Raw genomic sequence first — 54,553 nt, 5'->3', positions numbered from 1 at the left:
GGTGACGAGGTATTGCTGGTACTTCTCCGACACCACGGCGACCAGCCGCTCGGCGATGGTGATCGGCAGTCTGGCGCGCTGCACCAGCGGCCCCTGCACCGCCTCCGACGCGCCGAAGCGGTCGATGACGCGGCCCAGCGCGCCCTCCTCCAGCTGTGCGCCCTCGTTGGCGACCAGCGTGGCGACCGCCTGCTCCGAGCCGGTCTCGACCAGCGCGTCGGCGACGCGCGGCGACACGGTGGAGCGCGCGGCGATGGCCGTGTGTTTGGCGTCGGTGCCGGAGCGGACGATCTCCAGCAGGTCGGCGTCGGTCAGCACGTGGCTGACGCTGAGAATCGGGATGGCGACGTCCTCGACGTCCTTGGCCAGCGTCAGCGCCACGTCGCGCGGCAGGCTGGCGCTCGCCTTCAGGTTCTCGGCCAGCGACTGGCGGACGCGCACCACGGCGTCGCGCGCCATGGCGCGGATGATCTCCTCCGCCAAGGTGCGCTCGCTGTCCGACAGCTCGGCCGCCTCGAACTGGCGCGCCACCTTCGCCGCCAGATCGGCCCGCGTGTTGGGGGACGGATCCGACAGCAGGCGGACGACGTCGTCCTTCGACAAATGTTCCGTCATGGGTCGCGGACCCTTCCTGCCACTGCCTCCCCGCCGGCCGCGGGACGGCCGGTCAATTCTCCCGCAGCATGGTGCGGAAGCATTGAACCTTTGTTAACAGGCGGTTGCGGCGCGCCGCCTCACCGCCCGCAACGCGCCGTCGATGGCGGCGAGTTGCTCCTCCACGGAAATGGCGGTCTGCGAGGTGACTTCCAAGGCGCGGTCTTCATAGACGGTCCCCTGCGGGTGCGTCTCGGCCCAGCGGCGTATCGCCGCGTCCCTCTGGTGCAGCAGTTCCTCGATCTGCGGGCGGAACATGCGCAGCAGCGCGGTGATCCAGCGGTTCGCCGGCCAGGACGGCCGGGCGTGGTCTATGACGAATCCGTCCAGCATGCGCACCACGTCGGGCGCCGCGTACCACGTCTCGCCGGTCACCCAGCGGTTGGTGGTGAACAGCCGCACCGCGCGCCCGCTCTGGTCCATGGCGATGCCGATGAGGTGCGACAGCGCGTCGTTGTCGCCGGACGGCGGCACATGATCCTCCACCGGCGCCGGGCGGATGCCGCCGGGCATGCCGAGCGGGCGCAGGAAGGTGTGGAAGTGCCCGTGCTCGCCGTGCGGCCGCTCGGATTCGGGGTGGCAGTGGTAGTAGTACTGGGCGTGGTACTCGGCGTCGTAGACGTCGCCCTGCGGGTAGTGCTTCCACTCGTACACCGAGCCCTGCCCGCGCAGCAATTCGCCCACCACGGTGTCGCCAGTCTTGGCCAGCACGCGCTGGCAGGTGCGCACCTCGCGCGCGGCCTCGCCCATCGCCTCGAGCACGTCGCGCGGCAGGCCGTTCACGTCGATCATGGGGCAGGCACCCGACTGGTTCCGGACCCCTCAATACGTAGGGAAAACACCCCCGGGGGCAAGGTCTTTACGCAGGGAGCATATGCCCCGTCACCGGGTGCGCGACGCCCCGCCGGTCGCCGTCCCGCCACCGCCGGCGATCGCCGTGCCGGTGCGCAGGGTCCACGCCACCATCCGCTCCATCACCTGCCGCAGCGCCGCGTCGAAGGCGGTGACCACGCCCTGCACGCCACCGTCCCTGACCGGCACGATGGCCTCGAAGGTCTCGCCCGCCTCGATGGTGCGGCGCGGCATGCCGACCAGCTTGGCGGCGATTCGGACGTGCACGCGGTCGGGGTTCGCGGCGCCCGGCGCCGAGTACTTCGCCTCGAAGTCGCGCAACTCGCTGCGCAGCACGAAGTCGGAGCGCAGGCCGACGCTGTCGCGCCCGACCGAGACGATCTTGCGGCTGTCCTCGAAGGACTGGACGATCAGCCCCTGGATCATCGCCGGCGCACGGTCGGTCCACGCCGACTCGGCCAGGTAGTCGATGGAGGTCGCGGTCTTCTCCACGGCGATGCGCTGGGTATCCAGAGCGGCACCGGCCACCGGCGCCTCCACCAGCAGCTGGAAGTCCGCCCGCGGCAGCGACGGATCGGCCTGCGTGGCCGGGTTCAGCGTGTAGAGCTTGGCCGGGGGCGAGGTGAGCGCCCCGGCGCAGGCGCCCAGGGCGAGCACCAGCGCCGCCAGCAGGCCAAAACGCGCAACCATCATCGTCCGCGGATCTCCACGCCGTTGCGGGTGCCGCCGAACAGGAAGTTCGACGGATCGTTCTCGATGCGCCCCACCACGCGGCCGATCTGCGCCGACAGGTCGCGCAACTGGGTGACGAGCAGCGTTATCTCATACAGCCCCGTCTGAGCAAAGTCGCGCACCGGCTGCCGGTTCTCGGTGACCATGGCGTTCAGCTGCGCCGACGCCTGCTTCAGCGAGCCGGTCAGCTCGTGCAGGTCGGCCGTCACGGTCTGCATGCTCCTGCCGGCCTGCACCACCGTCTGGTCGAGGTGCGGGCCGACCGTCTGCGCGGTGCGGTTCAACTCGGCCAGCAGGCCGGTCAGCTCGCGCACCGTGCCGTCGAGGCCCTGGGTGGCCGCCGCGACGTCGCCGCTGACCCGGCGGGCGTTGTCCAGCGTCTGGGTCAGCGCCTGCAGGTTCTCCGGGCTCATCAGCCCGGCGGACAGGCGGTCGGTCAGGTCGAGCACGCGGGCGAGGATCTGCGGCGCCGCGTCCACCACCGTCGCCAGCGTCGACGGGCGGGACGGGATGACCGGGACGCCCTTGTGCTCGGTCTCGCGCAGCAGCTTGCTCTCGGGCGTGCCGCCGGCGATCTGCACGTAGGCGCCGCCGGTGACGCCCTGCACCTCCAGCGACGCGATGGAGTCGGTCTTGATCGGCGTGTCGGCGTTCACCTCGATGGTGACGCGCACGCGCGACACGTTCTCCGGATCCAGGCGCAGGTCGGTGACGGTGCCGATGGGGATGCCCTGGTAGCGCACCGGGCTGCCGGTCTGCAAACCGGTGACCGAGCCGGTGAAGTAGATGCGGTAGGGCTGGCGCGACTCCTCCAGCTGGATCTTGGCGACCCACACGGCGAAGCCGAACAGCCCGGCGATCAGGGCCAGCACGAAGCTGCCGACCAGGATGTAGCTGGCGCGGGTTTCCATGGGTTCAGGCCTCCACCCGGCGGGCGGCGCGGCCGCGCGGCCCGTGGAAATACTCGCGGATCCAGGGATGGTCGTCCTTCAGGTGCTCCTCCAGCGTGGCGACCTTGATCCGCTTGTCGATCAGCACGGCGATGCGGTCGCAGATCGAGGTCAGGCTGTCGAGGTCGTGCGTCACCATGAAGACGGTCAATCCCAGGCTCCGTTGCAGGTTCTGGATCAGCTCGTCGAACGCCGCGGCGCCGATCGGGTCGAGGCCGGCGGTCGGCTCGTCGAGGAACAGGATCTCCGGGTCGAGCGCCAGCGCACGCGCCAGCCCGGCGCGCTTCCTCATGCCGCCCGACAGTTCGGAGGGATACTTCGGCCCGGCGTTGGGCGGCAGGCCCGACATGGCGATCTTGACGCGCGCGATCTCCTTGATCAGGCGCTTAGGCAGAGTCGTGTGCTCCTTCAGCGGCACCATGACGTTCTCCGCCACGGTCAGCGAGCTGAACAGCGCCCCGTCCTGGAACAGCACGCCGGTGCGCGCCTGCAGTTCGGTGCGCTCGCGGTCGTCGAGGGATCCGGTGTCGCGGCCCAGCATCTCGATGGCTCCGGCGGCGGGGCGGATCAGGCCGAGGATCTCCTTCATCAGCACCGACTTGCCGGTGCCGGACCCGCCGACCACGCCCAGCACCTCGCCGCGCTCGACGTCGAGGTCGAGGCCGTCGTGGATGGTCTGCGCCCCGAAGCGGGTGACCAGGCCGCGCACGCGGATGACGGGGTCGCGCGCCATCCTTCACACCCCCATGAACGAGAAGAAGATGGAGAACAGCGCGTCCATGATGATGACCAGGAAGATGCCCTCCACCACGGACCGCGTGGTCAGGCGCCCGACGCTCTCGGCGCTGCCGGTGACGCGCAGGCCCTCGTAGCAGCCGACCATGGCGATCACCAGCGCGAACACCGGCGCCTTGGCGACGCCGACCAGGAAGGTGTTGAGGCCCACCGCGCCCTGCAATTGCTTGATAAACTGCGCGAAGCTGATGCCCAGCGTCATGTAGCTCATGGTGGCGCCGCCCAGCAGCGCCATGACGTCGGCGAAGAAGGCCAGCAGCGGCAGCGCCACCATCAGCGCCAGCACCCGCGGCACCACCAGCAGTTCGATGGGGTCGAGCCCCAGCGTGGAGATGGCGTCCACCTCCTGGTTCACCTTCATGGTGCCGATCTGCGCCGTGAAGGCGGAGCCGGAGCGGCCGGCGACGATGATCGCGGTCAGCAGCGTGCCCAGCTCGCGCAGGATGGAGATGCCCAGCAGGTTGACCACCAGCAGCTCCGCCCCGAAGCGGCGCAGCTGGTCCGCCCCCTGGTAGGCCATCACCACGCCGATCAGGAAGGTCAGCAGGCCGAGGATCGGCAGCGCGTTCAGCCCCGTCTGCTCGATGTGGAACAGCACCGAGCGGTAGCGCAGCCGCCGCGGGTTCACCGCGATGCGCGCCAGCGTCACGGTGACGACGCCCAGGAAGTTGACCAGTTCCAGCCCGCGCTTCAGCCCCCGCACCGTGACGCGGCCGGTGCGCTCCAGCATCTCGATGATCGGGTGCTCGTCGGGCAGCGGGACGGACGGCACGCGGTCGGCCTCGCGCACCGCGTCGACCAGCGCGCGGTGCTCGGGCCGGACGCCGGTGACCTCCACCGCGTATCCCTCGCCGCGCAGCCGCTCAGCCAGCCGCGCCAGCAGCAGCGCGCCCACCGTGTCCAGCCCGTCGATGGCGGCGAGGTCGAGGCGCACGGCCGTCTGCGGCGCCGGCGGCCGCAGCGCGTCGAGGTCGTTCATCAGCGCCTGCGCGCCGTACAGGTCCCACCGCCCGCCGACGGTCAGCAGCAGCGCTCCGTCGCCACCCGGCACCGTCTTCATCCAGGCCTGTCCGGCCGTCATTCCCGTCACCTCTTCCCGTCACCGCGAGCTTGGCCGCAAGCCGCCCGTCCGGTCAACCGCACCGGCACGCCAGACCTATGCAACGTTTTGCACGGCGATTTGCGCCAAAGGCACGGCATGGCTAGTATGCGGCCGCGCACTTTTCCAGGACACGACCCATGGACCTCAAGGACCACATCCGCGGCATCCCCGACTTCCCGAAGCCCGGCATCCTGTTCTACGACATCTCGCCGCTGCTGGCCGACGCCGCGGCGTGGCAGGAGACGGTGAAGCGGCTGGCCGAAGCGGTCCGCCCCTACAAGCCGGACGTCCTGGTCGGCATCGAGTCGCGCGGCTTCCTGGTGGCGGCGCCGCTGGCGCTGGCGCTGGGCTGCGGCTTCGTCATGGTGCGCAAGCGCGGCAAGCTGCCGGGCGACAAGGTCACGCACTCCTACGACCTGGAGTACGGCACCGACACCATCGAGATCCAGTCGGACGCGGTGAAGCCCGGCCAGCGCGCGGTGGTGCTGGACGACCTGCTGGCCACCGGCGGCACCATGGCCGCGGCGGTCAAGCTGCTGCGCCAGGTCGGCGCCGACGTCCAGGCCGCGGCGTTCCTGGTCGAGCTGACCTTCCTCGATGGCCGCGAGCGCATCGACGTGCCGTGCGAGGTGCTGATGAGCTACGATTCCTGACGTTTGCGACGATCCGCAACAGAGGCAACAGTCACACGGATTTCGCGGATTGAGGCACGGATTGCACGGATTGCACGGATTTTCTTTTTTCTTGCGACGTACTGCACTTACCCGCAAGCCACTGCCGAGACACGATAAAGAATTCCGTGCAATCCGTGTGAAGCCTTGCCCGCGACGCCACGCCCTTTGGGCCTACGACGCGTTCTCCACCCCCGCCGCCCGCGCCATCGCCTCCAGGCAGTCGTCCAGCGCGCGGCCCAGCAGCTTCAGCATGACGTCGCGGTACGGCACCTTGTCGCCCACCGTGCGTGCGCGGTCGACGCTGTCGGCGTAGCCCTGGAGGTCGTCCGGGTGCACCGCCACCGGCGGGTAGCCGGCGCGGTTCAGGATCAGGTTGAGGATCAGCAGCGCCACGGCCGCGTTGCCCTGCGCAAAGGGCCGCACGATCATCAGGCGATGGTGCGCCTCCAGCGCCGTCTCCACGCCGGGGTCGGTGCGGCGCAGCCAGCCGCTCAGCGCCGACATGGACACGCGGATCTTCGCCGGGTCGGCGGTCTCGCCCTCGTCGGGCAGCGGCGAGTCGCGGTACTGGCCGGCGCCGGCGTCCAGCCCCTGGAACAGCACGCCGTGGAAGGCCGCCACCGTGCGCTCGGTGATCACCCCGCCGCCCTCGTAGGCCAGCCGCGCCATCAGGTGCAGCGCCTGCGCATGGTTCTGGACGAGGCGCTGCGGCTCCGGCGGCCGGTTGCGCAGCACGGCACCGCGACCGAGCACGTGCAGCACCTCCTCCGGCACCAGGTCGATGCCTTCGACGGTGACGCAGGCGATGGTCAGCTCGCGCTCGAAGCGGTCGGCCAGTTCGCTCACCACCTCGACCGGCAGCGGCCGGGCGGCGTCGAGCGCGCGCTTCTTCGCGTTGATGTCATCCAGCAGCGCCATCGCTCCACCCCCGTCTTGCCCTCCCCCGCTTTATAGGACGCCAGGGCGTTCCCGCAAAGGGAGCCTGCGGGCTTTTGCCGCTCGGATTAGGCCTTGATGGGCGTTGGAGGCACCAACTAATGTTTTTGCTGGGCAGGGGTGAGGAGGAAGGCTGATGGACCACGTCGTCTGGGACGATTCGATGAGCGTCGGCGTCGGGATCCTCGACACCGACCACAAGCGGCTCTTGGAGATGTTCAACGGCCTGCTGAAGACCGGCGTCTCCACCAAGAGCAAGGACGACCTGATCCCGCTGATCGAGGGCCTGCGCGACTACACGAACGTGCACTTCCGCCGCGAGGAGGCGTTCATGGAGCGCCACGGCTTCCCCGACTTGGAGACGCACAAGGCGGCGCACCGCTACTTCGTGGACGAGGTCGAGAAGCTGGCCGGCGAGCTGAACGGCGACCACACGATGATGCTGCGCATCGACCTGATCCTGCTGCTGAAGGAATGGCTGATCGAGCACATCCAGACCACCGACAAGCAGTACCAGCCCTACCTGGCCAGCGAGGACGCCGCGTCGGCGGGGTGAGATAAAGCCCCTCTCCCCTTGAGGGAGAGGGGTTGGGGAGAGGGGGCCGACGCGAGATGTCCACCACGCGCACCAAGAGCCTCCGCCAGAACTCAACCGATGCCGAGCGGCGCCTCTGGAGCGCGTTGCGCAACCACCGCCTGAACGGCCTGAAGTTCAAACGCCAGCAACCTATCGGCCGGTACATTGTCGATTTCATCTGCTTCGAGCACGGCTTGGTGGTCGAGGTCGATGGCGGGCAACATGGACCGCACGTTGACGCTGCGCGGACCGCTTACCTCGAAGCTGCCGGATTCTGGGTGTTGCGGTTCTGGAACCCCGAAGTTTTGACAAGGCTTGAGGACGTGCTCGCCACGATCCTCGCGGCGGCGGACGATCCGGTGTTCGTGCAAGGCCCCTGAGTTGCCCCCTCTCCCCAAACCCCTCTCCCTCGAGGGGAGAGGGGCTTTCAGGCATCACTCCGCCGGATGCGCGCCGTAGGCCGTAGCCTCGTCGGCTTCCGAGGGGAAGGGCTTCTTCTTGGCGATGTAGCTGTACACCGTCGGCACCACGAACAGCGTCAGGAAGGTGCCCAGCAGCATGCCACCGACGATCACCGCGCCGATCGCCTGACGGCTCTCGCCGCCCGCCCCGTGCGCGTTGGCCAGCGGCACCGCGCCCAGCACCATGGCGCCGGTCGTCATCAGGATCGGGCGCAGGCGCAGCACCGCCGCCTCCTCCACCGCCTTGCGGATGTCCACCCCCGAGCGCTGCAGCTGGTTGGCGAACTCCACGATCAGGATGCCGTGCTTGGTGATCAGGCCGACCAGCGTGACGAGGCCGATCTGGCTGTACACGTTCATCGTCGCCCCGCTCCACAGCAGCGCCGCCAGGGCGCCGGTCATGGAGAGCGGCACCGTCAGCATGATGACGAACGGGTCGATGAAGCTCTCGAACTGCGCCGCCAGCACCAGGTAGATGAAGGCCAGCGCCAGCACGAAGACGAAGTACAGCCCCGTCGCCGACTCGCGGAACTCGCGGCTCTGGCCGGCGTAGTCGGTCTGCGCCGTCACCGGCAGCACGCGCGCCGCCGCCTCCTGCATGTGCTTCAGCGCCTCGCCCAGCGAGGTGCCCGGCGCCAGCGTCGCGGTGATGGTGGCGGAGCGCAGCTTGTTGAAGTGGTTCAGCTCCTTCGGCGACACCCGCTCATCGATCTTCACGAGGTTGGACAGCGAGACCATCGGCCCCAGGGTGGTGGACACCCCGCTGGCGGCGGAGGCCGGCGGCGTGCCGCGCACGTAGATCGACGCGATGTCGTCCGGGTTGCGGCGGTCCACCTTGTCGACCTGGACGATGACGTCGTACTGCTTGCCTTCCTTCTTGAAGCGGGTGACCTGCCGGCCGCCCAGGAAGGTTTCCAGCGTGCGGCCCACCGTCTCGACGTCGATGCCGAGGTCGGCGGCCTTGTCGCGGTCGATGGAGATGCGCAGCTCCGGCTTGTTCAGCTTCAGGTCGGTGTCGATGTTGGTGATGCCCGGGTGCTTGCGCGCCTCGCCCATCATAGCGTCGACCAGCTTCTGCAGTTCCTCGTAGGGCAGCGTCGTCTGGATGACGAAGTTGACCGGCTTGTCGATCGGGCTCTGCCCCAGCGACGGCGGGTTGGTGACGAAGGCCAGGATGCCGGGGATGCCGAACATCTTGGGGAACAGCTGGGCGGTGATCGCCTGCTGCTTGACGTCGCGCTGGTCCCAGTCGACCAGACGGACGAAGGCGATGCCCTGGTTCACCACCGGGAAGCCGACCACCACGAAGAACTTCTCCAGCACCGGGATCTGCCGGAACAGCCCCTCCATCATGGTGGCGTACTTCTGGGTGTAGTCGAGGGTCGAGCCCTCCGGCGCGATGGCGATGCCGACGATGGTGCCGCGGTCCTCGACCGGCGCCAGCTCCGACTTGATGTTGTTGAACAGCCACCAGCTGGCCCCGGCGACCACGGCGCCGACGATCAGCACCAGCGGCCGCGCCTTCAGCGACCCCCGCAGCACCGCGCGGTAGCCGTTGGTCAGGCCGTTCAGGAAGCCTTCGATGATGTTGTAGAGGATGTTGTGCTTGGTCTGGTGCTTCAGCAGCTTGGAGCACATCATCGGCGACAGCGTCAGCGCCACGAAGCCCGACACGATCACCGCGCCGGCCAGCGTCAGCGCGAACTCGGTGAACAGGCGCCCCGTCCGGCCGGTCATGAAGCCGATGGGGGCGTACACGGCGGCCAGCGTGATGGTCATCGCCACCACCGCGAAGCCGATCTCCTTCGAGCCCTTCAGCGCCGCCTGGAAGGGCGGCATGCCCTCCTCGACGTGGCGGAAGATGTTCTCCAGCATCACGATGGCGTCGTCCACCACGAGGCCGATGGCCAGCACCATGGACAAGAGCGTCAGCGTGTTGATGGAGAAGCCGAACAGCAGCATCAGCGCGAAGCCGCCGACCAGCGACACCGGGATGGTCACCAGCGGCACCAGCGTGGCGCGGAACGAGCGCAGGAAGAAGAAGATCACCAGGATGACCAGCACGATCGCCTCGAAGATCGTCTGGAACACCGCGTCGATCGACTTGGCGATGAAGACCGAGCTGTCGTAGGCGACGTCCACCGCCATGCCCTCGGGCAGCGCCGCGCGGATCGCCGGGAAGGCGGCCTGCACCGCCTTCGACACGTCCAGCGGGTTGGCGGTGGACTGCTTGACCACGCCGATGGCGACCGCCTGGCGGGCGTTGAAGCGGGCCGAGACGCGCTCGTCCAGCGCCCCCAGCTCGGCGCGGCCGACGTCCTTCAGGCGCACCAGGTAGCCGTCGACGTCGCGCAGGATCAGGTTGTCGAACTGCGGCGGGGTGCGCAGGTCGGTCTCCGACACCACGGTGAACTCGCGCGCCGCGCTCTCGACGCGGCCGGCGGGGATCTCGACGTTCTGCTTGCGCAGGGCGTTCTCGACGTCCTGCGGCGTGATCTTGTAGGCGGCCATGCGCTGCGGGTCGAGCCAGACGCGCATGGAGAAGCGCCGCTCGCCGAAGATGCGCACCTGCGCCACGCCGGGCAGGTTCTGCAGGCGGTCCTTGACGTAGCGGTCGGCGAAGTCCGTCACGTCCAGCGGCGAGTGGCGGTCGGACGAGAACGCCAGATAGATGATCGGCTGCGCGTCGGCCTCGACCTTGGCGATGACCGGCTCGTCGATCTCGTTCGGCAGCATGGCGCGCACGCGCCCCACCCGGTCGCGCACGTCGCTGGCCGCCACGTCGACGTTGCGGTCCAGGCGGAAGCGCACGGTGATCTGGCTCTTCTCCTGACGGCTGATCGAGGACATCACGTCGATGCCCTCGATGCCGGCGAGCGAGTCCTCCAGCGGCTGGGTGACCTGGGATTCGATGATCTCGGCCGAGGCGCCCTTGTAGGTGGTCTCCACCGTGACGACCGGCTCGTCGATCTTCGGGTACTCGCGCACCGCCAGACGCTGGTACGAGACGATGCCGATCAGCATCACCGCCAGACTCATCACCGTCGCCAGCACCGGCCGGCGGATCGAGATGTCGGAGAGGACCATGCCTCAGCCTCCCGCCGGCTTGGCGGCGCCGTTGGCCTGCGGCCCCGGCGGCGTCTTCGTGGGATCGATGACCATCACCGGGGCGCCGTCGCGGATCTTCAGCTGGCCGGCGGTGACGACGACGTCCTGCGGCTTCAGGCCCTCGACGATCTCCACCTCGGCGTTGCGGCGGTCGCCCAGCTTGACCTTGGTCTGCGCCACCTTGCCGTCCACCACCTTGAAGACGAACTGGTCGGTGCCGAAGGCGACGACCGACTGTTCGGGCACCAGCACGGCGTTCTGGTCGATGGTCAGCGTCAGCGTGACGCGGGCGAACAGCCCGGGGCGCAGCGCGCCGTCGCTGTTCGGCACGCGGGCGCGCACCGCCAGCGCGCGGCCGTTGACGTCGATCAGCGGGTCGATGGCGTAGACCTCACCCTCGAACTTGCGGCCGCCGAAGGCGTCCACCGACACCGCCAGCGTCTGTCCGACGCGCACCGCCGGCAGGTAGGCCTCCGGCACCCGGAAGTCGAGCTTCAGGGTGTCGATGGCCTCCAGGTTCACGATGTCCTTGCCGGCCGAGACGTAGTCGCCGACCGACACCTTGCGCAGGCCGAGCACGCCGTCGAACGGCGCCGTGATGGTCAGCTTCTCCAGCTGCGCCTGCGCCAGCTGCACGGCGGCCTGGTCGGCCTGCAGCTTGGCGGCGGCCTGCTCGCGGTTGCGCGCCGGGCCGGCGTTCTGGCGCAGCAGCTCCTCGGCACGGCCCAACTCGGCCTTGTCGAAGGCGATGGACGCCTGCGCCTGGGCCAGCGTCGCCTTCGCCACCGTGTCGTCGAGGCGGATCAGCACCGCCCCCCGGGCGACCCGCTGCCCCTCCTTGAAGGCGATCTCGGTGATGCGGCCGGCCACCTCGGGGCGGATCACCACCGATTCGTTGGACAGCAGCGAGCCCACCGCGGTGATCGTCCGCGCCATCGCGCCGACGCGCACCGGCACCGCCTCCACCGGCATCGGCGGCATGGCGCCCGGAGCGCCGCCGGCCGCCGGACCGCCCGGCTTGCCGCCCGGAGGCGCGCCCGGCGAGGCGCCGCCCATGGACGGCGGCAGCTTCGCGGCGAGATCCCCGAGAGTGCCGCCGTTCTTGACGAAGTACCACCAGCCCCCGCCGGCCACGGCAACGAGGATGAGAAGCGCGATGAGGCGTGAAGGGCGCATGGAACTCTCTGAACCCGGGGAGGACGCGTGATTTCTTGGGCGGCCGCCGAAAGGGGACCGCCGTCTGGACTGAACTATATCGTTCAGTTCAGTTCCGATGTCGAGACGCTTGGCGGGGGCCTATGCCAGATGGCCTAATACCATACCCTATTCCGGTACGCCGCTCGGCGTGCAACAGCACGCCACCTCCAGATCGCAGCCTTCCGTGGAAATGGCGCCGCCACGCAGCACCAGCCGCCGCTCGGCTCCGCGGTCGATCAGCAGGTCGGCCGGACCGCCGGCGCGCAGCGATCCGCCGGTCTCCAGCGGCAGCACGCACGCCCCCTCCAGGTCGACTCCGCGGCAGCAGCACGGCGCGCTGCCGGCCGGCAGAACGGCGCGGATCAGCCCATCCTCAATGCGGATGTCGGCCAGCACCGATCCGTCCGCCGCCGCCCGCGCGCCCAGTTCGGGTGCTGCGTCGGCAACCATGGCGAGGCGCACGCGGGCGCGCTTCAGCCAGTACTTCTCGGTGGCGAGCAGACGGGAGGTGTCCATCATTGCGCCACAAGTGTAGCGCGGGCTTGGTTAACGAAATCTTCCCTGCATACCCGGACATTCTCAATTTCGGGGCGGCACTGGACGACTCTTCCAATTCTCGGAAAATGCGCCATGCATTTGCCGGTGTGCGCCTTATGCCGTCCAAACCCCCGCTGTGGCGCGGTTGTTGCTCTACAGGGCACAGACCATACAATGATCCGCAAGGAGGACCGGCATGACCACCGACGGCACCCCGTCCTGCGAACTGCGCGAAGGCGACGGGGTTTCCTACCTGCACGGGCACCTGACCTTCGAGACCTACCCATCCATGCGTTCGGCGCTGGATGGCCTGCTGCGCCACCACGCGCCACGCCACGTGCTGGACGTCAGCGCACTCCAGCACATCGACTCCGCCGGCCTGGGCATGCTGCTGATCGCGCACGAGGAGATGCGGCGCGCCAACCGCACGCTGGTGCTGCGCGCCGCGTCCGGTCAGGTCCGCCGCGTGCTGGAGGTGACGCGGATGAAGCGGATCATGACGATCGAGGAGTGAGCCGCCGGCTACTTCCTGGTGAGCAGCAGCGTGCCCTGGCGCTGCAGGCGGTCGCGGATCTTGCCGCCCAGCAGGGCGAGCGCCCAGGGCAGATCGACCTCCACGGTGGCCGATTCCTCGTGCACGTCGATGCGTCCGGTCAGCGTCTGGCCGAGCACGGCGACACGGAAGGCGAGGCGGTCGTCGGCCCAGGTCTCCTCCACCGTGGCGCCCATGCCGCCAAGCTGCGCGCGCACCTGCCCGATGCCGTCGCGGAGGCGCGTCATCGCCCCCTGCTTGCCGAGCTGGTGCGGGATGGTGACGGTCAAAGGCTTGCTCATGACGGGTCCGGTTGGGGTGAAGCGTGCCTGATGAACAGCGCGGGCGGCGTTTTGCTCCTAACCGCCCTGCAAGGCGATGAACTCCTGGAAGTTGGCGACGCGTCCCGCGGCGTGCGCCGCCTCGTAGGCGGCGTTCAGCGCGCGCTTGGCCTCGATCGCGGCGGCGAAGCGGCGGCGCAGCGACTCGTCGCGGATGCCGAAGCCGTCACCGGCCAGCCGCTCCAGCACGTGTCGGTAACACGCCTCGGCCCGCGCGCCGGCGTCGGCGGCGAACGTGATCGAGCCCTCGCGCTGCCGGTACTCGCACATGGGCGCGTAGGCCAGCGGGATCGGCCCGACGCGATCCAGCGCCAGCACGTTGAACACCACGTCGTCACAGAAGGTCACGTCCTCCGGCCACGCCGGGCAGAGGTCGCGCCGCAGCACGAAGAACATCGGCACCGAGGTGGTGAGGAACTTGTCGGCGGTCAGTTCGCCGACGCTGCCGGACCGCGGGAACAGGGTGGACAGTTCCACTCCGTCGCGCTCACGGACCACCACCACGTTGTCGGCCGCCGCGCCCCGCGCCAGCGCCAGCGGCGCCAGCACCGCCAGCCGTCCGGGCGCCCACAGATCGTCGGAGTCGAGCGGCGCCACCAACGGCTTGGACGCGTCCCGCAGACCGACGTTGCGGGTGGCCGGCGCGCCGCTGCCCACCCGGCCGGTGGCGGCGAAGCGCAGGCGCGGGTCGGCCAGCCCTTCGGCAGCCAGCACCGCCCGGTAGTCGGCGCCGTCGTCGGCGACGATCACCGCCTCCCAATCCGCGTGGGTCTGGGCGAGCAAACTGCGCACCGCGCGGCCGATCGTCGCCTCCGCCCGGTACGCCGGGACGATCACCGAGACCCCAGCACCGCCCATCCCCCACTCCCTCGCTTTGTCTTTGCCCCATTAGCGGCCGGGCGCGTGGGCGCTGTCAACACGGGGGGCGTTGAACCCGCGCCCAAGACGGGCTATGTGGGAGATGGACGTGCGTACGCCGCACGAGCGAGACCGATACTCAAGCCCATACCGGGGAGACACACAATGGCGCACGCCGGGACCTACTGGTTCGATGACGAGCCGGGTGAAGAGCCGGACGAGAAGAAGGACAAGGAAGCCACGCCGCCCCCCTTCGCCGCGGTCCAGCAGAACCTGTTCAAGGCCCGCACCGTCCTGATCTTCGGCCAGATCGACATGAAGCTGGCCATGGGCGTGACCGCGCAGCTGCTGGCGCTGGCGCAGGAGAGCGACGACCCGATCCGGGTGATCGTCAATTCTCCGGGCGGCCACGTCGAGGCGGGCGACACCATCCACGACATGATCCGCTTCGTGAAGCCCGAGGTGAAGATGCTCGGTACCGGCTGGGTCGCCAGCGCGGGCTGCCACATCTTCCTGGCGGCGAAGAAGGAGAACCGCTTCTGCCTGCCCAACACCCGCTTCCTGATCCACCAGCCGCTGGGCGGCACCGGCGGCCGGGCAACGGACATCGCCATCGAGGCGAAGGAAATCATCCGCATGCGCGAGCGTCTGAACAAGATCATCGCGCGTGAGACCGGCCAGCCGCTGGAAAAGGTCGCCAAGGACACCGACCGCAACTACTGGATGCTGGCCGACGAAGCCCGCGAGTACGGCATCGTCCCCAACGTCATCGAGAGCATGGACGCGTTCAAGTAAGCCCGTCCGTTCCGGTTCGATCCCCCTTCCCGCTTCCGGGGAGGGGGATTTTTTATGCGTGCAGGAGACCGCGATGCCGCCCCTCACCCACCGCTGGCTGCGCTTCGGGGATTTCACCACAGCCGAGCTGTACGCGGTGCTGGAACTGCGCCAGCGCGTGTTCGTGATCGAGCAGGCGTCGCTGTTCGCCGACATCGACGGCCGCGACCGGGAGGCCGATCATCTGCTGGCGTGCGGCGAGGATGGCGCACTGCACGGCTACCTGCGCGTCTTCGCGCCGGGGATCGTCGGCAAGGCGGCATCCTTGGGCCGCGTCGTGGTCGGCGAAGCGGCCCGCGGATCGGGATTGGGCCGCGCGCTGGTGGCGGAAGGGCTGGCGTTCCTCGCCCTGCGGCACCCCGGCGCGGACGTGGCGATCAGCGCGCAGAAACACCTGCAGCGCTTCTACGGCGCGCTGGGGTTCGAAACAGTAAGCCAACCGTACGACGACGCCGGCATTCCGCACGTGGACATGGTGCTGCGGCGGGGCGCCGCCTAACCGAACAGCCCCGCCGCAATGTTGATTCCCAGGGCGAGGATGGCGGTGTTGAACAGGAACGACAGGATCCCGTGCAGCAGCACCAGCCGCCGCACCGCCGCGCCGCGGGTGGTGATGTCGGACACCTGCGCCGTCATGCCGACGGTGAAGGAGAAGTACAGGAACTCCAGATAATCCGGCGTCTGTGCGCCGGGAAACTCGAGTTGTGGCTCGCCGAGCCAGTGGTCGTGCGCGTAATGCTGGGCGAACACCACGTGCAGGAAGGCCCAGGACAGCAGGATCGTCACACCGCCCAGCGCAGCGCTGGACGCGGCGTGCGGCGTGCCGCGGCTTTGCGCGATTTCAAGCACGATGGCGGCCACCGCGGCGATGACCGCGGTCACGATGGCGGCCAGGATGCTGCCGCGCCCCTGCTCAAGGAGCTGAGCGCGGTGGCGAATGCTGTCGACTGTAGCCTGCGCCATCAGCCGCAGTGTCATCGCCATGTAGACGCCGACGCCGACGCACCAGCCCAGGAGAAACGCGGTCACCGGGCGCAGGAACGGCAACAGCGCCGCATCAATGGCGACGACGACGGCCAAGGCGATCAAAAGGGTCGGGCGACGGAGCAGATGCCGGAAGGACGCCCGCATGGGCAATCAAGCCACCTCAGACGTGCACGTCGAGCAGCGAACCGCGCGGCTGGTGGTGGGCGCCGTTCGCCCGCGCGGTAACGGCGCCGGCGCCGGGGTCGACCGACTGCCCGGTTTCGGTCCCGGTGCGGGTGTCGCGCGAGCCTTCGGTCTTGCCGGTGGCCTGCGGGGCCTGGATGGTCTGGGTGCGGACGACGTGGACCGTCTGCTGCGCGGCGGCCATCGCCGGAGACAACGCCGCCTGAGCCGCCGGGGTGATCGGCTGCTGGGGTTTCGCCACGAAGGGCGCGACGGCCGGCGTCAGGTCCATGACGGTGCTTTCGATGAAGCCGCGGCGACTGCCGGCTCTTTGGCCCGCAAAAACCGCTGTGCAACATCTGCGCAGCAACCGGGGCTGCACAAGCGCGCTTTGCACGCAAGCCAATTCTACCACGAATCCGCGTTGTCACAAGGGGTATCAGCGACGGCACACCGGCGCGGATTCATCACAGATGAATACAATAATATGTTGGACACTCCCATTGCGGTAGTAGACCGTATGCAGTAATGACAAAACATTGTTAGCGACTCTATCGTCTCAATCAGGACAAGCTTGCCTCGTCTTTTCCTTTTTCAACACGGCCACCGCGCCCGCACCGGTGTGCGCCGGGCGCGAAACCATGGTGGCATGCTCCAGGGAGGCACGATAATGAGGATGTTCTGGACGGCGGCGGGCTGCGCCGTGGCGATCCTGGCCGGGTTGCCGGCGGCGAGGGCGGCCGACGATGTCTATGTGGGCATGTGCGACGCCTCGGCGGCGTTCGCCTTGGACGAAGAGCACTTCGTCGTCGCCAGCAACGATGACAATATCCTACGGGTCTATAAGCGCGGCCACCCAGCGGTCAAGGAGATGCACGATCTCGGCAAGTTCGTCAAAATCAAAAACGACGGCAATAAGAAAAAGAAGAATGACAAGGATGATGCCAGAGAGGTCGACATCGAGGGCGTAGCACGCCTAGGAAACTTGTATTTCTGGATCGGCTCGCATGGACAAAACAGAGATGGTCACGACCGGCCGGAACGACACCAGCTGTTTGCCATGAAGATTGAAAAGCAGGGCGAGGATATCGTCTTCGAGGAACAACACACACCCTATCGGACCTTGATCAAGGACGTTCTGGCCGGCGAAAAGGCCAAGGATTACAAGCTGGAAGAGACTTCCAAGCTGGGGACGGGGGACCAGGGCGGGCTCAACATCGAAGGCCTCGTGGCGGCACCCGACGGAGGGCTGTGGATCGGTTTCCGCAGCCCACTGAAGGACAAAACGGCGGCGCTCATCCTGCCGTTGCAGAACCCGACGGAGGTCATCAAGGGCAAAGCGGCGGCTTTCGGCGAACCGATCTCGCTGTCCCTCGGCAAAGGATACGGCATCCGCAGCCTGGAGATCGACAACGGCCGGTACCTGATCGTCGCCGGCCCCTCCACCGATGCCGGTGACCAGCCCTTCAAGCTGTTCCAGTGGAGCGGCCGGGCCGACGAGGCGCCGGCGCCGATCACGGCCAACCTCGGCGGCATCGCCCCCGAAGCGGTCTTCACCATCCCCGGCAAGCCGGGCGCACTCTACCTGCTCAGCGACGATGGGGACCAGGAGGTCAAGAAGGGGGTGGCGTGCAAGAAGCTCGAAGATACCCCCGAGAAGCAAAGCTTCCGCGGCCGGCTGGTCACCTACTGATTACCCGGCCGCCCCCTGCCCCAACGGCTGCTGTTGCGTAATGCAGTGGATGCCGCCGCCGCCGCGCACGATGTCCAGCGCCGCCATCTGGATCACCTCGCGGTCGGGGAAGGCGCGGCGCACGGTGCGGTAGGCCTCGTCGTCGGCCGGGTCCTCGAAGGCCGGCATCACCACGCCGCCGTTGGCGACGTAGAGGTTGGTGTAGCTCAGCGTCAGCCGCACGCCGTTCTGGTCGCGCCGGGCCGGCTGCTGGATCGGGATCACCTCCAACTCGCGCCCCTGAGCGTCGCGCGCCTTCTTCAGGCGGTCCAGGTTGTCCTGGAACGCCTTGAAGTTGGCGTCCGTCGGGTCGTCGGTGGTCAGCGCCAGCACCACGCCGGGGCGGACGAAGCAGGCGATCTCGTCGATGTGCCCGTCGGTTTCGTCGTCCTGGTAGCCCTCGCCCAGCCAGATGATGCTGGAGACCCCCAGGAAGTCCCTCAGGTGCCGCTCGATCTCCGCCCTGGACAGGCTCGGGTTGCGGTTGGGGTTGAGCAGGCACTGCTCGGTGGTCAGCAGCGTGCCTTGCCCGTCCACGTGGAACGAGCCGCCCTCCATCACCAGGGGCGCGGCGAAGCGCTCCTGCCCCAGGTGTTCCAGCACGAGGCGGCCGACCTCCTGGTCCTTGGCGCAGTCCGGGTAGTTGCCGCCCCAGGCGTTGAAGCGCCAGTGCACGCCGGCCACCCGGCCGTTGCGCCCGGTGACGAAGCTCGGCCCGGTGTCGCGGATCCAGCTGTCGGAGATCGGGATCGGCAGGATCTGGATGCCGGGGCCGCAGGCCAGCGACGCCTCCGCCACGTCGTCGGGGTCGCAGACCATGGTCACCGGCTCGAACCGGGTGATGGCGCGGGCGACCTCGGCGTAGACGGCGCGAGCGGCCTCCAGGCGGTCGACCTCCTCGTCCTCCTCAGGCACGGGCCACGTCTCGGGCCGGCACGGCCACGCCATCCAGCAGCGCGCGTGGGGCTCCCACTCGCCGGGCATGTGCAGACCTTCCGCCGCCGGGGTGGTCATGCGATCCCTCCTGTGACATTTTCGGGCACCAGGCCCGTCATGACGTAACCATCGGCGCGCGGTTTTGGCAATGGGCGGTCTTTCGCAAGAGGCTCAGCCGCCCTGAAGCGCCATCTGCTCGTCCCGCCGCCGCTGCCGTTCGCGGCGCGCCAGCAGCAGGCTGGCGACGAAGATCCCGGCCGCCACCACCAGCACGATGATGGTCGCCAGCGCGTTGATCTGCGGACTGACGCCGAAGCGCACGCTGGACAGGATGGTCATCGGCAGCGTGGTCGAGCCCGGCCCCGACACGAAGCTCGCCACCACCACGTCGTCCAGCGACAGCGTGAAGGCCAGCAGCCAGCCCGCCACGATGGCCGGGGCGATCAGCGGCAGGGTGATGACGAAGAACACCTTGGCCGGTCGGGCGCCGAGGTCCATGGCCGCCTCCTCCAGGCTGCCGTCCATGCCGGCGAGGCGCGACTGCACGATCACCGCCACGTAGGCGGTGGTGAAGGTGGTGTGGGCGATGGTGATGGTGGTCATGCCGCGGCCGTCCGGCCAGCCGATCCACTGCTCCATGGCGACGAACAGCAGCAGCAGCGACAGGCCGATGATCACCTCCGGCATCACCAGCGGCGCCGAGATCAGGCCGCCGAACAGCGTCCGCCCGCGGAAACGCCCGAAACGCGCCAGCGCCAGCCCGGCCAGCGTGCCCAGCACGACCGCCAGCGTCGCCGACAGCCCGGCGATCTGGACCGACAGCCACGCCGAATCGAGAAGCGGTGCGTTGTGCAGCAGCTCGCCGTACCACTTGGTCGAGAAGCCACCCCACACCGTGACCAGCCGCGACTCGTTGAACGAGTACAGGATCAGCAGCGCGATCGGCACGTACAGGAAGGCGTAGCCGAACCACAGCGCCCAGGAGAGGGGGGACAGCAGCGGCCTCATCGCCCGGCCTCCTGCTGGCGGCCCTGCACGTACTGGAACACCATGATCGGCACCACCAGGAACAGCAGCAGCGCGATGGCCACCGCCGAGGCGACCGGCCAGTCGCGGTTGGAGAAGAACTCGTTCCACAGCACGCGGCCGATCATCAGCGTGTCCGGCCCGCCCAGCAGCTCGGGGATGACGAACTCGCCCACCGCCGGGATGAACACCAGCAGCGATCCCGCGATGATGCCCGGCAGCGACAGCGGCAGCGTGACGCGCAGGAACGCCTCCCACGGGCGCGCGCCGAGGTCGGCGGCGGCCTCCAGCAGCGTCGGATCGAGCTTCTCCAGCGACGCGTACAGCGGCAGGATCATGAAGGGCAGGTACGAGTAGGTGATGCCGATGTAGACGGCGACGTCGGAGTACAGCAGCTCGAACGACGGGTCCACGAGACCGACGGAAGCCAACAGGTTGGCCAGCGTGCCGTTGGCCTTGAGAATGCCGATCCAGGCGTAGACGCGGATCAGGAACGAGGTCCAGAACGGCAGGATGACCAGCATCATCAGCGCCCCGCGCCGCGCCGGCCGCGCCCGCGCGATGGCGTACGCCATGGGATAGCCTACAGCCAAGCAGAGCACCGTCGACACCGCCGCCATGCGCAGCGACGACAGGTACGCCACCACGTACAGGTCATCCTGGAACAGCCGCAGGTAGCTGCCGAGGTTGAGGGTGAGCAGCAGCTTCAGCCCCTCCCCCTCCTCGCCCTGCACCCAGTCGAGCAGCGGCGTGTAGGGCGGCTGCGCCATGACCGCTTCGGAGAAGCTGATGCGCAGCACGATCAGGAACGGGACGAGGAAGAACAGCACCAGCCACAGGTACGGCACCCCGGTGACCAGCGCGCGGCCCGAGCGGGCGAGGCGGCGCGCCGGGCTCATCGCGTCAGCACCACGCCGGCGAAGGGGCGCCAGGTCAGCGTCACCTCGTCGTCCCAGGACACCGGCAGGTCGGCGCGGCGCGCCAGGTTGGTGGCGGTGACACGCACCGTCTTGCCGCTCGCCAGTTCCACCAGATAGATCGACACGTCGCCGAGATAGGCGATCTCGCGCACCACGCCGCGCGCCGTGTTGCGCCCGTCGGCCTCGGCCGGCGGCTCCTTGGACAGCGCGATCTTCTCCGGCCGCACCGCCACGTGCACGGTCGAGCCGACCGGCGCCGGGGCGGCGTGGCTGACGTACAGGTCGCAGCCGGCGTCGGCCGAGCGGATCAGCGCATGGTCCGGCTCGTCCTCGACCACCCGGCCCTCGAACAGGTTGACCGAGCCGATGAACTCCGCGACGAAGCGGGAATTGGGGTACTCGTACACTTCGGTCGGCGTGCCGACCTGGGTGACCGCGCCGTGGTTCATCACCGCGATGCGGCTGGCCATGGTCATCGCCTCCTCCTGGTCGTGGGTGACCACGATGAAGGTGACGCCCAGCTTCTCCTGCAGGTTCACCAGCTCGAACTGCGTCTGCTCGCGCAGGCGCTTGTCGAGCGCCCCCAGCGGTTCGTCGAGCAGCAGCAGCTTCGGCCGCTTGGCGAGGCTGCGGGCCAGCGCCACGCGCTGCTTCTGCCCGCCCGAGAGCTGGTGCGGCCGGCGCTTGGCGAACGGAGCCAGCTGGACCAGCTCCAGCATCTCAGCCACGCGGTCGCGGATCTCGCCGCGCGGCAGACGGTCCTGCTTCAGGCCGAAGGCGACGTTCTGCTCCACGCTCATGTGCGGGAACAGGGCGTAGGACTGGAACATCATGTTGACCGGCCGCTCGTAGGGCGGGATGCCGGCCATGTCGGCGCCGTCGATGAAGATGCGACCCTCGGTCAGCGGCTCGAACCCGGCGAGCATGCGCAGCAGCGTCGATTTGCCGGAGCCGGAACCGCCCAGCAGCGCGAAGAACTCGCCACGATGGATGTCGAGCGACACGTCATCCACGGCCAGGAAATCGCCGAAGCGCTTGGTGACGCGCTCGATGCGGACGTAGGGCACCTGGGCGGGGTCCTGCCAGGGCTCCAGTCGTGTCGGCTTGCGGATTGGCTGCTGGGCCATGGTCGGCGGGTCCCTCCCCTGCACAGGAAAACGCCCCGGTTCGTGCGAGGACGGACCGGGGCGCTGCGGCGCGTCTCGGACGCGCCTTTTACTTTCCGGTCTTGACCTTCGTCCAGACCCGCGTGCGGGCACGGTCGGTGGACTGCTTGATGGCCTTCAGGCTGAACAGCTTCACCTTGCTGGTCTCCGGCAGGTAGACGGCCGGGTTGCCCTTGACCTCGGCATCGACCGGCGAGGACGGCACGGCGTTGGCGTACTTCACCGTGTTCGACACGCCGGCGATGTTGGCCGGGTCGAGGATGAAGTTGATGTAGGCGAACGCGCCCTCCTTGTTCGGCGCATCGGCCGGCACCGCCAGATTGTCCCACCAGACCTGCACGCCCTCCTTCGGCGCCAGGTACTGCACGGTGTGGCTGGCCTTGGCCTCCTTGGCGCGGGCGCCGGCCTGGTTGACGTCGCCGTTGTAGGCCATCACCACGCAGGCGTCGCCGGCGGCCAGCAGGTTGATGTTCTGGCCCGTCACGAACTGCTTGATGTAGGGGCGCACGGCCATCAGCGCCGCCTCGGCCTTGTCCAAGTCCTCCTTCTTCTCGGAGTTCGGGTCGAGGCCGAGGTAGTTGAGCACCGACGGGATCACGTCGATGGCCGAATCCATCAGGGTGATGCCGCAGGCGGCGACCTTCTTGGCGACCTCCGGCTTGAAGATCAGGTCCCAGCTGTCCAGCGCCACGTCGGGGGCGACGGCCTTGATCTTCTCCGGCACCAGGCCGATGCCGACGGTGCCGCCCAGGTAGGGCACGGCGAACTTGTTGCCCGGGTCCGACGTCGCGACCAGTTTGAGCATCGCCGGGTCGACGTTCTTCAGGTTCGGGATCTTCGCCTTGTCGAGCGGGGCCAGCACTTTGGCCTTGATCATGTTGGACAGCGTCGGCTCGGCGGTCGGCACGATGACGTCGTAGCCGGACTTGCCGACCAGCACCTTCTGCTCCAGCAGCTCGAGGCTGTCGTAGAGATCGACCTTGGTCTGGTAGCCGCTTGCCTTGGTGAAGTCGGCGAGCGTCGTCTCGCCCAGGTAGTCGTTCCAGATGTAGATGTTGACCGGTTTCTTGGTCTGCGCCTGCGCGGTGCCGGCCCCAACACCGGCCAGCGCGACCGCGGCGACGGCGCCCGCCAGCGCCAGAGCGAACGTCTTCTTCATTATGGATGCCCCCCGATTCGTGTCGACGTGACGCCCGACCAAGGCCCGGCCCGACGCGGGCGTCATTGCACTGTGGGACGGGGGGCTTGTCAACCGGGAGGGGGCCTTATGCCTCCGGCTTCGGCGGCGCCACGTCGCCCCAGTCGCGCCACAGCATCAGGATCGCCGCCATCACCACCGGCCCGAGCACGAGGCCGAGCAGCCCGAAGGTCTGCAACCCGCCCAGGATGCCGACCAGCGCCCACGGGAACGGCAGGCGCACCGCACCGCCGATCAGCGCCGGCTGCACGAAGTTGTCGCCCGCCAGCATCACCGCGGCGCCGAAGCCGAACAGCGCCGCCGCGGCCACCGAGTCGCCCCGCGCCAGCAGGATCAGCGACGCCACCGCGAAGGCCAGCCACGCGCCCAGCGGCAGCATGGCGCAGGCCGCGGTTATCACGCCGAACAGCACGGGATGCGGCACGCCGGCCACCCAGTAGCCGATGCCGATGACCACCCCCTCCCCCACCGCCACCACCAGCGTGCCGATGGCAGTGCCGCGCACCGCCGCCGCCATGCGCCCGGCCAGCCGCTCGCCGGGGTCGCCGAGCCAGCGGTCGGCGGCGTCCAGGCAGCGCCGGGCCAACCACGCGCCCTCGCGGAACAGCCCGAACAGCGCCACCAGCGTCACGAAGAACAGCAGCAGCCGGTGCAGCACCTCGCCGCCCAGGCTGCTGCTCCAGCCGGCCAGCGCGTTGGTGTCGAAGCTCTTCAACAGGCCGCCCGCGGCGTTCGGGTCGCTCAGGTTGGCCTTCCACCAGCCGAGCGCCTGCTGGCCGACCAGTGGCAGCCGCTCCACCCACTCGGGCACCGGAACGCCCTTCTCCTGCGCTTCGGCCAGCCAGCCGGTGACCATCTGCGCCTCGCGCACCACCTCGACCGCGACGACGGAGAGTGGCAGCAGCACCAGCAGCGACGCCAGCACGGTGGAGAGCAGCGGCGCCAGCACCGCGCCCGGCATCCACCCGGCGAGGCGGCGGTGCAGCGGCCACACGGCGACGGCGATGACGATCGCCCAGGTCACCGCCCCCAGGAACCCCCGCGCCACCCAGGCGCCCAGCGCCAGCAGCGCCGCCGCAAACGCCAGCCGCGCCATGCGCCGCGACCAGGGCGCTGGGGCGGCGGGATGGTGCGGCCGTTCGGAAACCCCGGTGCGCCGTGGAACGGCCATCTCCCTCTCCTAGCGATCCCAACACCGTGGGATAACGCGCGGGCGGGGGGATGGGGTCAGCTCACACGTTCAACAGCAGGTTCTCCCGCTCCCACGAGCTGATGACGCGGTGATAGGCCTCCCATTCCGCTTCCTTCACGCAGGTGAAGGCGTCGACGAACTTCTCGCCGATGATCTCCTTGACCGGCTTGCAGCTGTTGAACTTCGCCAGCGCGTCGCCCTGGTGGCGCGGCAGCGTGAAGGCCAGACGGTAGGCCGAGCCCTTCACCGGATCGTTCGGCTCCAGCCCCTGCACCATGCCCAGGTAGCCGCAGGCCAGCGAGGCGGCGATGGCGAGGTAGGGGTTGGCGTCCGCCCCGGCCACGCGGTTCTCCACCCGCCGCGAGTCGGCCGCCGACACCGGCACGCGCAGCCCCGTGGTGCGGTTGTCGCGCCCCCAGTGCACGTTGATCGGCGCGTCGGAGTTCGGCACCAGCCGCCGGTACGAGTTCACGTTCGGCGCCAGCAGCGGCATCACGTAGGGCAGGTACTTCTGCAGGCCGGCGACGTGCGCCAGGAACAGCGCGCTGTCGCTGCCGTCGGGGTTGGCGAACAGGTTGCGGCCCAGTTCCGCGTCCACCACCGACTGGTGGATGTGCATGGCGCTGCCGGGCTCGCCCTGCATGGGCTTGGCCATGAAGGTGGCGTAGATCTGGTGGCGCAGCGCCGCCTCGCGCGCCGTGCGCTTGAACAGGAAGGCCTGGTCGGCCAGTTCCAGCGCGTCGCCGTGGTTGAAGTTGATCTCGATCTGCGCGGCCCCGGCCTCGTGCGTCAAGGTGTCGATGTCGATGTCCTGCGCCTCGCAGAAGTCGTAGATCTCCTCGAAGATCGGGTCGAATTCGTTGACCGCGTCGATGCCGAAGGCCTGCCGGCCGCTCTCCATGCGGCCGTTGCGGCCGACCGGCGGGATCAGGGGATAGTCCGGGTCCTTGTTGATCTGGACCAGGAAGAACTCCAGTTCCGGCGCCACCACCGGCTTCCAGCCGCGCTCCTCGTACAGCTTCAGCACGCGCTTCAGCACGTGGCGCGGCGAGAAGTCCACCGGGTTGCCGTCGGCGTAGACGCAGTCGGTGATGACCTGCGCCGTCGGCTCCTCGTACCAGGGAACGAAGCGGATCGTCCGCTCGTCCGGGATCATGTAGATGTCGGAGTTCTCGTCCGCGGTGACGTCCTCGTCATCCGGGTACTCGCCGGTGACGGTCTGCACGAAGATCGCTTCGGGAAGCCGCAGTCCCCGGTCGCGCAGGATGCGCAGGAACTTCTCGGCGGGAACGATCTTGCCCCGCGCGATGCCCGACTGGTCGGGAACGAGGCATTCCACCTCGGTGATGCGGTTCTTCTTGATGAAGTCGTCCATGAACGCCATGAAAACCCGGTCCGCCCCGTTGCGGCAGACGCCTCCGTGCTGTTTCGCGACCCCGAAGTATGACCCGGCACCGGGAACGGCGCCAGTGAACTTCCGATGGGGATGGCGGGTCCGCCATGCGCGCCGGCGCGATTGACGCTGTCACACAAGCCCCGTATCTGCGGAGGGCATGATTGCTCGCAACCACATCCGCTCCTGGTACGCCGACACCGCGAACCCGCACCCCGAGCACCCGGTGCTGGAGGGCACGCTGGACTGCGACGCCTGCGTGGTCGGCGGCGGCTACACCGGGCTGATGGCCGCGCTGGACCTGGCCGAACGCGGCTGGAGCGTCGTTCTGCTGGAGGCCGAGCGGGTCGGCTGGGGCGCCTCGGGCCGCAACGGCGGGCAGGTCATCACCGGCTACAACAAGTCGATGGGCGAGATCGCCGCCCTTGTCGGCCCGGACGACGCGCGCCGGCTGTGGGACCTCGTCGAGGACTCCAAGGCGCTGCTGCGCGACCGGGTGGAGCGGCACGGCATCCGCTGCGGGCTGACCTGGGGCCACGTGCTGGCGGCGCTGAAGGACCGCCACCTCGCCGAACTGGCCGAGGCCGAGGCGGAACTGCGCGACGGCTACGGCTATCCGGGGCTGGAGCGGCTGGACCGCACGGCGTTGGCCGACTACGTGCGCAGCCCCGGCTACGTCGGTGGCATGCTCGATCGGGGCAGCGGGCACCTGCACCCGCTGAACTACGCGCTGGGGCTGGCCGACGCCTGCGCGGCGGCGGGGGTGCGGATCTTCGAAGGCTCGCGCGTGCTGTCCCTCGACACGGGCGACCGGCCGGAGGCGGCGACGGCGCAAGGCCGCGTGCGGGCGCGCGTGCTGGTGCTGGCCGGCAACGCCTATCTGGGCGGGCTGGCGCCGGCCCTGGCGGACAAGATCATGCCGGTCGCCACCTACATCCTGGCCACCGAGCCGCTGGGAGCGGAGCGCGCGCGGGCGCTGCTGCCGCGCGACGTGGCGGTGTGCGACATGAACTTCGTGATGAACTATTTCCGCCGCACGCCGGACCACCGGCTGCTGTTCGGCGGCGGGGTGAGCTACTCCGGCCGCGACCTGCCGGGAGTGGAGTTGGGCATGCGGCGCAAGATGCTGCGCGTCTTCCCCGATCTGGCCGGCGTGAAGACCAGCCACGTCTGGGGCGGGCGGGTGGCGATCACCATCAACCGGCTGCCGCACCTCGGCCGGCTCAGCCCGACGACCTACTTCGCGCACGGCTATTCCGGGCACGGGGTGGCGCTGGCCGGCATTGCCGGGCGGGTGATCGCCGAGGCGGCGGCCGGCACGGCGGAGCGCTTCGACGTCTTCGCCCGTATCCCGCACCGCAGCTTCCCCGGCGGCCCCGGGCTGCGCACCCCGGCGCTGGTGCTTGCGATGTTGTGGTTCCGGCTGCGCGATCTGTTGTAGGCTGGCGAGATACTCCGGTGGGCTACGAGGCCCCCGACCCACGACCGGGCCGCATGACCGCCGTATGACCGACGTCTCCAACATCACGGCCTCGGCCGACGCGGCGGATTCCGCCCCGAAGCCGATGCGCGAGACGCACTTCGACTTCCAGCACAAGGTGTTCAGCCTGCCGGCGGCCTTCTTCGCGCTGGAGCCGACCAGCAAGCAGCCGGTGCTGAACATCCTGCTGGGCGATCTGAAGGCGGCGCTGCCCTTCAACACGCTGAAGGACTCCTTCTCCATCGAGGCGGACGGCCACGATTCGCGCCTGCTGGGCCTGGTCGAGCGCGGGTTGGCCTACGTCAAGCAGATCCGCCCCGGCGAGAAGATCCCCGGCGAACTGCTGGACGGCACCGCCTCCTGGTCGGTGGACGACAGGCACCGGATGATCGCCCGCGGCCGGCTGACGGTGCAGCTGGTGTCCTGGATCACCGGGTCGGAGATGATCGTCGTCGACCTGGAGGAGCTGGAGCAGATCGTCGAGGATCCGAACACCAAGGACCGCATGAAGACGGCCTTCATCCAGCTTGCCGAAAAGCTGGGCATCCACAGCGACAACGCCGAGCAGTACATCAACGACCGCATCGACGACCTGACGCAGGAGCTGTCCTACATCGAGGCGCTGCGCGACCGCTTCAAGCACATCCGGGCGCTGAGCGAGGCCTTCATCAAGCTGCAGCAGATCTACCGCGCCGACCGCACCTTCTGCTCCGAGCTGCAGCGCATGGCGGGGCTGATCAAGAAGCCGCTGAAGATGTACGACTCGATCTTCGAGCAGGCCGACGCCCAGACCGGCGAGATCATGGGCGCGCTCAGGACCTTCGATGCCACGGTGAACTTCATCCGCAAGATCCGCGACGACCTGCGCACCCGCCTGATGGAGTGGGAGGACGTCCTGCAGGCCTGGGACGGCGTGCCGGTCGAGCGCTCGCAGCAGGTCGAGCAGTTGCAGAAGATGACCTACCGCTTCCTCGCCAGCCACTTCATCGAGACGAAGGTCTGGGAGCGGAAGTGATGCTGAAACCTAGTCCCTCCCCCAGCCCCGCTGGGGGAGGTTAGGTGGGAGCAAGTTGTTCCCGCGAAGCCGCTGCCCCCGCCCAACCCTCCCCCAGCGGGGCTGGGGGAGGGCTTCGACGAACTACCGCACCCGGAAGCCCAGGCGGTTGTTGGCCGCGTCCAGCACGTAGTCGTACAGCGCCAGCAGGTGCACGCCGGTGTTGATGAAGCTGCCGCCCTGCGGGCTGGGACCGCCGTTGAGGACCTCGTTGGGCGAGGCCGGCTGATTGGTGTCGGTCAGGTGGAACTGCACCTTCTGCGGGTCGCGGTTGACGAAGGCGTAGTCGATCACCGGCAGCCCGGCGGCGTCCACCGCCTGAATGCGCACCTCGGCGTTCGTCCAGTCGGCGACCGGCACCTGCGTCGCCGACCCGCCCGGCGGTGGCGGCGAAGGCTGGAAGACGCCGAGGAACATGTTCTCGATGCCGGCGTCCATCAGGATCTGTGCCTGCGTCTGCAGCGGCGCGCCGCCAGCCGGCGTCACCGTCAGGTCCACCCAGGGCAGCTGAAAGCCGGCCGGGCTGGCCGGGTCGGGCGTGATCGGCAGAAAGCGGAAGCCCTCCAGCAGCGCCTCGGTCTGGCCGAACACCACCTTGCCGTTGACGGTGCCGAAGGTCGCCGCGGACATGGCATACGCGGCCTGGAACGGCGCGCCGGGCTCACGGCTCATCCCCTCGATGTTGAGGAAGGGGTTGTCCAGCGCGCCCGCCGCCGAGGTCCAGGGCTGCGGCTGGTCGACCGGCCCGTAGTGCGAGATCGCCTCCAGCCCGAAGCCGACGCCCATCATGAAGGTGTGGGTGGTCTCGTCGTGCGCCAGCACCTTGACCGGCCCGATCGGGATGGGGCCGTCCACGCCCTGCAGGCTCAGGCCGCTCACCGTGACGATCTCGCCGGTCGGGCTGACGTTGCTGGGCTTGTAGATCAGCGTCATGGTCTGGCCGGTCGGCTCGACCCACGGGTAGTAGCTGGTGGTGCCGGGCTGAAGCAGCAGACTCTTCGGGATGACGAAGCCGACCGAGCCGGTGTCGATGTTGAACAGCTTGGCCCCGATGCCGGGCGCCGGGAAGTTCACGTTGGCGTAGAACAGCGTCGGAACGCCATCCTGGACCTGAAGTTCGGGCTGAAGCGTCAGCGTCGTGGTGCCGTACTGGATCGCCATGAGGAACTCCGCGTTGCAGGAATGCGCGGAAGCCTACGCCGGATAAACAACCAACGGCAACAATTGCAGTCAATGAGTGCGCATGCGTGAATGATGGAAACCTGATGGTGTGACGCTGGCACGGCTTGGCGGTCCTGGCGGTGGCGGCGTCATCGTCACCCCGACCCGCGTCCGCCATTGGGTGAGCCTCACCGAACGCAGGGCCGTGGTCTCTCTCGAAGGGGAGGATGGCGCTCGAACGGCTGGTCTCCGAAGGGTAGGCCGGCACCCGCGGGCGGCGAAGCCCCCTCGCAACACGCGTTTTCGACCCCACCTGTTGGGTGGCGGACGATCGTCGCCCGCCAGCCTTGGGGCGTTCCCGGAGGGTCAGCCTTGTTCAGCTTCGCACGGTGGCAGAGGACGGAGCCGGCACCGGCGGCGGTGCCGCGCGGTCTGCGCGTCTACGCGATCGGCGACGTGCACGGACGGCTCGACCTGCTCGACCGTATGCTCGACATGATCGAGACCGACGGCGCGGCGGCGCCGGAGCTGGTGAAGTACATCGTCTACCTCGGCGACTACGTGGACCGCGGACCGCACTCGCGCGGCGTGATCAAGCGTCTGGCCGAAGGGCCTCCGCCCGGCTTCGGCGCCATCCACCTCAAGGGCAACCACGAGGCGTCGATGCTGGCGTTCCTGGAGGATATCCGCGTCGGCCCGAACTGGCTGACCTTCGGCGGCACGGCGACGCTGGCCAGCTACCACGTGCCGCCGCCGCACGCCGACTCAGCCCCCGAGGACCTCGCGCAGGCGCAGGAGCAGTTGCGCCTGCGCCTGCCGCCGGCGCACCGCGGCTTCCTGGACTCGCTGCGGACCAGCGTCACCATCGGCGACTACCTCTTCGCGCACGCCGGCATCCGCCCCGGGGTGCCGTTGGAGCGCCAGCGCGAGGACGACCTGCTGTGGATCCGCGATGACTTCCTGCGCTCAGCCGCCGACCACGGCAAGGTGGTGGTGCACGGCCACACCATCAGCCCGGAGCCGGAGTTGCGCGCCAACCGCATCGGCATCGACACCGGCGCCTTCGCCACCAACCGCCTGACCTGCCTGGTGCTGGAGGGCACGGAGCGGCGGTTCCTAACCACGTGAAATCGGCGTAGGGTGTGGCCCCCTCCCACCCCGGAACCGCGCCATGCCGAACCGCCTCGCCCCCCTCGACGACCGCCTCGCGGCGGTGTACGCCCGGCCGTTGCTGCTGGTCGTCGGGGCGCCGCACAGCGGGCACGAGACGGTGCGCGCGCTGCTCGACGCCCATCCGCAACTGCGCCTCGCCCCGGACGGCCACTTCACCGACCGCTTCGCGGTGCCTCTGAAGGACGTGGTCGGCGACTACAACGACGGGCTGGAGGGCGGCGCCTCGGCGTTCGCCCAGAGCGATTTTCTGCACCTCGTGCGCACCGCGGTGGCGCTGTCGCTGGCCAAGCTGGAGCCGGACGAGGGCGTGCGGATGGTCGGCTGCGCCGCCGCCGTGCACGCCCACAACCTCGACTTCTGGGAGCTGATGTTCCCCGGCTTGACGATCCTGCACATGGTGCACGACGGTCGCACAGCGGTCGCCGCCGCACTGGACGAGACCTCCGCCGAGCCGGGCGGCGAGGCGTGGTACGCCGCGGCGGACGCGGCATCCTACGCCTGGACCGACGCCACCCGCACCGCCTGCGGCTTCGGCGCCAGCCGGCCGGAGCGCTACTACGAGCTGCGCTGGGAAGACCTCACGGCGGACCCGCACACCCACCTCGACGCCGCGTTGCGCTTCCTGAACCTGGATGCCGGCGCCGACGCGCTGGCCGCCTGTCTGGCGCAGCTGCCGAAGCCGGCCGCACCGTACACGACGCTGGACGCCCGGGCGATGCAACGGCTGCTCCAGCACCAGGGGCCGCTGCTGCGCCAGTTCGGCTACGCAATCTGAAGCTGCACCGGACACCTGGATGTGGTACCAAAGGCGGATGAGGATCGCCGCCATCGCGCTGGCGTGCCTCGCGCTCGTGGGATGTTCGGGCGAGCCGTCCGAGTCCGACATGCGCAAGGCCGTCGAAGCCACCACTCGCCGCACGCTGGAGGCGCAGGGCCGCCTCGGCTTCCGGCAGTTCGACTCCTTCCGCAAGCAGGGCTGCGTCGAGACCAAGGGTCGGCCCGGCCTGCACGACTGCTACTACGCCGCCACCTTCGCCCCGCAGCCGGGCGACAAGCCGCTCACCGTCAACGGCAAGGGGCGCTTCCAGACGACCGACAAGGGCGTGGTGTTCGAGGATCTCGGCGCGCAGCCGCGCTGAGCGCTCAATCCCGGAAGTTCACGTACTGAAGCGGCTGCTCCAGCTTCATGCCGCGCACGTAGGCGATCGCCTCCTGCAGGTCGTCGCGCTTCTTGCCGGTGACGCGCAGCTCGTCGCCCTGGATCGCCACCTGGACCTTCAGCTTGCTGTCCTTGATCGCCTTGACGATCTTCTTGGCAAGATCCTGGGCGATGCCCTGGCGGATCTTCACCACGTGGCGCACGGTGTCGCCGGCGGCGCGCTCGACCTTGGCCTCGAAGTCCAGGAAGTTGGCGTCCACCTTGCGCCGGGTCATGTGGACGCGCAGCAGTTCGTGCACGGTGTCCAGCTTCGGCTGGTCATCGGCCAGCACGGTGACGTCGTTCTCCGCCCGCTCCACCGAGCACTTGGAGCCCTTGAAGTCGTAGCGCTGCTCGATCTCGCGCCGGACGCCGGCAAGGGCGTTGTCCACCTCGGCCATCTCGGTCTTGGACACGATGTCGAACGACGGCATGGTTCTTCCTCCGCTGGTCTCGCGATGCGGCCGCGACCCTAACGGGGCGGCGCCCGCGCGTCCAGTGGGCTCACGCACAGCGGAGGGAGGGAGCAGAAGCCGCTCACCTACGTCCGCTGCCCGGGGTGCTGGAACTCTACTCCACCGCCGTCCTGCGGCTTGTCGGGCATCTTCGGCTGCGGCAGCGCGTAGAAGCGCGGCTCGCGGTCGTCCCAGCTCTGCTCGAAGGGCAGTTTCATCACCGACTGGGTGCCGTTGCGCTCGGCCTCGCGCATGGCCTGCTGCAGCTGCTCGGCCATCTTCTGGTTCCAGGGCAGCTTGTACAGGTCGGGCGCCTGCCGCCACAGCAGCGTGAGGTAGATGGCGTCGTTCTCCTTGAAGGTGGCGCTCAGCACGGTCGCCTCCTTCACCTTGCCATTGAGCCATTCCATGGTCACCGGCTTGGCGCGGCCGAGCAGGCTGGCCGGGGCCGCGTAGGCCACCGGCAGCATCAGGGCGAACAACCCCAGGATGAAGGTGCGACCACGCCCGTTGCGGGCCCAGCGCAGCGCGACCAGCACCAGCATCAGCGTCAGCGCGGCGAATATGATGAACAGCGGTGTGAGGCTTTCCATGGGAGTCACCTCCTCGCCGAGCGGGGGGGGGCGTAGACGGCGTTCAGACTCTCAGGAAGCACGTCGCCCTCGCGGTCGAGACGGACGCGCGTCGCGGCCAGCGTGGCGGCCATGCCGACCAGGAACAGCGCGCAGATCATGGTGCAGATGCAACTGGCGTCGGCCTCGACGATGACCGCGATCCAGCCGTTGATCCACGCCAGCACCAGCCCGGCGACGCCGAACAGATTGATGGCGGCGAAGCGGCTCCACAAAAGCCACTGGTTCATCGGCGTTCACCTTCGCCGGAGTGCGGGGCGAAGGGCCTGCGCCCTTCATCGCCATGAACCCGCTACCTTGTATGAAGGTTCCAGCGCTGAGCCTGGGTAAAACCAGCGGCGGCGCGGACTAACCCGGAACCTTCACGGCGCGGCGCGGTTGCTCCAGGTCCACTGTCCTTATTCGGCACCTCGGAGGATTCTCATGAAGATCCGTGAGATCATGACCAGACAGGTGGAGACGGTAAGCCCCGACACCCCGCTGAAGGAGGCCGCGCGCATGATGCGCGACGCCGACATCGGCTTCCTGCCGGTGGGTGAGAACGACCGCCTGGTCGGCACCCTGACCGACCGCGACATCGCCGTGCGCGCGGTGGCCGACGGCAGGGACCCGAACAACGCCAAGGTGCGCGACGCCATGAGCGCCGGCACCGAATACGTCTTCGAGGACCAGGATACGGCGGAAGCCGCGACCATCATGTCGGAGAAGCAGATCCGCCGTCTGCCGGTGGTGAACCGCGACAAGCGGCTGGTCGGCGTCGTGGCCATCGGCGATCTCGCCACCCGCACCGACGACGACGACATGGTCGGCCAGACCATCGAGGATGTCAGCCAGCCGGGCAAGCCCAAGCGCTGACGGATTAGCCCGGGCGGCTCCGGTACGGGGGTCCCCTCTTTCCCCCGAGCAGCTCACGCGCGGACCTTTGGTTCGCACCGACGCGGCAGGCGGATCTCCGATCCACCGAGAGCGGGGGAGGATTGGGGCGGGGGTTACGCCGCAGCCACCGCCACCCCCGCCCGCTCCACCACGTACCCCAGCAACTCCCGCCCGAAGTCCGTCACGACGATGATCTTCGCCGGGTCGATGGCGATGTTGTTGAGGTATTGCAGGCGCAGCAGGTCGCCGCTCTCCACCATCTCCGGATAGATCCCGCAGAACGAGAAGCCCAGTTCCTCCAACTCCGGCGCCAGGACCGCCGTGGCCGGATCGGACAGCGGCAGGTCCAGGTAGACGCAGTCCAGGTGCGACTGGCACAGCTCGCGCGTCCGCACGCGCACCAGATCGACCAGATCGCGCCCGGCCCGCACGACGCCGAGCACCGCCCAGTTGTAGGACGCCCGCACCTCGACATCGACCTCGGAGCGCTCCGGAAGCTCCACCGCGCCGGGCTCGGCGAAGGCGCGCCCGACGCCGGCCCAGGCGTAGATCCGCTCGATCATCGCGCGGTGCGCGACCGGCGGGTACACCGTGCGCACCGGCGCCGGGTTGAGGACGATGTAGAACAGCACCGCCGTCTGCCGGTCGCTCGCCCCGCCCTGCCCGTCGATCTTCTTAAAGGCCCGGTCGCCCGGGATGTAGGCCAGCAGGATGCCGGTCTCGTGCCCGCCCGACGCGAAGTTGGCCTTCTGCGAGTAGGGATGGATCGTCACCGCCTCGCCGTACAGGCCGAGCAGTCCCTGCGCCTTGACCCGGCCGAAGGTGTCCGCCTTCAGCCGCTCGAACAGCTTGCGTCCGCGGAAGCGCGGATCGACGGCGCCCATGGACACGTTGGCGACCCGTGCGTCCGGCGCGGTCTTCTTGAGGCCCTGGTGCCCGGCCACGGTGCCGTCCGGCGTGACCGCGACGACGGAGACCAGCAGCCCCTTCTCGATCAGGTCGCGCAGCCGCTCGGGGAAATAGACCACCTCGTGGTAGCTGTAGCCGTAGACCGTGTACATGCAGCGGGCCAGCGCCACGCCGTCCTCCTCCGGCCGCAGCGGACGGATCTCCAGCGGCGTGTCGGCGGGGGCGGCGGGAACCTCGCCGGCCGGCACGGCGATCTGGTGCAGCCCCGGCCCCTCCAGGTCCATCTCCGAGCGGTTGACGACGAACTCGATCCGCTTGCCCTGCTTGCCCAGGTTGACGAAGCGGATCTCGTCGGTGAGCGAGCGCAGCAGCTGGATCGACAGGCTGGTGCTTTCCTCCGCCTGGGCGCGGGCCCAGTCGAAGGGCAGGCCCAGGTCGTGCACGGCCATGACGAAGCGCGCGCCCTCGTCGGACATGGACAGGTCGTAGGTGCCGTCGGCGCGGCCTTCGAACGACTGCTCGATGACGACGATGGCGGCCTCCTCCGCCGCCAGCTCCAGGCGCTGCGCCTGCCGCTCGTCGAAGCCGGCGGCCTGCGCGGCCTCCCGCACCAGGGCGCAGACGGCGGGGATCATCCGGCGGTCGGTGTTGACGGTCAGGCTGACCAGAAGGTTTGCCGCTTCGCTCATGACGTGGACTCCCGCACGGAGGTGACGAGCCGCGCCGACGCCCGGCGGCGCGTGTGGGCGTGCCAGAGGCAGAGGACGGCGGCACCCGCCAGCAGGCCGGCGAGCACCACATAGACCGCGCCCATCGCCTCGGTCATCGCCAGCTTGGCGGCGGGCGGGACGGTGCCTGCGGACGACAGGTCGGACAGCCGGCCGTGCGGCTCGACCGCCACGGCGACGGCCAGCGTCGACAGCGCGATCGCCGCGGCGTAGGTGAGCTGCCGGGTGAGCTGCATCAGCCCCGACACCACGCCCAGGAAGCCGTCCGGCAGCCCGGCGAACAGCAGCACGCGGTTCGGCGCGAAGAACACGCCCGCCGCCAGCCCGATCAGCAGCTGCCCCAGCGCAACCGCCGTCAGCGGCGCCGACACGCCGAGGAAGGCGTAGCCGATGGACACCGCCATCGCCAGCAGCGCCCCGCCGGCCATCATCCAGGCGGCGTTGAACCGCTCGGCCAGGATGCCGGAGAACGGCGCGAGGATGCACATGGTGACCGAGTACGGCGCCAGCGCCAGCCCCGCCTGCGCCGCGCCGATGCCGAGCACGCCTTGCAGGTAGAGCGGCAGCAGGATGCCGCTGGCCGCCAGCAGCGAGCAGAACAGCGCGATGGCCGCCAGCCCGACCGCCACGTTGCGGTGCCCGAACACGGCGAGCGGCAGCAGCGGCGTCTCGGTCCGCCGCTCGACCGCCAGCAGCGCCAGCAGCGCCGCCGCGCCGCCGCCAAGCAGCCCCAGCACCTCCGCCGTCGGTGCGCGTTGCGCGCCCAGCCGCTGCAGCCCGACCAGCAGCCCGCACACGGCGAGCGCCAGCAGCGCCGAGCCGATCCAGTCGAAGCGGAACGGCTTGGCCGGCCCCTTGCGCGCCGGCAGCACCGCCAGCGCCAGCGCGATGGCCGCCGCGCCGACCGGCAGGTTGACCAGGAACACCGAGCGCCAGCCGAACCCGTCGGTCAGCAGCCCGCCGACCAGGAACCCCAGCGCCACGCCGCCGGCCAGGATGGTGGAGTTCAGCCCGAGCGCGAAGCCGCGCCGCCCGTCGGTGAAGGTGCTGGTGATGATGGCGTTGCCGTTGGCGACCAGACAGGCGCCGCCAATGGCTTGCAGCACGCGGCAGGCCAGCAGCCCCGGCAGTCCCGGCACGGTCGCCGAACCGAGCGAGGCGGCGGTGAACAGCACGAACCCGAAGGTGAAGACGCGCGACCGCCCCAGCAGGTCGCCCAGCCGCCCGGCGATCAGCACGACGACGGCGCTGACCAGGTAGTAGATGGTGGCGACCCATTGCAGGGTGGACAACGGGATGCCGGTGCCCGCGGCCATGGACGGCAACGCGATGGCGACCATCGAGCCATCCATGCTGGGCATCAGATTGCCGAACTGGACCACCGCGAGGATCCACCACGGCCTGCCCCCGACCCAGACGCGTTCCCACCAGCCCTGCATGCGCCCGTCCTCCCCCTATCGTTTTTGCGCCCGGGGAGAAGGCGCGGTCAAGGCCGGGCTGATGCCCGGCGTTCAGCCGCCGATGAGGCCGCCGTGGGCGTTGCAGTCCTGCTGGGCGAGGTGCCGCGAAGTTCCGTCCGGAAGATGGCAGAGGCCACGCTCTGCCGGCGCAGACGGCGAGCCGGACTGCGCGGTCCTCGGGGCCGCCGGCGTACCCGAAGGGGGCGGCGGCGCCCCGGTCTCCTCGTTGATTTCCGGCACCGCCGTTCCCGGCCCGAAGCCGACCTTCGGGTCGAAGGCCTCCGGCGCACGGTAGACGACGGGCGCGAGCGCCGGTTGCGACGGCCTGTCCCGCATGGCCGCGATGTAGGCCTGATCGACGCGGTGCGCGTAGAGGGTGGACGGGAACCCGACGTCATTGAAGGTGAAGTCGCCGAAATACACCCGCTCGTTCGGGCCGACGTGGAAGCGCGGCACCCCGGTCTTATAGACCGACAGGCCGGGCGCCACGCGCTTGATCGCGGGACGCAGGTAGGCCAGATCGAGACCGGTCTGCGCCTGAAGATAGACGGTCTGGAACGTCGAACGTCCCGACGCGGCGATCTTGAACGACAGCAGCGCGTAATCCCCGGGAGGAATCGGGCGCGACACCTTTTCCAGCGCCGTCACGTCGCAGTTGCCCGCGGAGATCCGGAACAGCGCGCAGCCGTACCGGGTGATCGCGACGGTCGGCGCGTCGTCCGGAACGAGGCCGGTCGCCGGATCGAACCGCACGAAGGTGAGTTCCAGGTCCCGCACGATGAAATGGCGCGACCGGTAATCGAAGTGCTTGCGCGTGACCGCCACGCCGAGGGCGATTTCGGAATGATCCGGGGTGCCCTGGGCTTCGCTGGCCGAGATGCTCTTCATCCCGCCCTGGATACAGCCGGACACGGCAAGCGCGGCTGCCAGCGCCAGCGGCCGGAGCAGGCGCGGATCCCCGGCCTGCCTCATTGGAACGTCGACCGGAGCGCCGCGTAGATCGGCGCATGGCGCGACCGCAGTTGCTCCATGAAGTTCACCTTGCGCGGGTCGCGGGCGATCAGGTCCTTGTGCCAGGGATTGCTGGCCCAGTTCGCCCCCTCGTCGCCGAACCCGAAATAGGTCGGGTTCAGGAAGATGTCGTACGTGACGAACCAGCCGCTGCTGGCCACGCGCATGTGCGTCGCGATCATCGTCTTCGGCATCGCCAGCCCGGCGTCGGCCACCACCTGGCGCGAGTTGCGCCCCTCGTCCGGACGGTATTTGCTGGTCTCTTCCATCCGCTGGTGGTTGATTCCCCAGCACGCCTCCTCGTGCTTGTAGTTGGCGTCGAGCTGGATGAAGTAGACATCCTTGCGCGAGCAGAAGGCATAGGGCTGCCAGCCGTTGCGCGCCGGATCCTGGTTGGTGCGGATGCTCACGAAACCCTGGTACCGCCCGTTCTGGATCGACGACAGCGTGACCTCGGAGATAACGTTGTTGTGGTCGCTCCGGGTTTCCTTGAACGCGGTAACCGTCCATTTGCCGGGCGGCAGGGGAACCGTCGCCCGCCCCAGCGGCACCTGGCCCTCATGGACGGCGCCGACGGGAAGCAGCCCCCTGATGCTGTCCGCCCACGCGCCGCCGCAACCGATCGCGCAGACGAACGCCGCAACCACAGGCAAAGGACGCCGCATAGCCACCCCGCAGAAACCAAGTCGGGGTGCAATCTATAGTAATAGAACGTTCGTCGCAACGACCCCCGCGGAGTCGAACGCCCATCATCGCGCCGGACGGAGACAGCCGGTCAGACCATCTCCTCGGCGTAGTGGCAGGCGACCAGCCGCTGATCCACCTCGCGCAGCGCCGGCACGTCCACCGCGCAGTTCTCCCGCGCGTGCGGGCAGCGGCGGTGGAAGGGGCAGCCGGGCGGCGGGTTGAGCGGCGAGGGAAGCTCGCCCTTCGGCACCACGCGCTCGGCGCGCAGCTCCGGGTTCACCCGCGGCGTCGCGGCCAGCAGGATGCGCGTGTAGGGGTGGCGCGGGCGGCTGAACAGCACGTCCTTGGAGCCGTGCTCGACCGGGCGGCCGAGGTACATCACCATCACGTCGTCGGCGATGTGCCGCACCACGCTGAGGTCGTGGCTGATGAACAGGTAGGCGAGCTTCAGCTCCTCCTGCAGGTCCATCATCAGGTTGAGCACCTGCGCCTGGATCGACACGTCGAGCGCCGAGACCGGCTCGTCCGCCACCACGACGCGCGGGTTCAGCATCAGCGCGCGGGCGATGGCGATGCGCTGGCGCTGGCCGCCGGAGAACATGTGCGGGTAGCGGTCGATCTGGTCGGCGCGCAGGCCGACCTTCGCCATCATCGCCAGCGCCCGCTGGCGGCGCTCCGCCTTGGGCAGGTCGGTGTTGACCACCAGCGGCTCGGCCAGGATGGCGCCCACGGTCTTGCGCGGGTTCAGCGAGCCGTAGGGGTTCTGGAACACCATCTGCACGGTGCGCCGCAGCTCCTTCAGCTCGGCTGCCGAGCGGCCGACCACGTCGCGGCCGTCGTAGAGCAGATGGCCGGAGGTCGGCGGCTCGATCATGGTGACCGAGCGGGCCAGCGTCGACTTGCCGCAGCCGGACTCGCCGACCACCGCCAGCGTCCTGCCGGCCTGCAGCTGGAACGACACGCCGTCCAGCGCCCGCACGGTGGCGTGGCCCTTGAACATGCCGCGCTTCACCGAATAGTGCTTGCGCAGGTCGTTCGCCTCGAGCACCACCGGCGCGGATTCGGCGGCCGGCGTCGTCTCGATCTTGGAGTCCATGTGGATCATTCCGGCGCCCCCCACATGTCGCCGCCCAAGGGATAGTAGCAGCGCGCCTGCCCTTCCGGATCGGGGAACAGCGGCGGGCGCAGGTCGAGGCAGTCCTGGCGGGCGAAACGGCAGCGCGGGTTGAACAGGCAGCCCCGCGGCCGGTCACCGATGCCCGGCACCACGCCGGGGATGGTCGGCAGCCGGCGCTTGCCCAGCGCCCGCTCCGGCAGCGCGTCGAGCAGCGCGCCGGTGTAGGGGTGCTGCGGCCGCTCGAACAGGTCGCGCGCGCGCCGCTCCTCCACCTTCTGGCCGGCGTACATGACAATCACGCGGTGCGCCGTCTCCGCCACCACGCCCATGTCGTGCGTGATGAGGATCAGCGCCATGCCCCTGTCCTTCTGGAGTTGCACCAGCAGGTCGATGATCTGCTTCTGGATGGTGACGTCCAGCGCGGTGGTCGGCTCGTCGGCGATCAGCAGGCGCGGGTTGCAGGCGATCGCGATGGCGATCATCACGCGCTGGTTCATGCCGCCCGAGAGCTGGTGCGGGAAGGCGGACAGCCGGCTCTCCGGCGCGGGGATGCCGACCTGCTCCAAGAGCTCGATGGTGCGGCGCTTCAGCGCCTTGCCGGACAGCCCCTCGTGCACCTTGAGCGTCTCCATGATCTGGAAGCCCACGGTGAAGCAGGGGTTGAGGCTGGTCATCGGCTCCTGGAAGACCATGGCGACGTCCTTGCCGGTGATCTTCCGCCGCTGCGAGGCGGAGAGCGCGCGCAGGTCGCGGCCGGCGAAGCTCAGGCGGTCGGCCACCACGCGGCCGGGCGACGGGATCAGCCCCATCACCGCCAGCGAGGTCACCGACTTGCCCGAGCCGGACTCGCCGACGATGCCCACCACCTCGCCCTCGTCCACGGCAAGGTCGATGCCGTCCACCGCGCGGAAGGTGCCGGCGCGCGTCGTGAACTCGACGGACAGGTTCTGGATGTCGAGAAGCGGCATGGGATCAGCGTTTCAGCTTGGGGTCGAGGGCGTCGCGCAACCCGTCGCCCAGGAGGTTGAAGGCCAGCACGGTGATCAGGATCGCCACGCCGGGCCACGTCACCACCCAGGAGGCGCGCTGCAGGAACTGCAGCGACGAGGCCAGCATGGTCCCCCACTCCGGCGTCGGCGGCTGCGCGCCGAGGCCGAGGAAGCCCAGCGCGGCGGCGTCGAGGATGGCGGTGGAGAAGCCCAGCGTCGCCTGCACGATCAGCGGCGCCATGCAGTTCGGCAGCACGTTGACCAGCATCAGGCGCAGCGGCCCGGCCCCGGCGACGCGGGAGGCGATGACGTAGTCCTTGGACATCTCGGCCATCACCGCGGCGCGGGTCAGGCGGGCGTAGTGCGGCACCACCACCACCGAGACCGACAGCATGGCGTTGAACAGCCCCGGCCCGAGGATCGCCGCGACGACGATGGCGAGCAGCAGGCTGGGCAGCGCCAGCACGATGTCCATCAGGCGCATGATGGTGATGTCCACCACGCCGCCGAAGAAGCCCGACGCCATGCCGAGCGCCAGCCCGACCGCCAGCGACAGCGTCACCACGATGGCGCCGATCAGCAGCGACAGCCGCGCGCCGTGCATCAGGCGCGACAGCATATCGCGGCCGATGTCGTCGGTGCCCAGCACGAAGGTCCAGCTCCCGCCCTCGTGCCAGACCGGCGGCACCAGGATGGCGTCGCGGTACTGCTCCAGCGGCGAGTGCGGCATCAGGAAGTCGGCGAACACCGCCAGGAAGACCAGAGCCACGATGACCACGAGGCCGATCACCGCGCCGGTGTTCTGGCGGAAATGGTACCAAAACTCCACCAGCGGGTGCGGCGGGGCGGAGGTGGTGATCGGCTCGATCACCGCGTTGGATTGCACGTCCATGGTCATGTCGTCACCGCGCGTGCCGGATGCGGGGGTTGAGGACGCCGTACAGCAGGTCGACCAGCAGGTTCACCGTCATCACCGTGGTCGCGATCAGCAGCACGCCGCCCTGCAGCGCCGGGTAGTCGCGGCGGTTGATCGACTCCACCAGCCACTTGCCGACGCCGGGCCAGGAGAAGATCGTCTCGGTCAGGATGGCGCCGCCCAGCAGCGTGCCGACCTGCAGGCCGATGACCGTCACCACCGGGATCAGCGCGTTGCGCAGCGCGTGCAGGCCGATGACGCGGCCCTCCGACAGGCCCTTGGCGCGGCCGGTGCGGATGTAGTCCTCGCCCAGCACCTCCAGCATGGCCGAACGCGTCATGCGCGCGATCACCGCCAATGGGATGGTGCCCAGCACGATGGCCGGCAGCACCAGGTGCCGCAGCGCCGAGGCGAAGGCGCCCTTCTCGCCGGACAGCCAGGTGTCGACCAGCATGAAGCCGGTCACCGGCTCGACGTAGTACAACAGATCCAGCCGGCCCGACACCGGCGTCAGGCCGAGCTGCACCGAGAAGAACAGGATCAGCAGCAGGCCCCACCAGAAGATCGGCATGGAATAGCCGGTCAGGCTCAGCCCCATCACCCCGTGGTCGAACCACGAGCCGCGCTTCACCGCCGCGATGATGCCGGCCGGCAGGCCGGCCAGCACGGCGAAGACCATGGCCGCCAGCCCCAGCTCGACGGTCGCCGGGAACAGCGTGAAGAACTCGTCCAGCACGGGATTCTGCGTGACGATGGACGTGCCGAGGTCGCCGGAGAGCACGTTGCCGATGTAGTCGGCGAACTGCTTCCACATCGGCTGGTCCAGGCCCATCTCGTGGCGCAGCTGGGCGAGGCGCTCGGGCGGGATGCCGCGCTCGCCGACGCGCACCTCGATGGGGTCGCCGGGCACCAGCCGGATCAGCAGGAAACTCAGGAACGTCACGCCGAGAAAGGTCGGGATGACCAGACTCGCCCGCGTCAGGATGAAGCGCAGCATGGTCGGAAACCAGGGTTGGAAATGCGACAAGGGGGCCTGAGCCCCCTTGCCGGTTGCGGGGACTTACGCCCCTGTGTGGCGAAAGTCCAGCAACAAAATTACCTTGCGTTTTACCCCCTCGCCAGCCCTCTCCCGTTGCGCGGGAGAGGGTTCCGGCGAAGGAAAAACGCGTCCTCACTGCTTCAGATCGACGTCCGGGTAGAAGTGGTGATGGCCGAACGGGTCCATCTTGTACCCGGTGACGTTCTTGTTCAGCGCCATGAAGACGATAGAGTGGGCGACGGGGAACCACGGCGCCTGCTCCTTGAAGATGACCTGCGACTGTTCGTACAGCTTGGTGCGGGCGCCGACGTCGGTGGTGCGCTTGGCCTCCTGGACGAGGTCCTCGAACTCCTTGTAGCACCACTTGGCGAGGTTCGAGCCGCCGATTCGCGCCGCGTCGCAGCCCAGCAGCACGGCGAGGAAATTGTCCGGGTCGCCGTTGTCGCCGGTCCAGCCCATCATGCCCATCTGGTGCTCGCCGGCCTGCAGGCGCTTGCGGTACTCACCCCACTCGTACTGCTTGATGCTGGCCTTGATGCCGATCTTGGCGAGGTCGGCCTGCATCATCTCGGCCATGCGCTTGGCGTTCGGGTTGTAGGGACGCTGCACCGGCATCGCCCACAGGTCGGTCTCGAAGCCGTTCGCGTAGCCGGCGTCGGCCAGCAGCTTCTTCGCCTTCTCCGGATCGAAGGGATAATCCTCGACCGCGTTGTTGTACGACCACATGGTCGGCGGGATCGGGTTCTTCGCCGGGGTGCCGGCGCCCTGGTAGACCGCGTCGACGATGGCCTTCTTGTCGATGGCCATGTTCAGCGCACGGCGGACGCGCACGTCGTCGAACGGCTTCTTGGTGACGTTGAAGGCGAGGTAGCCGACGTTCAGCCCCTCCTTCTCCATCAGGTTGATGGAGGTGTCCTTCTTCATCGTGTCGATGTCGGCCGGGTTGGGGAACGGCACCACGTGGCACTCGCCGGCCTTCAGCTTGGCGTAGCGCACGGCGGCGTCCGGCGTGATGGCGAACACCAGGTTGTCCAGCGCCGCCTTGCCGCCCCAATACTGGTCGAACGCCTTGTAGCGGATCACCGCGTCCTTCTGGTAGGCGACGAACTGGAACGGCCCGGTGCCGACCGGTACCTGGTCGATCTTCTCCGGCGTCTTCTTCTTCAGCAGCGAATCGGCGTACTCGGCCGAGAAGACGGAGGCGAAGACCATCGCCATGTTGGCGATGAACGGCGCCTCGACCTTGCTGAGGGTGAACTTGACCGTGTGGTCATCCACCTTCTCGATCGACTTCAGCAAGTCGGGAAAGCCCATGTCCTTGAAGTAGTCATAAGCACCGCCGGAGACCTTGTGGTAGGGGTGATCCGTCTTCCACTGGCGCTCGAACGAGAACAGCACGTCGTCGGCGTTGAAGTCGCGCGTCGGCTTGAAGTCGTTCGTGGAATGCCACTTCACGCCCTGGCGCAGCTTGAAGGTGTAGGTCAGGCCGTCCGGCGAGACCGTCCACGACTCGGCGAGCGCCGGGACGACCTTGGTGCCGCCGTGCTCGAACTGGACCAGACGGTTGTAGACGGGAATCGCCACATCCATGCTGGTGCTGGTGGTGTTCAGCTGCGGGTTGAAGTTCTCCGGACTGCCTTCCGAGCAGTAGACGATCGTCTTGGCGGCATGCGCCGGCGCGGCGAGGGCGAGCGCGGCGGTCATGCAGAGACCGGCACCCAGCAGGATGCGCTTCATGGCAAGTGTCTCCCGTAACCCGGTTTGCGAGGCCGTGCGGCAAAGGCGCGGCGTGTGAATTATCAAATCATTAGGCGTTGACACATCGAAGGTGTCAACTCGCGAGTGGAGGGCTTTTCCGAAGGTCAGAGGGCCGGGTCCGCCTCGCCCCCGCGGCCGCCGCGCCGGCCCGGTCGCTGGCGCGGCGGCCGCGGACGGTCAGGACAGCGTGCAGAGATTGACGCAGTTGGCTCCGGCGCCATCCTCCAGGTAGGCCATCATCACGGTGCTATAGTCGCCGACGTTTAGGCAGGCCAGCGAAACACCCAGCGGCTCGGCCGCCTCGACCGTGTTCTGCGTCGTCCATTCCAGCGAGGGGCTGGAGGAGGACGGGTTGTAGGTCCCGGCCCAATACATGATGCTGTTGGTGCCGGCGCTCTGGTTCTGGAGGCAGGCAGCGTACACCGTGTTGTTCGGTCCCAGCGCCACGGCGGAGCCGAGACTGGTGTTGTTGTTGCTCGGGATCGACCAGCCGAACTGCTGGGTGTACGTCGCCCCGGAAAGCGAGCCCATGGACCACGACAAGTTGCTCGTCATGCCGCCGCTGATCGCCAGCATCCCGTCCCGATAGGCAAGCTGCGGGTACTGGTGGCACGGCGGCCCGCTGAAAAGATTCCAAGGTCCTGCCGACGTCTCGAAGGTGATTGGCGAGGTCGACACCGTGCCGCCGTTCACGGTGACGAGCCAAAGGCGCAGCGGCCACAACTCTTCGCCCTTAGCGAGGGCGGAAACGACGAACTGGCCCGGCCCGATGGCGGTGATCGAAGGATTGCTCCCGGCCATGTCGGTGCTCCGGGGCGAATACTGGGTCAGATTGCCCTGACCGCCGATGGCCGTGCCGATGTTGACCATGATCGTGCTGTTGCCGATGGCGTTGGTCTCGTGCACGGAAACCGCCATGCCGTTCGGGTCGATGGCGATGCTGGGGTAGTCGCCCGTATCGAAATCCTGGTCGACCCCGTAGAGCTTGAAATTTCCAGGGGCAGTCAGAATGCCGTACGCCGCGCTCAGGCTGTAATTCGTCACCCCGTATCCCTGTGCGGCCACGACGATGGTGCCATCCGCTCCCACCGCGATGGATTGGTTTGCGGCACTGCCGATAATCATGCCCATGATGGCGTTGGTCACAGTCATAGGTCCCCCCTTTCCTGCCGATGCTCCCCTATGCCACGCATTGGCGCGGAAAGTTAGGCTACGAATTTGTATAAATTGATGGAAAATATGCCGAAAAGACGCAGCCGCGCTCGCGCTCAGCTGCCGAGATCCGCCCGACAGGCGCGCCCCGGCACGTCTTTCCTATGCCGTCGCTGCGGCGGCCTCCCCGAGTCGACGGCCGAACGGCGGCCCGAAGGACCACGTCGTGCGGCGGCGCGGTCGACCCAACCTGCCCACGCTCCAATGTGTTAGAACGCCGGCTTCCGACTCTCGCTGCCGCCGGCCCATGCCCCAATCCCCTCGACGCACCGCCCTGTACGCCTACACGCTGTTCCTTCTTGGTTCGGCGTTCATGGCCTCCAACGCCGTGATCGGGCGCGCCGCCGCGCAGGTGGTGCCGCCGGTCGGGCTGGCGTTCTGGCGCTGGCTGGTGGCGTTCCTGATCGTGCTGCCCTTCGCGTGGCGCGGGCTGGTGCGGCACCGCCGCGTGCTGCTGGCGGGGTGGCGGCGGTTCCTGGCGCTGGGCGCCCTGGGCATGGGCGTGTGCGGCGCCGTCGTCTACATGGGGCTGCAGCACACCACGGCGACCAACGCCGGGCTGATCTACGCCACCAGCCCGGTGTTCATCCTCGCCATCTCGGCGGTCGCGCTGAAGGAGCCGGTGACGCCGCGGCAGGTCGCCGGAATCGCGCTGGCGCTGGCCGGCGTGCTGGCCATCCTGACGCGCGGCGACCCGGCGATCCTGCTGGGCTTCGCCTTCGACCGCGGCGATCTGCTGGTGCTGGCCGGCGCCGTCGCCTGGGCGGTGTACACGGTGCTGCTGCGCCGCTCCGGCGGCACGCCGCTGCCGGTGGTGACGCAGTTCGCCGCCAACGCGCTGTCGGGCGTGCTGGTGCTCGCCCCCTTCTACGCGTGGGAGACGCTGGGCGGCCACCCGGTGGTGCCGACCTGGGAGACCGCGGCGCGCATCCTCGGCGTGGCGCTGGTGGCGTCGGTGCTGGCGTTCCTGGCGTACCAGAAGACCATCGCGCTGCTGGGTCCGGCGCGGGCGGGGACGGCGCTGTACGTGTCGCCGGTGTGGGTGGCGCTGCTCGCCTGGGCGCTGCTGGGGGAAGGGCTGGAGCTGTTCCACCTCGCCGGGGTGGCGCTGATCTTCCCCGGCGTACTGCTCGCCACCCTCCCCGCCGCCCCCAGGCCGCTCAGCCGAGCATCGGCAGCGTGAGCCCCTGCTCCTTCGCACACTGTTTCGCGATGTCGTAGCCGGCGTCGGCGTGGCGCATGACGCCGGTGCCGGGGTCGTTGGTCAGCACGCGCTCCAGCCGCCTGGCCGCCGCGTCGGTGCCGTCGGCGACAATCACCATGCCGGCGTGCTGCGAATAGCCCATGCCCACCCCGCCGCCGTGGTGCAGCGACACCCAGGTCGCCCCCGAAGCGCAGTTGAGCAGCGCGTTCAGCAGCGGCCAGTCCGACACCGCGTCGGAGCCGTCCAGCATCCCCTCGGTCTCGCGGTTGGGGCTGGCGACCGAGCCCGAGTCCAGATGGTCGCGGCCGATGACGATCGGCGCCTTCAGCTCGCCCTTCGCCACCATCTCGTTGAAGGCGAGGCCAAGCCGCGCCCGGTCGCCCAAACCGACCCAGCAGATGCGTGCCGGCAGTCCCTGGAAGGCGATGCGCTCACCGGCCATGTCGAGCCAGCGGTGCAGGTGCGGGTCGCCGGGGATCAGTTCCTTCACCCGGGCGTCGGTGCGGGCGATGTCCTCCGGGTCGCCGGACAGCGCGGCCCAGCGGAACGGCCCGACGCCGCGGCAGAACAGCGGCCGGATGTAGGCCGGCACGAAGCCGGGGAAGGCGAAGGCGTCCTCGACGCCGACGTCCTTCGCCATCTGCCGGATGTTGTTGCCGTAGTCGAACGTCGGCACGCCCATGCGGTGGAAGTCCAGCATGGCGCGCACGTGCACCGCCATGGACTCCTTGGCGGCCTTCACCACCCCGTCAGGATCGCTGCGGCGCCGCGCCTCGTGCTCCTCCAGCGTCCAGCCGGCGGGCAGGTAGCCGTTCAGCGGATCGTGCGCGCTGGTCTGGTCGGTCACCGCGTGCGGGCGCCAGCGCGGGTCGGCCGCCGCACGCCTCGCCAGCTCCGGGAACACCTCGGCGGCGTTGCCGAGCAGGCCGACGGAGACCGCCTGCCCCTTGGCCTGCGCCTCCCACAGGATGGCCATGGCCTCGTCGAGGGTGGCGGCCTTGCGGTCGAGGTAGCGGGTCTCCAGCCGCCGCTCGATGCGCTGCGCCGAGCACTCGACGCCGAGCAGCGAGGCCCCGGCCATGGTGGCGGCCAGCGGCTGCGCCCCGCCCATGCCGCCCAGCCCGCCGGTCAGGATCCATTTGCCGGTCAGGCCGCCGCCGTAGTGCTGGCGCCCGACCTCGGCGAAGGTCTCGTAGGTGCCCTGCACGATGCCCTGGGAGCCGATGTAGATCCACGAGCCGGCCGTCATCTGGCCGTACATCATCAGCCCTTTGGCGTCGAGCTCGCGGAAATGCTCCCACGTCGCCCAGGCCGGCACGAGGTTGGAGTTGGCGATCAGCACGCGCGGCGCGTCGGCGTGGGTGCGGAAGACGCCGACGGGCTTGCCGGACTGCACCAGGAGGGTCTCGTCGTCTTCCAGGGTCTTCAGCGCGTTGACGATGGCGTCGAAGCAGTCCCAGTTGCGCGCGGCGCGGCCGATGCCGCCGTAGACCACCAGCTCGTCCGGGTTCTCCGCCACGTCCGGATCGAGGTTGTTCATCAGCATGCGCAGCGGCGCCTCGGTCAGCCACGACCTGGCGGACAGCTGGCTCCCGCGCGGCGCCCGGATGACCCGGCGGTTGGCGGCGTCGGTCATGGTGGTCTCCCCTCCTGCTTTTTCAGACGGTACCGCAATCACCCGCCCCGCACCACACGCCCCGCCCGCACCACCAGCGCGCACGGGTTCAGCCCCAACCAGTAGCACAGCTCCGCCGGCCGGCCGATGTCCCAGGCGGCGAAGTCCGCCGCCTTGCCAACCTCCAGCGAGCCGTGCGTCGCCTGCATCCCCAGCGCCTGCGCCGCGTGGCGGGTGACGCCGGCCAGGGCCTCGGCGGGGGTCAGGCGGAACAGCGTGCAGGCCATGTTCAGCATCAGCAGCAGGGACACCGCCGGCGAGGTGCCGGGGTTGCAGTCGGTCGCCACCGCCATCGGCACGCCATGCCGGCGGAACAGTTCCACCGGCGGCAGCTTCGTCTCGCGCAGCAGATAGAAGGCGCCGGGCAGCAGCATCGCCACCGTGCCGGCGGCCGCCATGGCGCGCACGCCGTCCTCCGACGTGTGCTCCAGGTGGTCGGCGGACAGCCCGCCGTAGCGCGCCGCCAGGGCCGCCCCGCCGCCGTCGGACAGCTGGTCGGCGTGCAGCTTCATCGGCAGGCCGAGCCGCCGCGCTGCGTCGAACACGCGCGCCGTCTGCTCCGGCGTGAAGGCGATGCGCTCGCAGAACGCGTCCACCGCGTCCACCAGCCCCTCGGCGGCGAGCACCGGCAGGATCTCGTCGCAGACCAGATCGATGTAGGCGTCGGCACGGCCGGCGAACTCCGGCGGCAGGGCGTGCGCGGCGAGTCCGGTGGTGCGCACCGTCACCGGATGCCGCTCGCCCAGCAGCCGGGCGGCGCGCAGCATCGCCCGCTCAGACGCGAGGTCGAGGCCATAGCCGGATTTCACCTCCACCACGGTGACGCCCTCGGCCAACAGGCGCTCCAACCGGGGCGCGGCGAGGGCAGCCAGCGTTTCGGCGTCGGCGGCGCGGGTCGCCGTGACGGTGGAGACGATGCCACCGCCGGCCCGCGCGATCTCCTCGTAGGAGGCGCCCTCCAGCCGCATCTCGAACTCGGCCGCGCGGTTGCCGCCGAACACGAGGTGCGTGTGCGCGTCGATCAGCCCCGGCGTCAGCCAGCGCCCGTCCAGGTCGTGCTCCTCGGCCGCCGTGCCGGGGGGCATCTCGGCGCGCGGGCCGATCCAGGCGATGCACCCGCCCACCACCGCCACCGCGGCGTCGCGGACCACGCCGGCCGGACTCATCGTGGCCGCGTGTCCGTTGATCCACAGGCTGTCCCACCGCATCCGGCACCTCCCCCGCATCCACACCAAGGATGGCGCGCCGACGCCGCCATTGCCAGTCGGCGCGAAGGCCGGCATGGTGACGCCATGCCCCACACCGTCATCCTCTGCGCCGACGATTACGGCCTGTCGCCCGGCGTCGGCGCCGCCATCCGCGACCTGATCGGGCGCGGGCGGCTCACCGCCACCTCCTGCATGACGGTTTGCCGATTCTGGCCGGAAGAAGCGCTCAAGCTCAAGCCGCTGGCGGAGCGCGCCGACGTCGGCCTGCACCTGACGCTGACCGACCAGGCGCCGCTCGGCCCCATGCCCAGGCTGGCGCCGCAGGGCCGGCTGCCGCCGCTGGGCACGCTGATGCGCCTGGCCTACACTGGCGGCCTCGACGCGCGGGAGATCGCCGCCGAGGTCGACCGGCAGGTCGTCGCCTTCGCCGACGCCTTCGGCGCGCCGCCAGCCTACATCGACGGGCACCAGCACGTCCACCAGCTGCCGGTGGTGCGCGACGCGGTGCTGGCGGCGCTGGCGCGGCTGCCCGGCGCCTACGTGCGGCTGTGCCGCGAACCGCGGCTCGCCGTCCTGCGGCGCGGCGTGGCGGTGGCGAAGACGCTGCTGATCGCCGAGCTGGGCGGGCCGCTGGCGGCGCGGGCGCGGGCGGCAGGGATTCCGGTCAATTCCAGCTTCCGCGGCGTCTACGACTTCTCCGGCCGGGTGCCGTTCGGCGACCTGATGGCGCGTTTCCTGGAGCCGCCGGCGGAGCGCGCGCTGGTCATGGTGCACCCTGGTATCCCCGACGAGGCGCTGCGCGCCGCCGACCCGCTGGTCGACCAGCGCGCCGTGGAATACGAGCACCTGAAGGGCGACGCCTTCGCCGCCCTGCTGGCGGACAAGGGCGTGCGCCTCGGCCGCTTCGCCGACGCCTGAGCCCCCCGGCGGCACGCCCCCATGGCATTCATCCTGCGGTTGCCCTACACTGCACCGCATCCCAGGCCCTGTGCAGGATCGCCATGCCGTTTTCCGGATCCCGCCCGCCCCACAAGCCCGTGACGCAGCGTGCGCTGCGCGCGCGGCACGAGAGCGTGCAGGGAGCGGCCAACCGCTACCACGACCAGCGGCTGGGGGCGGAGGTCATCAACATCGTGGTCGGCGGCTGCGTCGTCTCCGCCGACCCGGAGGTGATCATCACCACCACGCTGGGCTCGTGCGTCGCCGCCTGCGTGTTCGATCCGGTGGCCAGCATCGGCGGCATGAACCACTTCCTGCTGCCGGACTCCGGCACCGACACGCTGTCGGTGTCCTCGCGCTACGGCAGCGCCGCCATGGAGCAGCTGATCAACCGCATGCTCTCCGTCACCGGCCGGCGCGACCGGCTGCGCGCCAAGGTGTTCGGCGGCGCCAGCGTCAACGCGATGAAGAGCGCCGTCGGCCAGCGCAACGTCGAGTTCGTCATGGACTATCTCGCCACCGAAGGCATCCCGACCATGAGCTGGGACGTCGGCGGCGGGGCCGCACGCGCGGTGCGCTTCTACCCCGCCTCCGGCCGCACGCAGCGCCGGCTGATCGGCGACGACCAGGCGCGCGACGTGCTGCGCAGCGAGGCCTCGTTCATGGAGCATCTGCGCTCCAGCGAGATCGACGGCGGGGTGGAGCTGTTCTGACCCCGATGCTTCTGCGAATCGCCACGTTCAACCTGGAAAGCCTCGACGACGAGGACGCCCCGCACTTCGCCCAGCGCATCGGGGTGCTGCGCCAGCGCCTCGACCGCCTGAACGCCGACATCCTGTGCCTGCAGGAGGTCAACGCCCAGCGCTCCACCAAGAACGCGCCGCGTGCGCTGCGCGCGTTGCGGGCGCTGCTGGAGGGCACGGGCTATGCCGGCTTCCATCTGGCCACCGGCACGGATCATCTGGCCGACCGCCACAACCTGGTGGTCGCCAGCCGCTGGCCGGTCGCCGAGTCGCGCCTGCTCAAGCACGACCTCGTGCCGCCGCCGGCCGTGCGCATGGTCACCGCCAACCCGCCGGCCGCGGGCGAGGAACCGGTGTGCTGGGACCGCCCGGTGCTGCACGCCCGGATCGCGCTGCCCGGCGGACGGGATCTGCACGTCTTCGACCTGCACCTGAGAGCACCCCTGGCCGCCCCGGTGCCGGGGCAGAAGAAGGCGGCGCTGTCCTGGTCGAGCGTCGGCGGCTGGGCCGAGGGGTTCTTCCTCGCCTCCATCAAGCGCGCCGGGCAGGCGCTGGAGACGCGGTTGGCGGTGGAACGGGTGTTCGACGCCGACGGCGAGGCGCTGGTGGTGGTGGCCGGCGACTACAACGCCGAGGACCGGCAGACGCCGGTGCGCATCATCCGCGGCGACCTCGACGACACCGGCAACGCGCCGCTGGAGGCGCGCGCGCTGGTGCCGCTGGAACTGGCGGTGCCGGAGGAGAAGCGCTTCACCGTGCTGTACGAGGGGCAGGCGGCGATGCTCGACCACCTGCTGGTGTCGCGCGCGCTGCTCGGCTGGTTCCGGGCGGTGGAGGTGCATAACGAGCAGCTTGGCGGGGATCCGGAGACCGCGCTGGACAGCGACCACGCCCCGGTGGTCGCGGCGTTCGAGACGCCGGACTCCGTTGGACAACTCCATCGGACCGGCGCATAATGGGTAGTCGGGTTCTACCGTGAGTGTACGGAGTCCAAAATGGACATCAAAGGCAACTACGTCTCCGGCATGGCCGTGATCGGCATGCAGGTCGCCCAGCAGGTCGCGGCCAGTCAGGCGCAGGTCGTGGCGACCGCGCTGGAGGGCGCCCAGAAGATCGCCGCCAACCCGCCGGCCCCGGCGGCGCCGGGCCGCGTCGACATCACGGTCTGACCCTCCGCTTCCGACTCCCGCTCCGAACGCTGTCCTCCAAAACGGAGATCGGCATCCATGGGCATCGAAATCGCCGCCGGTGCCACCGCGCGCCTTGCGCTTCCCACCGCTGCCAAGCCGACCGCCGACGCCAAGCCGGCGACGCCGTCATCCTCCGCGTCCGCCGCCGATACGGTCGTCCTGTCGCCGCAGGCGCAGGCGTTGAAGACGCTCCTGTCGGCAACCGACACGGCCGCTCCGGCCGAGAAGACCGAGGCCGAACAGAAGGCCGAAGAGGTCTTCATGGAGGCGGTGAAGACCTTCTTCGTCGAAACCATGGGCCTCGACAAGAACAAGACCGGCAAGGTGCGTCTGAACAAGGAAGCGTTGCACTACATCCTGCGCAACACGGTGCTCGGCGCTCTGGCTCCGCCCAGCCTGCTGAAGGAACAGGGGATCGACTTCGCCTCGCGCCCACCCCAGCGCAACGGTCCGCTGGCCGAGATCACCATCGAAGGCAAGGAGAAGGTCACCGTCGATGGCGACAAGGTGAAGAGGGAAAAGGAACCGGCCCTGGCGCGCGTCATGTTCGATCCGGCCGCCATGGAGGAACTGGCCCGTGTGCCGAAGAAGGCGAAGGATCGGGACCGCGACGGGTTCTTCACCCCCCTCGACCTGATGCCCGCCACCCGCGAGCTGAAGACCGGCAAGCCCATCGACAACGGCCCCCGCTTCGAGGAGGCGGATAAGCGCTTCGCCAAGGAAGACGACAGCGCGCCCATACAGCTTGGCCTCGGGGTCAGGCGCGTCACGCTGACGGACGGGCAGAACCGCCCCTTCTTCATGGCCCGCCTGCGCGGCGACGTGGAAAAGCCACTGGAGGCGACGGCGCACATGTGTTTCGGCCTGCTGCAGTTCGCCCGCGGCGCGACGCTGTAGACCGTTCAACCCTTTGGCAAGGTTTCCGCCGCCACACTGAGGCCGGTGCCGAGGAGGGCGGACGGCCATGAAGATGCACTACCGCGTCGGCGACGCGCTGTTCCGCGAGGGCGATCCCAGCGACTTCGCGTGCCGCATCCTGGAGGGGCGGGTCTCGGTGGTGAAGGAGACGCAGGGCTCCCCCGTCGTGCTGGGCGACATCGCCGCGGGCGCCATCGTCGGCGAGATGGGCGTGCTGGAGAACAAGCCGCGCAGCGCCACCGTCCGCGCCGTCACCGAGGTGCTGGTCGAGGTCATCCCCGCCGACGCCTTCCTGCCGACCATCAGCGCCGACCCGGACACCGCGCACGCCCTGATGCTGCGCCTCAGCGAGCGCGTGCGCACGCTCAGCGACGAGGTGGCGCGCCTGCGCAACGCGTCGGGCGAGCCCGGCGCAGTCGCCGGGCTGCCGGTGCCGGCACCGGACGCGCCGCCGGTCAACCCGGTGACCGAGCGCAAGATCGCCAGCTACGTGCACTCGGCGCGGCTGACCATGGGGGTGCGGGACATCGGCATCCGCATGAAGGGCATGCCGGAATCGCAAACGGTATGGATCGACGCCCTGCCCTTCCGCGTCGGCCGCACACCCGACGGCTGGACCGCGGCGACGCGCGACCGCGCCTCGCTGCGCCTGCCGGACTTCGCCCCGTACCGGCTGTCGCCCAACCACTTCGTCATCGACCGCGACGACCGCCTGGGGCTGGTGGTGCGCGACGTCGGCAGCGAACTGGGAACCATGGTCAACGGCCAGTACATCGGCGGCATCTTCGCCAAGGACGCCATGCACCTGCAGAGCGGCACCAACACCGTGGTCGCCGGCGGCCGCGACTCGCCGTTCGTGTTCGAGGTGCTGGTGCAGGGGTAGCCGCCTTGAGCCCTCCCCCAGCCCCGCTGGGGGAGGGTTGGGTGGGGGCTACGGCCTCCTGCGAAGCCGTGGCCCCCCCCCCTCCC

General features: G+C 69.3%; 57 protein-coding genes (1 of these 57 cut by a window edge). 20 read left to right on the top strand and 37 right to left on the bottom strand.

Annotated features, from left to right (window positions below; translation table 11 throughout):
• The 6 genes from TSO221_RS15120 to TSO221_RS15095 form a co-directional block, all read right to left on the bottom strand.
• Window positions 1-615 carry the 5' portion of a DUF2336 domain-containing protein gene (locus TSO221_RS15120; protein WP_109119338.1) on the bottom strand. 495 nt of this gene lie to the left of the window's left edge, so only the first 615 of its 1,110 coding nucleotides appear in the window; the start codon lies at window positions 613-615; its stop codon lies off the left edge, out of view.
• A 93-nt stretch (window positions 616-708) separates the two neighbouring features.
• Entirely contained in the window at window positions 709-1,446 is a 738-nt protein-coding gene (locus TSO221_RS15115) for a hypothetical protein (RefSeq protein ID WP_109119337.1), read from the bottom strand.
• A gap of 90 nt (window positions 1,447-1,536) precedes the next feature.
• The gene (locus TSO221_RS15110) at window positions 1,537-2,199 is read right to left on the bottom strand and encodes an ABC-type transport auxiliary lipoprotein family protein (protein WP_247878062.1); all 663 of its coding nucleotides are present in this window, start codon (window positions 2,197-2,199) and stop codon (window positions 1,537-1,539) included.
• Window positions 2,196-3,149 (bottom strand): MlaD family protein, encoded by a 954-nt coding sequence (locus tag TSO221_RS15105; protein WP_109119336.1) that lies wholly within the window; start codon window positions 3,147-3,149, stop codon window positions 2,196-2,198. Before TSO221_RS15105 ends, TSO221_RS15110 begins: the two co-directional genes overlap by 4 nt.
• Before the next feature lie 4 nt (window positions 3,150-3,153).
• A complete protein-coding gene (locus TSO221_RS15100) occupies window positions 3,154-3,921 on the bottom strand; it encodes an ABC transporter ATP-binding protein (protein WP_109119335.1) in 768 nt (255 codons plus the stop codon).
• A 3-nt stretch (window positions 3,922-3,924) separates the two neighbouring features.
• Window positions 3,925-5,064 (bottom strand): ABC transporter permease, encoded by a 1,140-nt coding sequence (locus TSO221_RS15095; protein WP_109119334.1) that lies wholly within the window; start codon window positions 5,062-5,064, stop codon window positions 3,925-3,927.
• Window positions 5,065-5,222: 158 nt separating this feature from the next.
• Here TSO221_RS15095 and TSO221_RS15090 point away from each other — a divergent pair, with 158 nt between their 5' ends.
• Complete coding sequence (locus TSO221_RS15090; protein WP_109119333.1) at window positions 5,223-5,738, top strand: adenine phosphoribosyltransferase; 516 nt, start codon at window positions 5,223-5,225, stop codon at window positions 5,736-5,738.
• 192 nt (window positions 5,739-5,930) lie between these two features.
• Here the strand turns inward: TSO221_RS15090 and TSO221_RS15085 are convergent, their stop codons facing one another.
• Entirely contained in the window at window positions 5,931-6,677 is a 747-nt protein-coding gene (locus TSO221_RS15085; protein ID WP_109119332.1) for a Fic family protein, read from the bottom strand.
• Between the two features lie 154 nt (window positions 6,678-6,831).
• Here TSO221_RS15085 and TSO221_RS15080 point away from each other — a divergent pair, with 154 nt between their 5' ends.
• A complete protein-coding gene (locus tag TSO221_RS15080; protein ID WP_109119331.1) occupies window positions 6,832-7,251 on the top strand; it encodes a bacteriohemerythrin in 420 nt (139 codons plus the stop codon).
• Window positions 7,252-7,307: 56 nt separating this feature from the next.
• Window positions 7,308-7,652 (top strand): endonuclease domain-containing protein, encoded by a 345-nt coding sequence (locus TSO221_RS15075; protein ID WP_109119330.1) that lies wholly within the window; start codon window positions 7,308-7,310, stop codon window positions 7,650-7,652.
• Between the two features lie 54 nt (window positions 7,653-7,706).
• On the opposite strand, the gene TSO221_RS15070 is transcribed toward TSO221_RS15075, so the two are convergent.
• From TSO221_RS15070 to TSO221_RS15060, 3 genes are all read right to left on the bottom strand, one after another.
• Entirely contained in the window at window positions 7,707-10,820 is a 3,114-nt protein-coding gene (locus tag TSO221_RS15070; protein WP_109119329.1) for an efflux RND transporter permease subunit, read from the bottom strand.
• 3 nt (window positions 10,821-10,823) lie between these two features.
• Entirely contained in the window at window positions 10,824-12,017 is a 1,194-nt protein-coding gene (locus TSO221_RS15065; protein WP_109119328.1) for an efflux RND transporter periplasmic adaptor subunit, read from the bottom strand.
• A 147-nt stretch (window positions 12,018-12,164) separates the two neighbouring features.
• Complete coding sequence (locus TSO221_RS15060; protein ID WP_146208812.1) at window positions 12,165-12,554, bottom strand: hypothetical protein; 390 nt, start codon at window positions 12,552-12,554, stop codon at window positions 12,165-12,167.
• 217 nt (window positions 12,555-12,771) lie between these two features.
• Between TSO221_RS15060 and TSO221_RS15055 the strand changes: the two genes are divergently transcribed.
• Entirely contained in the window at window positions 12,772-13,089 is a 318-nt protein-coding gene (locus tag TSO221_RS15055) for an STAS domain-containing protein (RefSeq protein WP_109119326.1), read from the top strand.
• An 8-nt stretch (window positions 13,090-13,097) separates the two neighbouring features.
• On the opposite strand, the gene TSO221_RS15050 is transcribed toward TSO221_RS15055, so the two are convergent.
• Both TSO221_RS15050 and TSO221_RS15045 read right to left on the bottom strand, forming a co-directional pair.
• Entirely contained in the window at window positions 13,098-13,409 is a 312-nt protein-coding gene (locus TSO221_RS15050) for a polyhydroxyalkanoic acid system family protein (protein WP_109119325.1), read from the bottom strand.
• A 57-nt stretch (window positions 13,410-13,466) separates the two neighbouring features.
• Window positions 13,467-14,306 carry a glycosyltransferase family A protein gene (locus tag TSO221_RS15045; RefSeq protein ID WP_109119324.1) on the bottom strand — a complete coding sequence of 280 codons (840 nt, stop codon included), beginning with the start codon at window positions 14,304-14,306 and terminating at the stop codon, window positions 13,467-13,469.
• A 165-nt stretch (window positions 14,307-14,471) separates the two neighbouring features.
• On the opposite strand from TSO221_RS15045, the gene TSO221_RS15040 reads away from it, so the two are divergent.
• Entirely contained in the window at window positions 14,472-15,101 is a 630-nt protein-coding gene (locus TSO221_RS15040) for an ATP-dependent Clp protease proteolytic subunit (RefSeq protein WP_109119323.1), read from the top strand.
• Window positions 15,102-15,174: 73 nt separating this feature from the next.
• Entirely contained in the window at window positions 15,175-15,639 is a 465-nt protein-coding gene (locus tag TSO221_RS15035) for a GNAT family N-acetyltransferase (protein ID WP_109119322.1), read from the top strand.
• On the opposite strand, the gene TSO221_RS15030 is transcribed toward TSO221_RS15035, so the two are convergent.
• Entirely contained in the window at window positions 15,636-16,271 is a 636-nt protein-coding gene (locus TSO221_RS15030; protein WP_109119321.1) for a DUF1345 domain-containing protein, read from the bottom strand. The two genes, TSO221_RS15035 and TSO221_RS15030, sit on opposite strands and share 4 nt — an antisense overlap.
• 16 nt (window positions 16,272-16,287) lie before the next feature.
• On the bottom strand, window positions 16,288-16,581 hold the full coding sequence (locus tag TSO221_RS15025; protein WP_247878061.1) for a hypothetical protein: 294 nt from the start codon (window positions 16,579-16,581) through the stop codon (window positions 16,288-16,290).
• A gap of 378 nt (window positions 16,582-16,959) precedes the next feature.
• On the opposite strand from TSO221_RS15025, the gene TSO221_RS15020 reads away from it, so the two are divergent.
• Window positions 16,960-17,982: a DUF3616 domain-containing protein gene (locus tag TSO221_RS15020; RefSeq protein WP_158284100.1), complete on the top strand. Its 1,023-nt coding sequence runs from the start codon at window positions 16,960-16,962 to the stop codon at window positions 17,980-17,982.
• Here TSO221_RS15020 and TSO221_RS15015 read toward each other — a convergent pair whose 3' ends face one another.
• The 7 genes from TSO221_RS15015 to TSO221_RS14985 form a co-directional block, all read right to left on the bottom strand.
• On the bottom strand, window positions 17,983-19,035 hold the full coding sequence (locus TSO221_RS15015; protein WP_109119319.1) for an agmatine deiminase family protein: 1,053 nt from the start codon (window positions 19,033-19,035) through the stop codon (window positions 17,983-17,985).
• A gap of 93 nt (window positions 19,036-19,128) precedes the next feature.
• A complete protein-coding gene (locus TSO221_RS15010) occupies window positions 19,129-19,965 on the bottom strand; it encodes an ABC transporter permease subunit (RefSeq protein WP_109119318.1) in 837 nt (278 codons plus the stop codon).
• Window positions 19,962-20,882 carry an ABC transporter permease subunit gene (locus TSO221_RS15005; protein ID WP_109119317.1) on the bottom strand — a complete coding sequence of 307 codons (921 nt, stop codon included), beginning with the start codon at window positions 20,880-20,882 and terminating at the stop codon, window positions 19,962-19,964. The genes TSO221_RS15010 and TSO221_RS15005 overlap by 4 nt, the downstream gene beginning before the upstream one ends.
• Entirely contained in the window at window positions 20,879-22,030 is a 1,152-nt protein-coding gene (gene potA / locus TSO221_RS15000) for a polyamine ABC transporter ATP-binding protein (RefSeq protein WP_109119316.1), read from the bottom strand. The genes TSO221_RS15005 and potA overlap by 4 nt, the downstream gene beginning before the upstream one ends.
• An 88-nt stretch (window positions 22,031-22,118) precedes the next feature.
• The gene (locus TSO221_RS14995; protein ID WP_109119315.1) at window positions 22,119-23,228 is read right to left on the bottom strand and encodes an extracellular solute-binding protein; all 1,110 of its coding nucleotides are present in this window, start codon (window positions 23,226-23,228) and stop codon (window positions 22,119-22,121) included.
• Between the two features lie 106 nt (window positions 23,229-23,334).
• Window positions 23,335-24,438, bottom strand: coding sequence for an AI-2E family transporter (locus TSO221_RS14990; RefSeq protein WP_109119314.1), 1,104 nt, complete (start codon window positions 24,436-24,438; stop codon window positions 23,335-23,337).
• Between the two features lie 61 nt (window positions 24,439-24,499).
• Complete coding sequence (locus TSO221_RS14985) at window positions 24,500-25,843, bottom strand: glutamine synthetase family protein (RefSeq protein WP_109119313.1); 1,344 nt, start codon at window positions 25,841-25,843, stop codon at window positions 24,500-24,502.
• Window positions 25,844-26,012: 169 nt separating this feature from the next.
• On the opposite strand from TSO221_RS14985, the gene TSO221_RS14980 reads away from it, so the two are divergent.
• Both TSO221_RS14980 and TSO221_RS14975 read left to right on the top strand, forming a co-directional pair.
• The gene (locus TSO221_RS14980; RefSeq protein ID WP_109119312.1) at window positions 26,013-27,293 is read left to right on the top strand and encodes an FAD-binding oxidoreductase; all 1,281 of its coding nucleotides are present in this window, start codon (window positions 26,013-26,015) and stop codon (window positions 27,291-27,293) included.
• A 64-nt stretch (window positions 27,294-27,357) separates the two neighbouring features.
• On the top strand, window positions 27,358-28,347 hold the full coding sequence (locus TSO221_RS14975) for a hypothetical protein (RefSeq protein ID WP_109119311.1): 990 nt from the start codon (window positions 27,358-27,360) through the stop codon (window positions 28,345-28,347).
• Window positions 28,348-28,470: 123 nt separating this feature from the next.
• Here TSO221_RS14975 and TSO221_RS14970 read toward each other — a convergent pair whose 3' ends face one another.
• Complete coding sequence (locus tag TSO221_RS14970; protein ID WP_109119310.1) at window positions 28,471-29,547, bottom strand: hypothetical protein; 1,077 nt, start codon at window positions 29,545-29,547, stop codon at window positions 28,471-28,473.
• 372 nt (window positions 29,548-29,919) lie between these two features.
• Here TSO221_RS14970 and TSO221_RS14965 point away from each other — a divergent pair, with 372 nt between their 5' ends.
• From TSO221_RS14965 to TSO221_RS14955, 3 genes are read left to right on the top strand one after another with little or no spacing between them, the layout of a single operon-like run.
• A complete protein-coding gene (locus tag TSO221_RS14965) occupies window positions 29,920-30,675 on the top strand; it encodes a metallophosphoesterase family protein (RefSeq protein WP_109119309.1) in 756 nt (251 codons plus the stop codon).
• A gap of 43 nt (window positions 30,676-30,718) precedes the next feature.
• A complete protein-coding gene (locus TSO221_RS14960; protein WP_109119308.1) occupies window positions 30,719-31,495 on the top strand; it encodes a sulfotransferase in 777 nt (258 codons plus the stop codon).
• A 37-nt stretch (window positions 31,496-31,532) separates the two neighbouring features.
• Window positions 31,533-31,859: a hypothetical protein gene (locus TSO221_RS14955; protein ID WP_247878060.1), complete on the top strand. Its 327-nt coding sequence runs from the start codon at window positions 31,533-31,535 to the stop codon at window positions 31,857-31,859.
• A 4-nt stretch (window positions 31,860-31,863) separates the two neighbouring features.
• Here TSO221_RS14955 and TSO221_RS14950 read toward each other — a convergent pair whose 3' ends face one another.
• The 3 genes from TSO221_RS14950 to TSO221_RS14940 all read right to left on the bottom strand — a co-directional run bounded on the left by TSO221_RS14950 (window position 31,864) and on the right by TSO221_RS14940 (window position 33,235).
• The gene (locus TSO221_RS14950) at window positions 31,864-32,352 is read right to left on the bottom strand and encodes a YajQ family cyclic di-GMP-binding protein (protein ID WP_109119306.1); all 489 of its coding nucleotides are present in this window, start codon (window positions 32,350-32,352) and stop codon (window positions 31,864-31,866) included.
• A gap of 107 nt (window positions 32,353-32,459) precedes the next feature.
• Window positions 32,460-32,966: a hypothetical protein gene (locus TSO221_RS14945; protein WP_109119305.1), complete on the bottom strand. Its 507-nt coding sequence runs from the start codon at window positions 32,964-32,966 to the stop codon at window positions 32,460-32,462.
• Between the two features lie 5 nt (window positions 32,967-32,971).
• The gene (locus TSO221_RS14940) at window positions 32,972-33,235 is read right to left on the bottom strand and encodes a hypothetical protein (protein ID WP_109119304.1); all 264 of its coding nucleotides are present in this window, start codon (window positions 33,233-33,235) and stop codon (window positions 32,972-32,974) included.
• Window positions 33,236-33,428: 193 nt separating this feature from the next.
• On the opposite strand from TSO221_RS14940, the gene TSO221_RS14935 reads away from it, so the two are divergent.
• Complete coding sequence (locus tag TSO221_RS14935; protein WP_109119303.1) at window positions 33,429-33,860, top strand: CBS domain-containing protein; 432 nt, start codon at window positions 33,429-33,431, stop codon at window positions 33,858-33,860.
• Window positions 33,861-33,994: 134 nt separating this feature from the next.
• Here the strand turns inward: TSO221_RS14935 and TSO221_RS14930 are convergent, their stop codons facing one another.
• The 10 genes from TSO221_RS14930 to TSO221_RS14885 form a co-directional block, all read right to left on the bottom strand.
• Window positions 33,995-35,479, bottom strand: coding sequence for an ATP-binding protein (locus TSO221_RS14930; RefSeq protein ID WP_109119302.1), 1,485 nt, complete (start codon window positions 35,477-35,479; stop codon window positions 33,995-33,997).
• Window positions 35,476-36,957 (bottom strand): MFS transporter, encoded by a 1,482-nt coding sequence (locus TSO221_RS14925; RefSeq protein WP_109119301.1) that lies wholly within the window; start codon window positions 36,955-36,957, stop codon window positions 35,476-35,478. Before TSO221_RS14925 ends, TSO221_RS14930 begins: the two co-directional genes overlap by 4 nt.
• A gap of 72 nt (window positions 36,958-37,029) precedes the next feature.
• Window positions 37,030-37,950, bottom strand: a complete 921-nt coding sequence (locus TSO221_RS14920) for a hypothetical protein (protein ID WP_109119300.1) — start codon at window positions 37,948-37,950, stop codon at window positions 37,030-37,032.
• Window positions 37,947-38,636 carry a hypothetical protein gene (locus tag TSO221_RS14915; protein ID WP_109119299.1) on the bottom strand — a complete coding sequence of 230 codons (690 nt, stop codon included), beginning with the start codon at window positions 38,634-38,636 and terminating at the stop codon, window positions 37,947-37,949. Before TSO221_RS14915 ends, TSO221_RS14920 begins: the two co-directional genes overlap by 4 nt.
• Before the next feature lie 128 nt (window positions 38,637-38,764).
• Window positions 38,765-39,772, bottom strand: a complete 1,008-nt coding sequence (locus TSO221_RS14910) for a peptide ABC transporter ATP-binding protein (protein ID WP_146208811.1) — start codon at window positions 39,770-39,772, stop codon at window positions 38,765-38,767.
• Window positions 39,773-39,777: 5 nt separating this feature from the next.
• Complete coding sequence (locus tag TSO221_RS14905) at window positions 39,778-40,761, bottom strand: oligopeptide/dipeptide ABC transporter ATP-binding protein (protein WP_109119297.1); 984 nt, start codon at window positions 40,759-40,761, stop codon at window positions 39,778-39,780.
• Window positions 40,762-40,765: 4 nt separating this feature from the next.
• The gene (locus TSO221_RS14900; protein WP_109119296.1) at window positions 40,766-41,680 is read right to left on the bottom strand and encodes an ABC transporter permease subunit; all 915 of its coding nucleotides are present in this window, start codon (window positions 41,678-41,680) and stop codon (window positions 40,766-40,768) included.
• A 4-nt stretch (window positions 41,681-41,684) separates the two neighbouring features.
• Window positions 41,685-42,695 carry an ABC transporter permease subunit gene (locus TSO221_RS14895; RefSeq protein WP_109119353.1) on the bottom strand — a complete coding sequence of 337 codons (1,011 nt, stop codon included), beginning with the start codon at window positions 42,693-42,695 and terminating at the stop codon, window positions 41,685-41,687.
• Between the two features lie 174 nt (window positions 42,696-42,869).
• Window positions 42,870-44,474, bottom strand: coding sequence for an ABC transporter substrate-binding protein (locus TSO221_RS14890; protein ID WP_109119295.1), 1,605 nt, complete (start codon window positions 44,472-44,474; stop codon window positions 42,870-42,872).
• Window positions 44,475-44,672: 198 nt separating this feature from the next.
• A complete protein-coding gene (locus TSO221_RS14885; protein WP_146208810.1) occupies window positions 44,673-45,641 on the bottom strand; it encodes a hypothetical protein in 969 nt (322 codons plus the stop codon).
• Window positions 45,642-45,954: 313 nt separating this feature from the next.
• Between TSO221_RS14885 and TSO221_RS14880 the strand changes: the two genes are divergently transcribed.
• A complete protein-coding gene (locus TSO221_RS14880) occupies window positions 45,955-46,890 on the top strand; it encodes a DMT family transporter (RefSeq protein ID WP_109119293.1) in 936 nt (311 codons plus the stop codon).
• On the opposite strand, the gene hutU is transcribed toward TSO221_RS14880, so the two are convergent.
• Window positions 46,868-48,547 carry a urocanate hydratase gene (gene hutU / locus TSO221_RS14875; RefSeq protein ID WP_109119292.1) on the bottom strand — a complete coding sequence of 560 codons (1,680 nt, stop codon included), beginning with the start codon at window positions 48,545-48,547 and terminating at the stop codon, window positions 46,868-46,870. The genes TSO221_RS14880 and hutU overlap by 23 nt on opposite strands.
• A gap of 38 nt (window positions 48,548-48,585) precedes the next feature.
• The gene (gene hutI / locus TSO221_RS14870; RefSeq protein WP_109119291.1) at window positions 48,586-49,794 is read right to left on the bottom strand and encodes an imidazolonepropionase; all 1,209 of its coding nucleotides are present in this window, start codon (window positions 49,792-49,794) and stop codon (window positions 48,586-48,588) included.
• 84 nt (window positions 49,795-49,878) lie between these two features.
• Here hutI and TSO221_RS14865 point away from each other — a divergent pair, with 84 nt between their 5' ends.
• The 6 genes from TSO221_RS14865 (at window position 49,879) to TSO221_RS14845 (ending at window position 54,467) form a co-directional block, all read left to right on the top strand.
• The gene (locus tag TSO221_RS14865; protein ID WP_109119290.1) at window positions 49,879-50,712 is read left to right on the top strand and encodes a ChbG/HpnK family deacetylase; all 834 of its coding nucleotides are present in this window, start codon (window positions 49,879-49,881) and stop codon (window positions 50,710-50,712) included.
• A gap of 119 nt (window positions 50,713-50,831) precedes the next feature.
• Window positions 50,832-51,446, top strand: a complete 615-nt coding sequence (locus TSO221_RS14860; protein ID WP_247878059.1) for a chemotaxis protein — start codon at window positions 50,832-50,834, stop codon at window positions 51,444-51,446.
• Between the two features lie 5 nt (window positions 51,447-51,451).
• Window positions 51,452-52,432, top strand: a complete 981-nt coding sequence (locus TSO221_RS14855; RefSeq protein ID WP_109119288.1) for an endonuclease/exonuclease/phosphatase family protein — start codon at window positions 51,452-51,454, stop codon at window positions 52,430-52,432.
• A gap of 39 nt (window positions 52,433-52,471) precedes the next feature.
• On the top strand, window positions 52,472-52,645 hold the full coding sequence (locus tag TSO221_RS35425) for a hypothetical protein (RefSeq protein ID WP_158284099.1): 174 nt from the start codon (window positions 52,472-52,474) through the stop codon (window positions 52,643-52,645).
• A gap of 57 nt (window positions 52,646-52,702) precedes the next feature.
• Window positions 52,703-53,563, top strand: a complete 861-nt coding sequence (locus TSO221_RS14850; RefSeq protein ID WP_109119287.1) for a hypothetical protein — start codon at window positions 52,703-52,705, stop codon at window positions 53,561-53,563.
• Between the two features lie 67 nt (window positions 53,564-53,630).
• Window positions 53,631-54,467 carry a cyclic nucleotide-binding domain-containing protein gene (locus TSO221_RS14845; RefSeq protein ID WP_109119286.1) on the top strand — a complete coding sequence of 279 codons (837 nt, stop codon included), beginning with the start codon at window positions 53,631-53,633 and terminating at the stop codon, window positions 54,465-54,467.
• The last annotated feature ends 86 nt before the right edge of the window (window positions 54,468-54,553 follow it).

Origin of the sequence: Azospirillum sp. TSO22-1, from assembly GCF_003116015.1 — a bacterium.
In the GTDB taxonomy this organism is placed as follows: Bacteria; Pseudomonadota; Alphaproteobacteria; order Azospirillales; family Azospirillaceae; genus Azospirillum.
This window is presented reverse-complemented; position numbering and strand designations above follow the sequence as displayed.

Excerpts from the sequence above, each read along its gene's own strand:
- TSO221_RS15080 (WP_109119331.1), top strand. The coding sequence starts at position 6,832 with ATGGACCACGTCGTCTGGGACGATTCGATGAGCGTCGGCGTCGGGATC.
- hutI (WP_109119291.1), bottom strand. The coding sequence starts at position 49,794 with ATGCGGTGGGACAGCCTGTGGATCAACGGACACGCGGCCACGATGAGT.
- TSO221_RS15040 (WP_109119323.1), top strand. The coding sequence starts at position 14,472 with ATGGCGCACGCCGGGACCTACTGGTTCGATGACGAGCCGGGTGAAGAG.
- TSO221_RS15085 (WP_109119332.1), bottom strand. The coding sequence starts at position 6,677 with ATGGCGCTGCTGGATGACATCAACGCGAAGAAGCGCGCGCTCGACGCC.
- TSO221_RS15070 (WP_109119329.1), bottom strand. The coding sequence starts at position 10,820 with ATGGTCCTCTCCGACATCTCGATCCGCCGGCCGGTGCTGGCGACGGTG.
- TSO221_RS15060 (WP_146208812.1), bottom strand. The coding sequence starts at position 12,554 with ATGGACACCTCCCGTCTGCTCGCCACCGAGAAGTACTGGCTGAAGCGC.
- TSO221_RS14995 (WP_109119315.1), bottom strand. The coding sequence starts at position 23,228 with ATGAAGAAGACGTTCGCTCTGGCGCTGGCGGGCGCCGTCGCCGCGGTC.
- TSO221_RS14920 (WP_109119300.1), bottom strand. The coding sequence starts at position 37,950 with ATGAGGCAGGCCGGGGATCCGCGCCTGCTCCGGCCGCTGGCGCTGGCA.
- TSO221_RS15005 (WP_109119317.1), bottom strand. The coding sequence starts at position 20,882 with ATGAGCCCGGCGCGCCGCCTCGCCCGCTCGGGCCGCGCGCTGGTCACC.
- TSO221_RS15050 (WP_109119325.1), bottom strand. The coding sequence starts at position 13,409 with ATGAGCAAGCCTTTGACCGTCACCATCCCGCACCAGCTCGGCAAGCAG.
- TSO221_RS14935 (WP_109119303.1), top strand. The coding sequence starts at position 33,429 with ATGAAGATCCGTGAGATCATGACCAGACAGGTGGAGACGGTAAGCCCC.
- TSO221_RS15115 (WP_109119337.1), bottom strand. The coding sequence starts at position 1,446 with ATGATCGACGTGAACGGCCTGCCGCGCGACGTGCTCGAGGCGATGGGC.
- TSO221_RS14865 (WP_109119290.1), top strand. The coding sequence starts at position 49,879 with ATGCCCCACACCGTCATCCTCTGCGCCGACGATTACGGCCTGTCGCCC.
- TSO221_RS14990 (WP_109119314.1), bottom strand. The coding sequence starts at position 24,438 with ATGGCCGTTCCACGGCGCACCGGGGTTTCCGAACGGCCGCACCATCCC.
- TSO221_RS14900 (WP_109119296.1), bottom strand. The coding sequence starts at position 41,680 with ATGACCATGGACGTGCAATCCAACGCGGTGATCGAGCCGATCACCACC.
- TSO221_RS15025 (WP_247878061.1), bottom strand. The coding sequence starts at position 16,581 with ATGGACCTGACGCCGGCCGTCGCGCCCTTCGTGGCGAAACCCCAGCAG.
- TSO221_RS15045 (WP_109119324.1), bottom strand. The coding sequence starts at position 14,306 with ATGGGCGGTGCTGGGGTCTCGGTGATCGTCCCGGCGTACCGGGCGGAG.
- TSO221_RS14980 (WP_109119312.1), top strand. The coding sequence starts at position 26,013 with ATGATTGCTCGCAACCACATCCGCTCCTGGTACGCCGACACCGCGAAC.
- TSO221_RS14845 (WP_109119286.1), top strand. The coding sequence starts at position 53,631 with ATGAAGATGCACTACCGCGTCGGCGACGCGCTGTTCCGCGAGGGCGAT.
- potA (WP_109119316.1), bottom strand. The coding sequence starts at position 22,030 with ATGGCCCAGCAGCCAATCCGCAAGCCGACACGACTGGAGCCCTGGCAG.
- TSO221_RS15055 (WP_109119326.1), top strand. The coding sequence starts at position 12,772 with ATGACCACCGACGGCACCCCGTCCTGCGAACTGCGCGAAGGCGACGGG.
- TSO221_RS14970 (WP_109119310.1), bottom strand. The coding sequence starts at position 29,547 with ATGGCGATCCAGTACGGCACCACGACGCTGACGCTTCAGCCCGAACTT.
- TSO221_RS14930 (WP_109119302.1), bottom strand. The coding sequence starts at position 35,479 with ATGAGCGAAGCGGCAAACCTTCTGGTCAGCCTGACCGTCAACACCGAC.
- TSO221_RS14890 (WP_109119295.1), bottom strand. The coding sequence starts at position 44,474 with ATGAAGCGCATCCTGCTGGGTGCCGGTCTCTGCATGACCGCCGCGCTC.
- TSO221_RS15035 (WP_109119322.1), top strand. The coding sequence starts at position 15,175 with ATGCCGCCCCTCACCCACCGCTGGCTGCGCTTCGGGGATTTCACCACA.
- TSO221_RS14880 (WP_109119293.1), top strand. The coding sequence starts at position 45,955 with ATGCCCCAATCCCCTCGACGCACCGCCCTGTACGCCTACACGCTGTTC.
- TSO221_RS14975 (WP_109119311.1), top strand. The coding sequence starts at position 27,358 with ATGACCGACGTCTCCAACATCACGGCCTCGGCCGACGCGGCGGATTCC.
- TSO221_RS15075 (WP_109119330.1), top strand. The coding sequence starts at position 7,308 with ATGTCCACCACGCGCACCAAGAGCCTCCGCCAGAACTCAACCGATGCC.
- TSO221_RS15015 (WP_109119319.1), bottom strand. The coding sequence starts at position 19,035 with ATGACCACCCCGGCGGCGGAAGGTCTGCACATGCCCGGCGAGTGGGAG.
- TSO221_RS14895 (WP_109119353.1), bottom strand. The coding sequence starts at position 42,695 with ATGCTGCGCTTCATCCTGACGCGGGCGAGTCTGGTCATCCCGACCTTT.
- TSO221_RS14950 (WP_109119306.1), bottom strand. The coding sequence starts at position 32,352 with ATGCCGTCGTTCGACATCGTGTCCAAGACCGAGATGGCCGAGGTGGAC.
- TSO221_RS15030 (WP_109119321.1), bottom strand. The coding sequence starts at position 16,271 with ATGCGGGCGTCCTTCCGGCATCTGCTCCGTCGCCCGACCCTTTTGATC.
- TSO221_RS15100 (WP_109119335.1), bottom strand. The coding sequence starts at position 3,921 with ATGGCGCGCGACCCCGTCATCCGCGTGCGCGGCCTGGTCACCCGCTTC.
- TSO221_RS14985 (WP_109119313.1), bottom strand. The coding sequence starts at position 25,843 with ATGGCGTTCATGGACGACTTCATCAAGAAGAACCGCATCACCGAGGTG.
- TSO221_RS15020 (WP_158284100.1), top strand. The coding sequence starts at position 16,960 with ATGAGGATGTTCTGGACGGCGGCGGGCTGCGCCGTGGCGATCCTGGCC.
- TSO221_RS14940 (WP_109119304.1), bottom strand. The coding sequence starts at position 33,235 with ATGAACCAGTGGCTTTTGTGGAGCCGCTTCGCCGCCATCAATCTGTTC.
- TSO221_RS15065 (WP_109119328.1), bottom strand. The coding sequence starts at position 12,017 with ATGCGCCCTTCACGCCTCATCGCGCTTCTCATCCTCGTTGCCGTGGCC.
- TSO221_RS14955 (WP_247878060.1), top strand. The coding sequence starts at position 31,533 with ATGAGGATCGCCGCCATCGCGCTGGCGTGCCTCGCGCTCGTGGGATGT.
- TSO221_RS14960 (WP_109119308.1), top strand. The coding sequence starts at position 30,719 with ATGCCGAACCGCCTCGCCCCCCTCGACGACCGCCTCGCGGCGGTGTAC.
- TSO221_RS15095 (WP_109119334.1), bottom strand. The coding sequence starts at position 5,064 with ATGACGGCCGGACAGGCCTGGATGAAGACGGTGCCGGGTGGCGACGGA.
- TSO221_RS15010 (WP_109119318.1), bottom strand. The coding sequence starts at position 19,965 with ATGAGGCCGCTGCTGTCCCCCCTCTCCTGGGCGCTGTGGTTCGGCTAC.
- TSO221_RS15110 (WP_247878062.1), bottom strand. The coding sequence starts at position 2,199 with ATGATGGTTGCGCGTTTTGGCCTGCTGGCGGCGCTGGTGCTCGCCCTG.
- TSO221_RS35425 (WP_158284099.1), top strand. The coding sequence starts at position 52,472 with ATGGACATCAAAGGCAACTACGTCTCCGGCATGGCCGTGATCGGCATG.
- TSO221_RS14910 (WP_146208811.1), bottom strand. The coding sequence starts at position 39,772 with ATGGACTCCAAGATCGAGACGACGCCGGCCGCCGAATCCGCGCCGGTG.
- TSO221_RS14945 (WP_109119305.1), bottom strand. The coding sequence starts at position 32,966 with ATGGAAAGCCTCACACCGCTGTTCATCATATTCGCCGCGCTGACGCTG.
- TSO221_RS14850 (WP_109119287.1), top strand. The coding sequence starts at position 52,703 with ATGGGCATCGAAATCGCCGCCGGTGCCACCGCGCGCCTTGCGCTTCCC.
- hutU (WP_109119292.1), bottom strand. The coding sequence starts at position 48,547 with ATGACCGACGCCGCCAACCGCCGGGTCATCCGGGCGCCGCGCGGGAGC.
- TSO221_RS15105 (WP_109119336.1), bottom strand. The coding sequence starts at position 3,149 with ATGGAAACCCGCGCCAGCTACATCCTGGTCGGCAGCTTCGTGCTGGCC.
- TSO221_RS14925 (WP_109119301.1), bottom strand. The coding sequence starts at position 36,957 with ATGCAGGGCTGGTGGGAACGCGTCTGGGTCGGGGGCAGGCCGTGGTGG.
- TSO221_RS14905 (WP_109119297.1), bottom strand. The coding sequence starts at position 40,761 with ATGCCGCTTCTCGACATCCAGAACCTGTCCGTCGAGTTCACGACGCGC.
- TSO221_RS14855 (WP_109119288.1), top strand. The coding sequence starts at position 51,452 with ATGCTTCTGCGAATCGCCACGTTCAACCTGGAAAGCCTCGACGACGAG.
- TSO221_RS15090 (WP_109119333.1), top strand. The coding sequence starts at position 5,223 with ATGGACCTCAAGGACCACATCCGCGGCATCCCCGACTTCCCGAAGCCC.